The following is a 57,671-nucleotide window of genomic DNA, read 5'->3' on the forward strand; positions in this document are numbered from 1 at the left end:
TTGGATGAGGTGCCGATCGATTACATTAAGTGGGACTATAACCGCAATATGACAGAAATCGGTACAGCTGCGAAAAATGCGCTGCCGGGTGAAGTGTTGCATAACTACATGCTGGGTCTATATGAAGTGATGGAAGCGTTGGTGACCAAATATCCGCACATTCTGTTCGAAAGTTGTTCCGGCGGTGGCGGACGCTATGACCCCGGTATCCTTTACTACATGCCACAAACGTGGACAAGCGACAACACCGATGCGGTGGCGCGCTTGGAAATCCAGTACGGCACTAGCTTGGTGATGCCAATTTCCAGCATGGCCTCTCACGTATCCGCCGTGCCAAACCACCAAGTGCACCGCATGACTTCGATGAAGATGCGCGGGGATGTGGCCATGGCCGGAAACTTAGGCTATGAGTTGGATGTGACTACCTTGTCAGAAGAAGAGAAAGCGGAGATGAAGGATCAGATCGCCTTTTACAAAAAACACCGCAAACTCATCCAATACGGCACATTCCACCGCATCCTGAACCCGTTCGAGACCCAAAATGAAGCGGCCTGGATATTCGTCAGCCCGGAAAAAGAGGAAGCGATATACTTCTACTACCGCGTCTTGGACCGCGCCAACATGAAGCGCAAGAAAGTCATCTTCAAAGGGCTCGACCCAGCTAAAGTCTACGCCGTGACCGGCTACGAAGAGCCAATCGGAGGCGATGAGCTTATGAACCGCGGGCTGTACCTGAAGGAAGCACTGCAAGGGGATTATCAGAGTGCGTGCATGGTGTTGAAAGCGTTAGCGTAAAGCAAGGCGGCCGATTGAGCGGAACGGTGAGGAACATAGCAATAGAGTGTCCGAATGCCACCGTAAAAGACGGCCTTTCCATAACCGGTTCCCAGGCAGGTTCTGCTAAAATGAATGTGGGGAATTGGCTGAAGAAAAATCTGTAAACATTCCTGAATTTGGCATCCGACTGATGAACCAAAAAAACAGAAATCCCGCAATGACGGGATTTCTGTTTTTTTGGTTATTGCGCAAGGCGGCAGCAAATGGATAAGGCCAGACGACTCAGAATGGATTTCAGCAGTCGGAATTATCCGATTCTGCATCATAGGGTTCGTCATAGATTTCATCGTCATCAAAGTGTAAATCGTGCTGGAATTCTTCATATTCAGAATCGTAGCTGATGGCATCGCCCAAAAGCGCAAGTTCCTTATTGATGGCAGCGACAAGTTCCTCTTTTTTTACGCTGATCAGCTTAGCCTTCTTCTGCAAAATATCGCCGCGGTCGTCCATTTCTTCAGGTGCCAAATTTTCCGCACCCGTACAGAGCGGATAGGTTGCATCTTCCTGCGCGGCAACTATTTCAGTCAGAATAATCTCGATCTCGAGGACGGCATCCGTAAAATAGGTGTAGGTTGCTTGGTCGCCCACATCCACAAAATAGGAGCCGATGGGTCTGTACTCGTCCTCGTCGAAAGCTTCTTCATAATCCAACTCGTAATTTTCATCAAAACTGTCTTCAGAAAAGGCATCCGCGAAGTCGCCTTCCTCATCGAGGGCTTCATACTCGTCCATCGAAGTTTCTTCGATGATGACCGGAGGGATTTCTACGCCTCCGGAGCGGGTGATTTCGAAGCGGTGTTCGAAGATGCTGCTCCAGTCGAAAAGCGCCTGTATGTAGGTATTGAAGTCGTGAAAACTATCGGTGCAGTCGACCTGGATATCGCGCCAAACAGGAATCCCGATATCCCGTAAAGACAACCTGAATTCGTATATCATCTGTTTCACCATCCAAACATATTTTCTTTCAGTATAACGCTTACAAGAGGCGTTCTCAAATCAAAATGGATTCGCCTGAATGCCTTCATAGCGACTTTTATTAAACCATACAATTTCGGGTGCTACAGTAACGTTTGAATCTATCGGTGTGATACAATTTGGGCATAGAGGAACAACGAAAAGGTGTTGAAATCGTTCCATCCGGCCAAACTGTGCCAACAAGAAACAACTATGAAATGGTCACAGCAGTATGCGATGCTGTTTGTGCGGCTACCGTTTATACATGAAAGCGTTATTTCGCGTGCGGGTTTCTTTCGGAAAAGGAGAGGATTACTTGTGATTTCTTTAAACGAGCTCGGGTTTATCCGAGCAGGAGTAGCTGTTCCGTTACTTCGAGTTGCGGATCCGGTGTTCAATTGTCGACAAATATTGAATGTTAGCGTTAAATCCGCTTCTCAAAAGGTCAACGTGCTTTTATTCCCTGAACTCAGTATCACGGGCTACAGCAGCGGGGACCTGTTCCATCAACGTCTGTTGCTGGAAGCGGCCGAGAAAGAGTTAACGGAATTGCTGCAGGGCACAAAATCGCTTGAGATGGTGATTGCGGTAGGGATGCCTGTGCGGGCAGACAATCAGCTTTTCAATTGCGCGGTCGTTTTCTTCAAAGGCAAAATCTTGGGCGTGGTCCCCAAAACCTTCATCCCTAACTACAATGAATTTTACGAGAAACGCTGGTTTTCTTCATCCGTCCATCGCATTTCCGACAAAATCAGCCTCTGCGGGCAGGAGGTTCCGTTTTGCGAGAACCTGTTGTTTAAAGACGCCGGTTCAGAGCTGGTGATCGGCGTGGAAATTTGCGAAGATCTATGGGTTCCGATTCCGCCCAGTTCCAACCATGCGCTCTACGGGGCCAACCTGATCCTCAACCTGTCGGCCAGCAATGAAGTGGTGGGCAAGTCGGCCTACCGTAAAAGTCTGGTGGCGGTGCAGTCTGCGAAATGTATCGCAGCTTATCTTTATGCCTCATCTGGCCCTAGCGAATCTACGACCGATCTTGTTTTTGGCGGTCATGCGATCATCGCAGAAAACGGAGCTTTGCTGCAAGAAGACCGAATGAACCTGCAGGAAACCCTGCTCATCCAGGATATCGATATCGAGCGGTTGACGAATGACCGCAGAAAGTTTAATTCCTTCATGGGCAAAGTGGAAAACCATGACTATCAAACAGTCGTTTTCCAGCTGCACGACTCTTCTGAAGCCCAGGATAGGGAAAATGAAACGACTGACTTCCGCCGCAAGGTTGACCCTAAGCCCTTTGTCCCGGTAGAACAACAGACTCGTGAGCAGTCGTGTTCCGACATCTTCACCATTCAAGCAACCGGATTGGCCCAACGTTTGGATAAGACGGGCATCAAGATGGCGGTGCTGGGGATTTCCGGGGGACTCGATTCCACATTAGCCTTGCTGGTGACCTATTATGCGTATAAACAGCTTCAGCGTCCGGTTAAAGATATCATCGGCGTTACCATGCCGGGATTTGGGACGTCCAATCGCACCTACGCTAATGCCGCATCACTGATGCAGGAGTTGGGGATCACGAGTAAAGACATATCCATTCGGGACGCATGCATCCAACACATGGAGGATATCGGCCATGATCCGAATGAAAAAAATATAACCTACGAGAACCTCCAAGCCAGGGAAAGGACCCAAATTTTAATGGATATCGCCAACCAGGAGGAAGGGCTGGTGATCGGCACGGGCGATTTGTCGGAGTTGGCATTGGGGTGGTGCACGTACAACGGCGATCATATGAGCATGTATGGCGTCAACGCCAGCATACCGAAGACCTTGGTTAAATATTTAGTAGCATGGTTTGCTGAATCGGCCGAGCCCAATATCAAAAGCGTGTTGGAAGATATCCTCAATACGCCGATCAGCCCAGAATTGCTTCCGCTCGATGAGACCGGGAACATCCAACAGATGACGGAAAAGGTTATCGGCTCCTATGATCTGCACGATTTTTTCCTTTACTATGTCTTGCGGTTTGGTTTCAGCCCTGTAAAGATTGTTTTCCTGGCTGAGCACGCCTTTGAAGACAGTGATAGGCAAACGATCATCAATCAGCTCAGGGTTTTCTACAAACGATTCTTCACCCAACAATTCAAACGCTCCTGCATGCCGGATGGCGTGAAGGTGGGTTCGGTCAGCCTTTCCCCGCGCGGCGATTGGCGCATGCCGAGTGATGCCAGCTATGAACTTTGGTTGAATGAATTGGAACGGATGGTTTAACCTAATAGGGCTATTTTACTATTGTGATTTCTCTTTCTGGCCATCTGTGAGTCTGGCGATACAAAGTAGACGTGAAAGGCTAAAATTCATTCTTTAAGGAAATCAGGGAATACGATGAAAAAAAATAAGGTCAACGTTCTGCATATCCTCTCATTCATGATTATCATTTTAAGTGTTCTGGTTACTGCCACGGGGCTGTTCTATACATCAGGGGGAGAGCCTTTTGACGTCATCAACCAGTACGGGGGTAGCGTCAAAATGTACGGGGATGGCATCTATGCCCATGATTCCTTTTTTAGAGTACCCATCTTCAAAGGGACTGACTTCACCATTCTTTTGGTGGGGGTCCCGATGCTGGCTGCAGCAACGCTGCTGGACTTGAAAAGGAAGACTGTGAAGCGGCGTATCCTCTTGGCCTCCATGATAGCTCTATTCCTCTATTATGCTGCAAACATTGCGTTTGGCGTGACCTATAATTCCCTCCATTTGGTGTATATCGCCCTTTTTTCATCTGCGCTCTTTGCCTTGATCATTGCGATGAGCGGCATGGATTATTCAGATGTCGAAAAGTCCATCACGAATGTACTCCCGTATAAAGGGATATATGCTTTTCTGGCAGTGACGGGTATCGCACTTTTCATCGCCTGGCTGCCCGATATCATCAGCGCCTTGCAGGCCAGCCGTCCCTTGGCGATGATCGAGGTCTATACGACGGAACCAACCTATGTTTTGGATATGGGCATCATCAGTCCCTTAGCATTCAGCTGTCTGTATCTCCTCCGTAAGAGGGAAGGGCTGGGCTATATGCTTCTTTCGATTTTGCTGATCATTTGTATGGTCATGGGGGTGATGTTGCCTGTCCAAATGCTGTTCCAAGTTGCGGCAGGAATAGCGATTCCTCTGCCGGTCCTCATCACAAAAATCGGTATTTTTGTGGTCTTGGCAGTGTTTGCCGCATATTTCGAAATCCGGTTCATGAAGGTATTGCAATGACGTTTAGACTGTCAGAGCTGAAAACCTCGAATTTAGGCCAAGATCCCGTAACAGGAATCTTGGCCTTTTTTAATTGCTGTAGACTTTTCCCCGTTATACGCTTTCCGTAATCCTCGGCTAGGCTCGTATTTCTCATTTCTGCAAAAAAACTCCAAAAGTAATGTGTGCATTACTTTTGGAGTAGAAAGACCATTCCCTTTTAAGAAGCCCTTTTTCGAATTAGCCAATCATGAATAGGGATTTGTATAGAAACACGGAGACGATGGCGCCCAAAATAGGTGCAACGACAGGGACCCACGCGTAGTCCCAGTGAGAACTACCTTTATATTTCAATGGCAAAATTGCGTGCATGATACGAGGTCCAAAATCACGAGCGGGATTTAAGGCTGGGCCTGTTGGACCACCAACAGAAGCAACCAGAACAAGTACCACAAACCCGATGGCTAAGTGTGCCGTTCCTTGGTTATTGGCGAAGAACGGTGCTTTTGTGATGCCCAATGCACTGAAAAAGAGGATGAAGGATCCCACGAATTCAGTCAAAAAACCGTTTAGTTGGCTGTCTGCAGCGTCAGTCGTTGAAAAAGTACCGAATACAGGATCCACATTTTCGGTTTGGTCATAAAATGGTTTATAAATGGCATATACAACCAATTGACCGAACATAGCGCCCAATAGTTGCGCAATGATATACGGACCGACTTCCGCCCAAGGGAATAGACCATTTATGGCTAACCCGATTGAGAAAGCAGGGTTGATGTGGTTGCCGGAAATACTGCCGAAAATCATAGCCGGCAACATCACGCCCATCCCGTAGCCGACAGCGATGGTTAACCAACCACTGGCATGTCCTTTTGTCCCTTTTAATTCGACGTTTGCAACGGAACCGTTACCTAAAATAATTAAAATGGCTGTGGCGATAAATTCAGCGATAAGCCTGGTGGTCAAAGTATAAGTCATAAAACTCCTCCTATAAAATATTGCTTTTTTTACAACGTTGCTATTATCGCATAAAACATTTTGAAAATCTTCTTGAGAGGCTCAACTTTTATATTTTTTTATCAGAATACGAAGGATAAGTTCGTAAAATTAGTGTCTGGGGCTAAATGAAACTATAATTAAGATAACGAGAGCGAATAGTTGATGATACAGAAAGTGGGCAGGTTATTTAAAAATACTCGGGGCCTTATTAGCTGAGGATGGAACAGAAATTTCCGGCAAACGTTTTAAACGGATGATTGCCTGTCATGCAGACACTTGGAATGGGAACAATGAAATATGAAGAGAAGGTGGCTATCATGGATGTTTTTTTGAGTTTGGGAAAAGTTTTTCTGGCAATTCTTTTAGTCCTGTTGAATGGTTATTTTGTTGCGGCTGAATTTTCATTGGTTAAGGTGCGGCACACGCGGCTATCCGAGTTGGCTGAAGGCGGTTCACGCCAGGCGAAAGTTGCTCTAGAGGTTACGTCACAACTGGATGCCTATCTTTCTGCCTGCCAGTTGGGCATTACGCTAGCCTCTTTAGGACTTGGGTGGCTAGGGGAACCTGCGATAGCAGTATTGCTGGAACCCGTATTTGAATGGATTCCCAACTTTCCCCCTGCTATTGGAAAGACAATCTCTTTTGTATTGGCGTTCACTATCATAACGGTTCTTCATATTGTATTGGGTGAACTTATCCCTAAATCACTGGCCATCCAAAAAGCGGAAAAAATAGCTATGTCACTTTCCGGATCGCTGAAGTTGTTCTACAAAATCTTTTATCCGGTTGTCAGGCTTCTAAACGGCATTTCCAATAAGACTTTGCGTTCTTGGGGCATTGAACAGGCCAGTGAGTCTGATGTTGCCCACTCACCGGAGGAAATCAGGTTACTTGTGGAATCGAGCCGGCGCCATGGCATCATTGACAGGATGGAAGGCAATCTCCTGGATAATGTTTTTGATTTTACCGATAGGATAGCAAAGGATGTCATGGTTCCAAGACAGGATATGATTTGTCTGTACACGGATGATAGTATTGATGAAGCACGTAAAGTAGCCAAAAAATATGGTCATATCAGATATCCGCTCTGCAAGGATGATAAAGACAACGTCATCGGCATGATTCATTTGCGGGATCTCATAGCCAGTGAGGGCGATTCGGCCATCACGGCATTATCACAGATCAAAAGGAATATTTTGTTTATACCGGAAAACATGCCGATAGCTCAATTGTTGAAAACAATGCGTGGCCAAAGGGTCCATATAACGGTTGTGGTCGATGAATTTGGCGGGACAGCAGGGATTGTTTCTACCGAGGATATATTGGAAGAACTGGTCGGAGAAATTTACGATGAATTTGAACAGGAACAGCCCATAGTGGTCAAAACCGGCCAAGATGAGTATGAATTTCTTGGACGGGTATTGCTGGATGACGTTTCGGAAGTGCTCGACATAGATTTTGAAGAAGATGTCTCCACTGTGGGCGGCTATATTTTCAATCGCTTGGGGCGTACCCCTGTAAAGGGTGACAGCATAAGCTACAAAGACTATGTTTTTGAGGTCGTCGAAATAGAAGGGCACAGAATAATGAAAGTAAAGGCAAAGAAAAATAGAACCGATGACGAGGCTACTGATAAGGTGGAATAAGCAGCCGGTTTGGAATGTTTTGAATAACCACAAAGAGACAGCAACGCGAGGGCATGCACCTCAAGTTGCTGTCTCTTTGTCTGTAACAATGAATTTTATTCGAGAAGAACACGTTACTAATTATAGACTCCTTCAACCATTTCCAGAGCCATTCCATGAGATTGAGTTCTGACTTTAGGGCGCAGGAAGACGAGTTTCAATCATTTTTTGTTCCTGGACTATTTATCCTCCGAGTGGCGCTCGCCGACCTGGAAGTCATCGGCGTGTTCGAACATGTAGCTAACGATGATTGGATCGTCACCACTCAATTTTTTGAAATCATCGGTGAAGTTGTCCATTTTGCCCAGGCGGATGGCCTCGCCGAATGTGACCATGCCTTCTGAAGAGAAGGGAGCTTCGGAGTCTTTTTTGAATGTGCCTTCTGTGGTTCTTGGAACACCCATGCCATCGAAGATGGCATAGTTTTCTTCGTCGGAGATGGCTTGGTAAGTGACGTTGTTCCCGGTCGCTTCATTGCCGTAATTCACGAAATCCGTGATGGTCATCAATTCTGCGCCGTTGATGTTCAATACAGCGTTATGATAGTCGGTCGATACCAGTGCATGTGCAACAGCTTTCGCGCAATCCTTGCGGGAAATATAGGCCATCTTGCCATCCGCCTGATTATTTTGCATAACGCCGCCCATTTTCACGAAGGTGAAGTAGTTCGTGATCATGGCTTCGGCATATTGGGAGTTGCGCAGGAAGATATGATCCATGCCGACTTCCTTGATGTAGTTTTCGGTATAGATATGATCGATTTTTTCGACGCTTGGATTGGATTCGTCCGCTGCGTTTACTAGTGACGTGTAGATGATTTGCTGCACGCCGGCTTCTTTAGCGGCATCCACCACATTTCTATGTGCATTTTGGCGCTTTTCGCCTACGAAAGGCATCGAAATCAATGCGACTTTATCAGCGTTGGCAAAAGCTTCCACCAAGCCGTCTTTATGATTGAAGTTTGTGACATGCGTTTCAATGCCGAGGTTTGCATATTTCTGTAAGGCCGCTTCGCTGTACGCGCAGAAAATCAATTTGTCTTTATCTACCAAATTCAAAAGATATTCCGCTGCCTGATGTCCAAGGTTTCCGTCCACGCCAGTCAATAATAATTTACCCATATTCGTATCGTCCCCTATCTGTTTTTTAACTATCTCTATCATATGTGAAATAGGGAGCAAACTCCAACGCGAAAATCGAATGGGCTATTCGGAAATCGAATGTTTCTCTTTGATCGAGTGGATGAGTGAACGGATGGCCGTATTGGCATTCGTCGACAGATAACCCAGCTCGATTTGGAAAGTATGGAAGGATCCTTCAATCGGAATCATGCGGATCTCGCTGGCCGGATAAGTCAGATTATAATTATCGGGGAAGAACCCGATCAGTTTTTCAGTCCTGATGGCGAACAGCTCCGTCTCGACATCATCCACGGTCTTGGCGATATGCGGTTGATAGCCGTCTTTTTGGGCATGCTGCTGCATTAAGTTGTACGATGCTCCAATGACAGAGGGATCCAGCATAACAAGCGGGTATTGGTACAGTTCCGCAAGAGTTACCGCCTCTTTATCGAAGAGAGGGTGCCCAGCACCTACAACCGCCTGATATTTCCCGGCATATAACGGGATTGTCGTGATTTCCTTCTTATCTTGAAATTCGGAGTCGAAGGCAATCGCCACATCATAGATGCCTTTCGTAAGATATTCGGAAATATTCTTCAAGAGGACTTTCGTCAGATTCAGCTCAAGGTGCGGATTCTTTTCCTTAAAGGAAGGGGTGACGTTCAGGAGCGTCTGGATATCGGTCATCGCAGAATATTCGATCGTCACCGTTTCCTGTCGATGCGCTTGGAAATTGCGCATCTTTTTTTGCATGCTTTGGTATTGTTTCCACAGGATCAGTGCTTCATCGTAGAAAAGCAGGCCGGCCTCCGTCGGCTCAATCGGTGTCTTCTTGCGGTTGATCAATTGAATCTGGAAGGTATCTTCCAGCGAAGCGATGGTCTGGCTGATGGTCGTCTGCGACACGTAGTTCATCTTAGCCGTCTCCGTAAAACTGCGGCAGTCTACCAGGTCAAGGTAGTATTTGATTTTTTCGATGTTCATGAGGCTTGCCTCCAATGTGCGTTCTTAATGAATTAAAAGTACCATACTGCGGGAGAGAATGTGTGAGTAAATATATATGATTAATTGTAAAAAGCCCGCATCGTATTATCGTTGCAGGCTTAATAATGGGAATAACACACCACAGAAATGACTTTCTTTCGCTTGTATCTATTTTTGTAATTTCATTTCGACATGGGGCGTCCCTTCGAATTCAAAAATATCCCCAACTTGGACGAAACCGTGTTTTCTGTAAAAATCGATGACTTGTTGCTGAGATTCGATCATAACTTCGGCATTGGGCCATTCTTCTTTGCAGACTTTGATGATTTCTTCGACTAAACGGTCGCCGAGCCCTGTGCCTCGTGACTCTTTAGAAACGACGACTCTGCCAAACGTTACATGATTGCCAGTTTTGAAAACCCTGGCATATGCTTCAACTAATCCGGTGCTCTCATCTTGAAAGAAAATATGGAAAGCGATCTTGTCGTTTGTATCTAACTCGTGATAGATTCTCTGTTGTTCAACAACGAAAGTATCTATTCGTAATTTCAAAATTTCATAAAATTCATTGCTGTACAGATCACTTAATTTCTTTATTTGCCACATTTATTTACACCTCTTAATTATTATTGGTGTATACTATGGTTGTAAATACAACTATAGTATACAGGAGAAAGTCATATGAATCATACAAATCTATTCCGGTCGATTGGTTCCATTTCTCGTCAAGCGACTACTGAAATGAATCAGCAAGTAGTGCATTTTGGTTTAGACAACAATCTTTTTATCTATCTTATGAGGATTGTTGAGAAGGAGGGTCTTTCCCAATCAGATCTTGTCGAGGAAGCCAGAGTTGATAAAACGACGCTTAGCCGATCAATCAAAAAGTTGGAGCAATTGGGTTACATCAACAAAATTGCTGACGCAACGAACCGAAAATTCAAACGGTTATATGCTACCAAAAAAGGGAAAGAAGTATATCCTGAACTAGCCAAGCTTGAGGAGAGCTATGTAAAGAACGCCCTTCAAAATCTAACGAGTTCTGAAGCAAAAGAACTGATCAACTTGCTTTCTAAAATAGATTCTATCTTGACGAGATGAATCTATTTTACCACGAATGGTTGCGAATGCAACTAAAGTGCTGAAAAAATATTTCCATGATTATTATTGAAGGGAACATCTAACGGATAAATTTTTTTCAACATGCTTATTTTACATTTTAATTTTTTCCATTCACGTTATACTGACATTATCAGGAGGGTGAACAGATGAAAATAGAACATATCGGCTTATGGACGGTGGACTTAGAGAAAATGAAGGAATTCTACTGTGATTACTTCAAAGCCACAGCAGGAGAGTTTTACCACAATCAAAAAACGGGATTTCAGTCCTATTTCTTATCCTTCGCAGATGGTGCCAGACTGGAAATCATGCATCGTGAGGATGTCAACGAAGGCACTCATAACAAAGAAAGATTAGGCTTTGCGCATTTGGCTGTTTCAGTCGGAAGCAAAGATTGTGTAGACGCATTGACGGAGCTGTTGGCGAAAGAGGGTTATCCCTTATTGAGCCCGTGCAGAGTGACCGGCGATGGCTATTACGAATCCGTCATCGGCGATCCGGAAGGGAACCGGATCGAGATCACAATTTAAATAAATCACGGGGTGAATGGAATGGATATAAAGGCAATTGTTTTGGATATCGATGGTACCTTATTGAATGATCAAAAAGAAATCAGCGAAAAAACCAAGGACTCCTTACTAAGAGCACAAGAATCTGGCGTGAAAATCGTGCTAGCCTCCGGAAGGCCATTAGCAGCAATGCTGAAGTTTTCAAAGGAACTCAATATGGAGCAACATCATGGTTTGCTTCTTTCCAATAATGGGGCTTGTGTGACGGATTGCTCTACGACTGAGACATTGTTCAGCCAAAGTATATCCCACGAAGTGGGCAAGGAAATTCTGGCGCATTTGGAGAATTTCGAAGTCAAACCGATGATTGCGAACAACGATTACATGTACGTGAACAATGTGTATGATTGCATGATCACCGCGCCACCGCACGGATTGAAGAATATCATCGAATATGAATCCAGAAGCGGCAATTTCAAATTGTGCGAAGTGGACAATCTTGCTGCATTCGTCGATTTCCCCTTGTATAAGATATTGATCGCGGGTGAACCGGACTACTTATCGCAAAATTGGAAAGAAATCATGCGGCCGTTTGAAGGTCGCGTCAATGGGTTTTTCTCTGCGCCGTTCTATTTTGAGTTCGCCGATAAAGGCATCGATAAAGCCTATGCTCTGGATAAATCCCTGCAGCCTTTAGGAATCAAACCGGAAAATGTCATTTCTTTCGGTGACGGAGAGAATGATACGTCGATCATCGCATACGCAGGAATCGGCGTTGCGATGGGGAATGCAATCGATTCTCTGAAAGAGAGCGCAAATGAAATCACCTTATCCAATAACGTAGACGGCATCGCTCATCTGTTGGCGAAATACTTATAGAATGCAGCCATAAGTATTGAGATGATGTTTTTCTCAGCCGCCCCATAAAAATAGAGAATGGCAAGTTAGGGAAGCGTTTATTTCGCAAATCTAATTTGCCATTTTTTGATACTGCATATATGCAACTGCAGTGGTAAAATAGAGTATATTTGGAGGGATGAAAAATGGCTAGATATGAAGAACAACGTAATTTTTTGAAATCCGATTTCAAGACGTTCAACAAGATAGAGACCGATAAACAAAAAGGCATTCCGCAGCCGTCGAATGTAAAGAGCTATGCCGCTGATGCGGTTATCGTGGATTTGCCGGAAGTCACTGGCGATGTAGTGAAAAAGGAAAACATCTATGAAATCATCAAGGAAAGAAGAAGCGTCCGCCATTATGCGAAGGATGCACTATCTTTGGATGAATTATCCTATCTGTTGTGGTGCACGCAGGCAATCACTGGAACCAACAGATCCGGCATCACTTTCCGCACGGTTCCGTGCAGCGGTGGAACGCATTCCTTTGAGACGTATCTGTTCATCCTCAACGTGGATGGCTTAAAAAAGGGTGTATATCGTTATTTGGCGGATTGCCACAAACTGTTGTATTTGAGCGAAGTCAACGATATCGATGAACAGGTCGACAAAATGACGCTCGATCAGCCGTTCGTCCCAAATTTCGCGAAGCGGGCATCGGTCATCTTCTCATGGAGCTGCATCCCTTACCGTTCGGAATGGAAATACGACATCACCGCGCACAAAAAGATCCTGATCGACATCGGCGCGGTCGTGGAGAATCTTTACCTGACGAGCGAATCGATCGATGCTGGCACTTGCGCATTGGGCATATACGATCAAGAGATGGTGGATGAACTGCTGCATTTGGATGGCGAAGATGAATTCACGATCTTCTTGGCTGCAGTAGGCAAGAAAGTGCATAAAAAAGAACGAGAACAATAATTAGAATAAGTAAGGCAGATGTATGCCATAGCTCAAGAAGAAACTCTTTCATTCAGGGTTTCTTTTTTTAGGCGAAGGGACAAATAACCCGGCGAGGAGTGCTTCGCCGGGAAAGAGAGCAACCAGATGAGACCAGATTTTCCGGCGGGGTGTCCCCCTCCCCTTATCGTGACGCTCCATGGATTTGCAAACGATCCGAGATTACAGGGAGATACGGGCGGGTGGCCTGAGGGCCTTGGCGAATAGGGTATCATGAATTTGATCGAGGATCTGAAGGAGAAATATCCGCAGATCGATCCTTCAAAGATCTATATTACCGGGCTGTCCGCCGGCGGCTCAAAAGCGACGCTTCTCGGAATAAAACATCCGCATGTATTCGCAGCAGTTGCTGCTGTATCATCCCCCGGTGTGGCGTTGGATGACCAACAATGGTCAACCTTGGGGAATAAGCAAATGCTCTCAAGGACAGCATCGAATGAGAAGGGCGTCATGATGAAATTAGTGGCTGTCAAAGATTTGGCGCACTGGAATTACAAACCCGAAGCTGCACTGATCTGGGACTTCTTCAAAAATTATGAACAGGATACAGAGAACGGGGAACTGATTGTTGAAGCAGACTCTGAATAACCATTTCGAATAACGCATGTCCAAAGTCGGTTCAATAATAAAGGGTGTTGATGAATAAAATTTCATCAGCACCCTTTTTCTGTAAAAATAGCCAAACAGCATTAAGCTTGTTGGCTTCGCATTAAAACTAGGCGTCAAGACTTCAACCGTTAAGCGCCGTAAGGATTAGGGAAGTAGGGGTAATTCATTTGAAAAAGGATAACAGCAACGTGCTTACTAGTTGCAGGCCATAGGTGTATGCGAGCAACGAAGGAATTTTGCAGAGTATAATAACTAAAATATATTTTCGAGCCGTTATTTTAGTTATACCTGCTAAGTAGCATAGATAAGCGGACGGTGTAACCGGAGATAGAATCAGCAGACCAAACAATAAATCGAACTTGGGATTGTTTGTCAGTTTCTGATACTTGGCCTGTGCGTTTTCGCTGAACAATGCATTCATTATATGAGGACCAAATTTTTTTGAGATGAAGAAAACGGCAATCGACCCAATAGTAATGCCGATATAGTTGTAAATAAAACCAAAGAATGACCCATACATTAACATTCCGCTTGCCATCCAGATATTACTTGGCAAGAATGGGATAACGACTTGAATCGCCATATATGCGATCAATATGACTGGCCCTAACATTCCAAATTGTCCAATAAAATGTTCCATGGCTGTCTTAGACGTCAATAGATTATATTTGAGGCATACATAAATTAGAGCGACAGTAGTAATGACCGAGATGACTTTGACTACATTGACGATAATTTTACTGTTTTTACTTATTTTTGATTCAAGTGTTTGCGTGCTTGATGTTGGTGTCATTTCCATGTTATGGCTCCTTCTTACTTATCTGTGCTCCATTATATAGGGCAGCTTATAACATAGATAGTGTTTTTTCAAAGCAAAGCTTAAACTTTCAATAAGATTTTTCTATCCACTTGGGGAGCTGTTGTTTTGGGCAAACAACTCAGAACATTATGAATAGAAAAAGTATCTATGCCATACGCAACCGACACAAATAAAGGAAAGATATCGTCCCCAAAAAAATTTGAGTCTCTGAATGCAGTCAACAACAAAAAAACATCCTGTATCCTCAAAAAAATGGGAATACAGGATATTTTTCTGTGGTTTTGCAGCGCGTATTGTTGTTTAGAACTGTTTTTCCTTTGTTGGCTGTTCATGTTTTTTCCGGAGCATCACTGCATATCGGATATAGATGATTACCGTTTTTGTAACAGCATATGTCGGAACACCTAAAACCATCCCCAATACCCCCGCCAGATTACCGGCAACAAGCAAAATGACAACAATGGTTAACGGATGGATTGCTAGTGTCTTTCCGATTACATTCGGCGAAATAAAATTTCCGTCAATTTGCTGAACCATCAGTACGACAGTGATAACCAATAGTGCTTTTGTTGGAGAAATCGTCAGCGCGATGATTACAGCAGGAGCCGCCCCAATATATGGCCCCAGATAAGGAATGATATTGGTTACGCCAGCCACTAACCCCAGCAGCAATCCATAAGGCATACCGATGATCAAATAGCCCAAGAAAGTGAACACACCTACGAAAAGACAGACCAAAGATTGTCCACTGATATAAGAAGCGATAGTGTTATTCATTTGGCCTAACAATTCAATCATTTGTTCGCGGTATTCTTTTGGCAAGAATTTAGCGACAGACGGCCGAAAGTTCTCTCCGTCTTTGAATATGTAGAATAGTATGATGGGTACCGTAAAAATGACTATAGTGGCATTTGCTACAGTTCCTATAAGTTTCCCGAGACTCCCAGTGACTCCTGAAATAAGAGAATTCACGATATTTCCAATCGACAAATTCATTTTATTCAAGGTCGCTTGTACATCAATGCCCTTAAGCCAAGATTGAGCAAGGAGCTGTGCCGAATATTTTTGCAGTTGATTGACAAAATTAGGTATATCGTTGATCAATTGACCTATTTGGTTAAACAACGTCGGAAAAACGGATATGCCAAGAAAAACCAATACCCCAATAAGCAATACGAAAACGATGAGAATTCCATAAATTCTTTTGATATTCATCTTTCCCAGCAGAGTGACGGCGGGATTCAATAAATAATACAAAAAGCCAGCAATGATCAGTGGCGTAAATAATGTCGAGACGAATGTACTGATAGGCTGGAAAATGAAACTAATTTTTGTTGAAACAAAAATTAAAGTGGCCGCCGCTAGAAGCCAAACCGTCCAGTACATTAACTTTGATTTTCGTAAATATTCCATAAGTTTTCCCTCCTTATCCTATTCGCCAATCAATTGGCTGAATAGTTAAATTTTTATTTGCTGATCCGTTTCAGAAACGGATATCCCACTCATGCATTCGAATGCCTGACTGACTTGAATGCACTCATCAAGTGGTATATTCTCTATTATTCCATTGTTGTCTAATAAAAACAAATAGTCTTTTTAATATGTATTTACTGCTTTCAATAAAGTAATCCTATTCATCACTTTGCAAAATAGAGAAACTTTTTCCAATGGTATATGGACACATATAATTTTTATTTGGGAATTGATAAACAAAATTATATATGGTATATTTTGAACGCTATTTGCGCTGCACATAAAATATACAGCACAAACTGACATAGGCAATGAACGTATTTATGTAAGTTTATGAGACCAGGCCCAATGGGGTGCTTATTTATTTGAAAGATACTCTATACCGTTAAAAATGAGTTTTGCTTATGCAACGCTACGTGGGATGAGAAGCAAGGATTTCAATTAGTCAGAAAGAGGAATTGCAAATATGAATGAAACTAACAGAAGCCAAAAAAATAAAAGCAAAAAAAATAAAAGAGTCCTCAAAATCGTTTTATCCGTTCTGCTGCTTGGCATAGTTGGAATAGCTGCTTATTTGGGCAAAGTTTATTCCGATGTTAATAGTGCAGCTGATTCCATCTATAATTCGGTAAGCACGGATAACTTGCGTGACAGTTCGGTAGATTTGGGACAGCAGAATCCGATTTCGATTCTGTTATTAGGAACGGATACAGGTTCCTTGGGCAGAACAGAACAAGGTCGAACCGATTCGATGATTCTTGCGACCATTAACCCGAATACGGAGAAGACTACTTTAGTGAGTATCCCGCGTGATACCTACGCAGAAATTGTTGGATATTCAGACAATTATCCCTACTATGATAAGATCAATAGTGCCTATGCATATGGTGGAACGGAAATGGCAATTAATACAGTCCAAAATCTTTTGGGAATACCAGTTGATTATTATGTCACCGTGAATATGTCGGGCGTTCAGACGATTGTGGATAAAATAGGCGGCATTGATGTTGTGAGTCCAATGAGTTTTGCTTTTAGTGATTGGAATCAAGACGGCTCCTCAACTAGCTACTCCTTTGCGGAAGGCCCAATTCATCTGGATGGTGCAAATGCCTTGGCTTTTTCCAGAATGCGTCATGAGGATCCGCAAGGCGATACAGGACGGCAAGGACGGCAACGTTTGGTCATTGAAGCTATCCTCAAAAAACTGATCTCTGCGAAAACAGTATTCAATTATCAAAATCTTTTGGATGCTCTTTCCACAAATGTAGAAACGAACTTCCAAATGGCTGATTATAAAAAACTGCAAAGCAACAATTATGTAGCGGCGTTGAAAAATGTTCAGCAGGAACAATTAGGCGGCACCAATGATACGCTGGATGGCATTTGGTATAACTTTGTGGATGACTCAGAAATAGCTCGTGTTCAAACCATATTGGAGTCAGAATTAGAGATAAACCAACCAACAAATCAGGGCAGTTCAACGGTAGAGAGTAAGTAAGGAAAAGTGATTTTTCTTCAGCGTTAGTTACAGGTGGAGCGGAATATTGAACGATACATGATATCCATACAGCATAGACAGATGGCCCCCTGTCAAACGGTATTGATGAGACATTTTATCTATTGAAATAAGAGAGCCGCCTTCACAAACTCTAGAAGAGAATCGTCCTCTTTTGGGGTTTGTTTTTTTAGAGGTTATCCTCAAAAAAAATTATGGTAATAAATTATGGTAATAAGATGGAGTGAATGATATAGTTTACCATTAGGATGAAGGTGAACTAATTGAAATCTGATCGGCGGCAAGGCCAGATAAAAAATTTGGTTTTTCATTCTTTATCGCGCAATTACATAAGTGCCCTGGAGAATAGGTTGGAGAACCGGCGGATAAATTTCAACACCGCTTTATTGCTGTGTAATGCTTAAGGAAAGCCTGTCAGCGAGCTTTGATTGCAGAATTTATAAACTGTTTAGAATTTGTGCATGACATATTTAGAACTTTATTTTATAGTTGGTACATAGATAAGCAGGCGTTTGCCTGTGACAGGCACTTCTTCACGCTGTAATTTTTTCGGAAATCCTATAAGGAATCGAATCATACAGCATCAGTATTAAAATTAATTATGGGAGGTTTTTATGGATATTATTATGGGCGTAATCAGTTTTATTTTACATATTGATCAAAATTTGGTTTTGATGGTCAACCAGTTCGGTTCATGGACTTATGTCCTTTTATTCCTGATTGTCTTTATTGAAACAGGTGTAGTGATTTTTCCGTTCTTGCCAGGAGATTCATTGTTGTTTGCCGCAGGTGCAATGACTGCCTTGCATGGTTCAAAACTAAGTTTGCCGATCCTCATGCTTGTCACGGTGCTGGGGGCTATTTTGGGCGACTCTCTGAACTATGAAATCGGGAAAAAAATCGGCCATCAATTAGTGAAGTACCCGCGTTTGTCAAAATTAATCAACCAAGAGAAGCTGGAGAAAGCGGAAGAGTTTTTTAATACCCATGGTGGCAGCACGATTTTCCTTGGCCGTTTCATTCCGTTCATACGGACATTCATTCCGTTTACTGCGGGCGCCAGCAGCATGCGTTATTCTCATTTCGCGATGTTCAATGCCATTGGCGGAATTTGCTGGGTCGCTGTAGGGACACTTGCCGGATTCTTCTTTGGGAACATACCATTCGTTGCTGCTCATTTCTCTGTTGTTGTTTTAGGGATTGTGGCTGTCTCATTAATACCTGTATTTATTACAGCCATCAAAAGTAAAAGAGTACCTACCAACTAAAACATGACTCTGCGACAACAATTTTGGAGTCGGATAAGACTTTCCAGGAAAAGTGTACCCATAAAGTATGTCGTCGATAAATGTATTATTGCAATAAGTCAACATGAAGGTTCCCATAATAAGTATATGAAGCATTGATTATTTCCGCTGAAATTAAAAATCAATGCTTTTTAAATTTGAAATCTATTTTTGTAAAAATAAGCTGTTCCCAAGCACATAACAAAAATTTTGTGTATTCTTATGAAGTATAGCCTTTAGAAATTATGGGATGGTCAGATAACTAAAATGGTGTTATGGAATAACATTGTATGCTTTTTATCAAGTAAACGAGGTGAGTATGTGCGGAAAATAATGGGTTTTGTGGAAAAATATAAGCGTTTTTTTCAATACGGTTTCATGATTTTGATGATTATTCTGGCTAGTTATGTCATCTATTCAGAAACGAAAGATATAAAAATTGAAAATCTGCAAAGTTTAGCGGCAGGGTTAAGCTTCAGCAAAAAATTAGAAATAACGGTTGCTGGATTAGTTGCGTTCGCTTTTGTGACTTGCTACGATTTTATTTTTGCAAACTATTTCAAATTGAAAATTCCAAAACAAGAGTTGTTTAAGATTGGTTGGATTTCGCAATCCTTTAATAATTTTATTGGGTTCGGCGGTATTACAGGGGGAGCCATTCGGAAAAAAATGTATGAAGAAAATGGCACCGACAGTAAAACTTCCTGGAAAATTACCCTGGGAGTCGTGTTGGTCGATTTCATGGGGTTGTTGGTATTAGCTGTCCCGTCTATCGGTGGGCTTGTACAGGTTCGCCAATATGTTTATATTCCAATATTATGTTTGCTTTTTCTGGTTATTCCCTTTTTCCTGTTTGGAGATAAATTGCCAATTAAGTCATTTAAAAATGAGAATTCGCCGTTGGCTTATTTTGATTTGCCTGTGAAATTTAAGTTAGTAGTGTGGTCGACAATAGAATGGCTGGTGGCGGCTTTGTTCTTTACGTATACCGTGAAAATTTATCAACCTGAAGTAAGTTGGTCTGTCGGTATCTTGGTTTACGTCATCGGCACAATTGTAGGTGTACTCAGCATGGTACCTGGAGGATTTGGAACTTTTGAAGGAACTTGCCTTTTATTGTTTCAATTAATGGGATTTCAGACGCCGAACCTGTTGCTCAGTCTATTGATCTGCCGGATTGTGTACACTCTCGTGCCGTGGTTGATTGGATTCCTTTTGCTTTGTGCGGAATATATGGGGAATTTTTTTGAAGAAACAGGGGATGCTAATTTTTCAAAAATTCTTTCTGACATACTTGCGGCCGGCGTCTTTTTAAGCGGCCTCGTCTTGCTCATGTCGGTAGCGACGCCCGGGATTTTGACACGGATGCATATTTTGCAGCATATTTTCCCGAAGATTGTCATCATTATTTCAACCAGAATAACCTTAAGCCTAGGCATTTTGCTGATCATCTTATCGCGGGGAATCCGTCTGCGTGTAAAAAAGGTCCACCATGTTACGACTGTAATCCTGATTCTGGCTGCATTCACATGTTTGCTGAAAGGATTGGACTATGAAGAAGCTGTTTTTATGCTGGTTATCACAATTGGATTGCTTTTGACGCATGGCAATTTTCAAAATCCAAATATCCCGTTGAAGTTCAAATCGGTGGCTGCCATATTTTGTACGGGTATGGCTTTATTGGCAGGCTATGTCGGCATCTATAATCATAGCCATCGCATTGCCTTTTTTTCTGGATCGCATCGTTACTCACTGGCTTACTTGCAGACGCACTGGGTTGACGTTGTTTTAATGGCTTTGGTTGCCGTAGTTATCGGTATTTTGATCCAATTCACGAATCGCAAATATCACGTATTTCATGACAACACAGCTGAGGATGACGAAAAATTCAGCTCTTTCATGAAAAATTATCAAGCGAGTGAATACAGCCATTTATATTATATGAATGATAAAAACGTATTTTATAATCAGGCAGGAACGGTTCTATTCCTTTATCGTCCATATAAAAACCATATTTTAGTTTTGGGTGATCCAATTGGCAAGCCGGCTGATTTCGAGGACGCTATCGATGAGCTTCTGATTTGGGCTGAAAAAAAAGACATGTTGGTCACCTTTTACCAAATATCTAAAAATTATATAGCCGATTTTATTGAAGAAGGATTCCATTTTTTAAAGTTGGGCGAAAGTGCTTTGGTCGAATTGGAAAATTTCACGATAGCTGGAAAGGTAAATAGGGCGCTGCGCAATACGTTTAACAAGATGAATGAAGAACATTTTACTTTTGAGGTTGTTAAGCCTCCGTTCTCAGATGGATTTATCGAAGAGATACGGCAGATTTCCGATGAATGGCTGAACGGCCGCAGCGACATGCAGTTTTCACTGGGGGGATTCAAAGAGAGCTATATTCGTCTGACCCCCATTTTTGTCATACACGATGAGAATGGCGTCATTCAAGCATTTGCCAATTTGTTCCCGGAAGAGGATCAAACGTTGTCGATTGATTTGATGCGCCACCGTAAAAGTGCTCCGAACGGGACCATGGATTTCCTATTCATCTCGATCATGAACTGGGCGAAAGAAAACCATTATGCCTACTTTGATCTTGGACCGGCTCCGCTTTCAAACGTCGGCAACAAATTATATTCTGATAAAAAAGAAAAGCTCGTCAAATTAGCTTATCAATACGGCAATAAAATTTATGGTTTTGCTGGTTTGCGCAGCTATAAGCAAAAATATCATCCAACTTGGAACAGTGTTTATCTTGCCTATAAAGACGATGGTGATTTATTGAATATTTTGTTGGCGCTCGTCGCAATCACTTACGATAAGGATTAATTTCCTGCTTGAAATACAAATTATTTCCAATAGAAACAATGGAAGCACCATATTTGCTAAATGGATTTGGAACGATGTAAAATGGCGTTGACGATAAATAGAGGGGAAATCCTAGCGGGTTTTCCCTCTATTTTGGTGCGCCCGGCACATTCAGAAAAATGATGTGAGCCATTCACGAAATTTTTCTGGGAAATAGCTAACTCTGATTGTTTTCAATAAAGGCCTTAATGATTTTGTATAGTTTTGGACTATTCACAACATAGCTGCTGTGGGTTTCCCTGTCTAAAATAGTCAGGGTGGAATTTGGAATATTATTGGCGATATATTTTGTATCTTCTACTTTTATTAAGTCGTTCTTTCCTGCCAAGACGAGTACGGGTATGTGTATTTTTTTCAAATCTTCTTTGCTGATGTTTGGTTCTTCCAACGTCATTTTCATTTTCTTGCTTCTTGTAAGAAGATAATAGAGTTGGGATAACATTGCCCAGCTCTTCTTTACGCCATTAGGCTGGGTATTAGCCCCGCTGATGATTAATTTTGACAGCATGTCCGAATATTTGGATGCCAATAACAAACCGATGATGCCGCCATCACTGAATCCATAGAGCAGGGGTTTTTCCAATTTCAATTCTGTGATGAATGAAGCGACATCTTCCATCATCAGCCCATAACTCAATTGGTTTGTTTTACTGCTTTTTCCATGGCCGCGGCTGTCTATTGCGTAAACAGAAAAGTTTTTTGACAATTCAGTAATCAAAACAGTGAATATTTCACGGCTTTCGCCATTTCCGTGCAATAAAATAAACGGCTGTCCTGTTCCTTTTGTCTCATACCATAAATTAGTATCGTTTACTCTTATATACATATGAAAAAACTCCTTCGTTATTCCCTTTACTGTACTCGCTTCAATCGAAGGCTTCGATTTTCTACATCCGCAGAATTTCAACGCCAGTGGAAAACCTTCCTTGCGTTATTACTATTTTGAATGGATAGACCTCTATGCATGCTTGTCATCTTCAACATCATGATGCCCTGACAGAGTACCATTGAAACGGTAAATAGGATCATCTGCATTCTTTCCGGAGTATTTTTTTGCTCCACAGTCATAGAATATCAGGTAATTATGAAGATTTATAATAAATTTGAATAATTCAGGTTTATTTTTTCTTATTAAGCTTTAGAAGACTAGAAGATGTTCCGTTAAATGTAACTGATCAAATATCAAATGGTGTTGATCAAGCATTTGATTTGTTGAAATAAGGGAGCTGCATTCAAAAACTCTAGAAGAGAAGTTTCTCTTTTGGGGTTTCTTTGTCGTATCATTAAGACTTTTCAAACCGATTCGCACATGCGTATCACAAGTAAATGAGGTTTTTTAATAGATTGCCAATTGGGCAATATAATAAGAACTATCATTTTAGATCGTTCCGTGGTATTTTTAATTGTAAATAACAAATTTTGAGTATAATATGAAATGAAGTTTAGGTATACCTAAAAAGGAAATAGCGCATGACACCCCATAAAGAAGGTTATCATGGAATTTGGTGGGGAACAGCAAATGATCAAAAACAGATAGGTAAGGCTTGATCTATTTCCGCCACATCATTTACTGAAATGTCGGCAAAGTTGCTTAAGGATGGATTAATCAGTCATATTCCTTATCAGGGTGTACAGATAACCGAAAAAGGCCAACTGATTGCTAATAAATTGATAAGGAAAACATCGCTTATGGAAAGTTTTTCTTGCTGATAAATTAGGCTTTAGCTGGGGTGAGTTAAATGACGAGGCAGAAATGTTGGAGCGTGTGTCCTCGGAGCGATTGATCAATAGCTTAGATGCCTATTTAGGTTTTCCTAAATATGATCCTCATGGGGGCGTGATACCCGTCAAAGAGGGGCGGGATTGAAGTTTCCGAAAGCAAACCTTTAATCGAACTTGAAGTCGGAAGCCTCTTTGCCATCCAAGATGTTGATGGCGATCAGGAATTATTGGCGTATCTGCTCAATAAGGACGTAAAATTAAGCGTGCCCTATCTGTTGACGAACGTGGAACCGTACGAAGGCCCGGATACCTTTGAGTCGCAGAATCAGCAATCCTGCCAAATCAGCTTCAAAGCGGCAAGCAAGATTTATGTTCAATGAATCAGGGTAGGAAAAAAGAGCCAGCATGTAAAGGCCGTACTGAAAAACGGACAGGGTAGCCTAAAAATGAAGAGAGGTTTTTTGATGGAACTATCAAAATTAAAAAGAAACGAGTCAGCAGTGGTGACGGAAGTTGCCCATCCTGATCCAAAAATGCAGCAACGATTATTGGATTTAGGTTTTTATCCAGGAAAGACAGTTAAATTGGTGTTGATCAGCCCTAAGGAAGATCCTAAAGCCTACGAAGTAAGAGGGACAGTTATCGCAATCCGCGATGAAGATGCAAATTATATACAGGTAAAAACAGAGGAGGGATAGTATGCCGGATGAATTTGTATTGCAAAATGAAAAAAACGGCCATGTGATTTCCGTAGCAGGCAATCCTAACGTTGGGAAAAGTACGGTTTTTAATAAGTTGACTGGTTTAAAACAACATACAGGCAATTGGCCTGGAAAAACCGTAGGCTTAGCGGAAGGGACAACGGAGTATCAAGGTAGCTACTATTGCTTGGTGGATTTACCCGGGACATATTCGCTTTCGTCTAACTCAGAAGAAGAGGAAGTAGCGCAAGCATTTATTCAATCGGATCTATCAGAAGCTACTATTTGTGTGTGTGATGCAACCTCATTGGAACGTAGTTTAAACTTAGTGTTACAAATTATGCAACTATCAGATAACGTAGTCGTTTGTGTTAACTTAATCGATGAAGCACGTCAAAAAGGAATAAAGATTGATATTGAGAAACTCCAATCTTTATTGGGGGTGCCTGTAGTTGCCACTGCGGCACGTCAAAATGAAGGATTAGATGATTTAATGTCCGCTTTAGCGAAAGTTGTCTCTGGGGAAATTAAAATGAATCCTTATATGAAGGAAGCTTTAGAAAGTCTAAAAGGAAATCAGGAAGAAAATACTATCGCACTGTTAGATCGCGCCACAGTTATCGCAAAAGATACAGTGGTGTTTACCGATGAAGATTACAATCGTCGTGACCGTAAACTGGATATGATTTTAACGCAAAAATCGACAGGGATTCCGATTATGATTTTGTTATTAATCATCGTTTTCTGGTTAACTATCCATGGAGCCAATGCACCATCAGATGTTTTAGCTAATATATTCGCGATCATAGGTGACTATTTGAATCAATTTGCTCATTATATTCATATGCCCGAATGGCTGCGAGGGGCATTAATTGATGGGGTTTACAATGTGCTATCAACTGTTATCTCAGTTATGTTACCGCCAATGGCAATTTTCTTCCCATTATTTACGCTGCTGGAAGATTTTGGCTATCTGCCACGTGTAGCCTTTAACTTAGATAAATATTTTGCAAATGCGGGGGCTTGTGGGAAACAAGCGCTGACTATGTGTATGGGATTCGGTTGTAATGCGGCAGGTGTAATCGGGACACGAATCATCAATTCGCCAAGAGAAAAATTAATTGCTATCGTTACCAATAATTTTGTTCCATGTAATGGACGTTTTCCAATCTTAATTTCAATTATTACGATGTTCTTTGTAGGGAGTTCCGTGAGTTTAGGGAGTGGTTTGCTTTCTGCTGTTCTATTGGCTGGCACAGTCATTTTAGGGGTATTAACCACTTTTTGGATTTCTCAATTGCTCTCCAAAACAATCTTAAAAGGAATCCCTTCATCATTCACGCTGGAATTACCCCCTTATCGTAAGCCACAAATTGGCTCGGTTATCGTTCGCTCTATTTTTGATAGAACTTTATTTGTTTTATGGCGTGCTATCACAATAGCAGCGCCAGCTGGATTAGTTATTTGGATGATGGCTAACATCATGATTGGTGACAACAGCATATTAACTTGGGCAACAGATGTGATTGACCCATTTGCTCGTTTAATGGGTCTGGATGGAACCATTTTGATGGCCTTCATTTTGGGGTTTCCTGCGAATGAAATTGTCATTCCGATTATGATAATGGGGTACTTGAGCAAATCAACACTCTTTAGATTTGAGTCGTTAGATCAATTTAAGAATCTTCTTTTAGATAATGGGTGGACGTGGTTAACAGCAACGAATATGATTCTATTTACGATTTACCATTGGCCATGTTCTACAACATTAGTCACAATCTATCAAGAAACTAAAAGTAGTAAATGGACATGGGTATCCTTCATAATACCTACCGTGATGGGGATTGTAACATGCATGATTACTACCTTATTGGCTCACCTATTCCGTTTGGTATAAGCACTAGTGTTGCATGAATTTTCGTAAAACTGTCTGCCCTTTGTTTCCTGGGAAAAAGAAAAAAATTATTAGTGAATCGCGATCCTGAATGATTCATATCCGATTAAATTAATTGAATCGAATTTACACACTTCAGAGGAGAAATTTCGGATGAATTTTCTCTTCTGGAGTTTCTTTTTTATCAATAGGCAGGTAACCGGCTGAACTGAATGAAGATATTATTACGGAAGTTGTTGAAATTTCTGTACCCAGGGGGACAAACCATTTGATGATTGTAATGTATGATTGATACCCCTCAATCACTACGTTGGAGTAGGTTGTAGGACAGTCTGTTGAGGACATATTCCTGTGACTTTTTCCGTGTTTTTAGGGGTTTTTGAATATTTTGGGATAATCCTTCGTATGCTTTGTTCAGGTTTCTTGTTCTTTCAAATCAAAATTATTGTTGATTTGTTATTTTGCTTGCGACGATTATTTATTAGAAACATATGAATATAATTAGGAATCATCAAACTATATTCACATGGTTTTCATAATCATAAGCTATGATAACAAAGTGCTTAATATATTAGGAGGTAGCAATCATGAATTTCATAAAACGTGCTTGGTTAAGTACGAAAGCTAAAAAAGGACATTCGTTTATCCTTTTCTTAGTATTCTCAGCAATTTTAATTTTTGTTTTGGCTGGGTTGACCATTCAAAACGCTTCAAACCAATCTATGGTTCAAGCAAGACAAGCAATGGGGGGGACCGTTACCTTATCTGTCAACCGCGAAGCAACTATGGAAAAAGCTGTAGCATCTGACAGTGCTTCAAGCGGCAGCAGCGGAAAAATCGATCCGAGCTCATTCAAAGCGACACCAGTATCTTTGGATCAAGCGAACCTGATTACAGGATTGGATCACGTTAAGAGTTACAACTATTTATCTGAAACTTCTGCTGGTGCAGAAAACTTCAAGCCAATCAGCAGTTCAAACTCTACAAGCTCTACAAGCTCAGACGCTGCATCTGGTAAAATTCCAACAGGTGGGAGAATGCAAGCTGCAGGTGACCTAGCAGTTGAAGGTGTGCTATCAACGGAAAACTTGAGCGATTTCACTGCAGGCACAAACACATTTACTGAAGGGAGCGGCATCACAGCTGATGATGTGAATACAAATAACGTAGTGATTGAATCAAGCTTGGCGGATGCAAATAACTTGAAAACTGGAGACACTATCACAATTTCTAATCCGACCGATAGTACAAAAACATACAATTTAACTATCAAAGGGGTTTATAAAACAACTGCCACTACAGATCCTATGGCAGAACATTTCAGTTTCCTGAATGCATCTAACAAAATCTATGTTTCTTATACTTTGGCTGATGAAATGAAAGGTTCAGATTACAGTAATGCTGTTGACTCTGTTGTCATCAACTTGGATGACCCGCAAAATGTGGATGCTTATGTTACTGCCGCTAAAGCAACCGGCTTGGATACAGAAACATATTCTCTGCAAACGGATACTGCTTTATATGAACAAATGATTTCGCCACTTGAAAATGTTGCTAACTTTGCCCAAAAGATTGTCATTTTGGTAGCTGTAGCAGGCGTTATCATCCTTTCCTTGATTGTCATCATGTCTATCAGAGAACGAAAATTTGAAATGGGTGTCTTGCTTTCATTAGGTGAAAGCAGATGGAAACTAGTTGCGCAGTTCTTCATTGAGCTGATTATCGTTTTTGTTGCGGCTCTTGTAGTTGCTGGTTTCAGCGGAAAATATGTCGGGAATGTGCTAGGACAACAATTATTGGATCAACAAACAACGGCTCAAACAACTTCTATGACGGCTCAAGGCGGCCCTGGTGGAAATTTCCCCGAAGGTGGTATGGGCGGTTTCAGGGGCCCTTTCAGGAACTTCGGTGCATCAAGCTCTGCATCTGCAAAAGAAATCGAGAACTTGCACATCGCACTTTCTGTCAGTGATCTTGTTGAATTAGGTGGTATCGGATTGGGAATCTGCTTCCTATCTGTTATCATCTCATCTGTTGGTGTCATCCGCTTGGATCCAAAGAAAATCTTAACCATGTAATCCTTAAAGCGAAAAAGAATATTATAGAAATCAGGTGAAGAAATGCTAGAAGTAAAAGATTTAGGCTATAGATACGAAAAAGCGGAGCATGCCCTTTATGAACACGTTAATCTTCAGTTTGAAAAAGGCAAAATGTACAGCATTATCGGGGCCAGTGGATCCGGAAAGACAACATTCCTTTCTCTAATCGCCGGTTTGGACAAGCCGACAACGGGTGAAATTTTATTCGATAGCGAACCATTGAGCAAAATTGGGCTGACGAATTACCGTAACCAAAAAGTTTCCATCGTGTTCCAAGCATACAATCTTTTGCCTTACATGACTGTTATGCAAAACATCCAAACAGCCATGGAAATCACAGGTTCAACAGTGAAAGACAAAAAAGACTACATTTTAAAAATGCTGGATAAAGTAGGCATTGCTGAAGAATTAGCTAATAAAAACATCAAATTGTTATCCGGCGGTCAGCAGCAGCGTATTGCTATCGTCAGATCTATGTGCTGCGACCGTGATTTGATTGTTGCCGATGAACCAACCGGTAACTTGGATGAAGAGACAACGAAGGAAATCATCAGCTTGTTCAAAGATTTGGCACACAATGAGAACAAATGTGTCATCATCGTCACTCATGAAAAAGAACTTTCGGACCAATGCGATATTTCCTTAGAGTTGAAGAATCGCGCGTTCCATCGTATTAAATAACCCTTAGCTGGATTTGATATACAAGCATAAATAAGGATCTCTATCAGGGACAGTGTGATTCCTGAAAAAATCCCAATTTGAAATATATGTTTTATCCATGAATCATCAGAAAATAAGATAGGCCCAGATTCCAAATTGGATCTTGGCCTATTCTTTTTGCCTTCCAGATCAGTCAAGGTTTCAAACGGATGAAGATCCAAACGCTTTTTTTGATTAACTAATATAGAAGCAGTACAATACAGTTGTAGAACAATAGAGCGAGTTTCTTGATGCCAATACAATTTCCTATTACATTTCTCCCTGACCAGTGTCAGTACTGATAGGTTCGGAAAAAGAGGGTGAGGATTATGCTCGTTTATATACAAGGAATGCGCAAATCGGCTGTTGCTGTTCTTTTTTCAGTGTTGTTTCTTTTCGGCATTTTTTCGACAAACGCCATTGCCGCTGATTCACAGATGGCAGTCCAAGGAAATATAGCATACATAGTCAAAGCAGGAGATACGCTATATGGAATTGCCCTCAGATATGGTGTGACCGTTCAACAGCTAGTGGCGTCCAACAATATTGCTAATCCAAACTTGATTTTTAGCGGGCAGCAGATTATAGTCCCAGTCAGCAAAACGTCAACTGCATTATCGCCGATTGATGATACCTATATAGTCAAAGCAGGAGATACGCTATATGGCATTGCCCTCAGATATGAGGTGACCGTTCAACAGCTTGTGAAAGATAATAGCATCGTTAATCCTAATCTGATTTTGATTGGTCAAAAAATTATTATCTCACAGGGAGCGAAAACGGTGCAGACAACCGGAGCAATGTTGCATCAAATAGCAACTGTTTTGGGTGAGAGTCCGGATAATTTGCCATCCATGATTCCCCTGGAGGCGGGTTATACCTCTGCTAGTGCTGCTACCGAAAGGACGGAATATGGCTATTTTGTTACTTTCTACGAAACAAAGGAGCCTGTTCCGATAAATGATTCGGCGTTGCATAATCAGGATATAGCCCGCCAAATAGCTACTTTTGAAGCCATTGTTTATGTCGATAAAGCAGCTGCAGCGAAAGCTATTGACCACCACGATGCCGCTGAGGGATTTTCTCCAGATGCTCCCACTATCGATTTGGGGTATGGAATAGCCGGCTATCAAAATTCGGGAATGGGCAAAACGTTGCTGGGATGGAATGAAGGCAACTGGTTATTGGAAGTGCTGTATCCTATCGGAAACCAAATGGGTATCGATTTGGCAAAAAATAGTGTAAATGAATTAGAAACCGTCTTTTTGCCGCCCCCAAATGATACGGGGCGTATCCGAGTCGATGTTACCAACCCTTCGCAAATGGAAACGATGATTATGTGGCAGAAAAATGAAGTCGTTTATCGGATCGATAGCACAAATAATCCGATAGACATCCTGGATATGACGGCGAGTATTAAGAACTGACAGCTATTGGAATCAATCATTCACAAACTCTTGAAGAGAAACTTCTCTTCAAGAGTTTTTTTAGAGCTATAGCTGGAATGTCGATCTGCGTTCCCGAATTATTATGACGAGAAACATTACCTCGTTATAAAAAGATGAAACTTTTCAATCTGCTGGGATTTGAATCGTTGCAGCAGTATGCATCATTCCCGAAATTCTTTTTTTCACAAAGAAAAAGAAGTGATATAATAATATTTATTTCTTTCGTAATATTACGAAATTGAGCTGGAGGAGAGGTGTCTATGAATAAGGAGCTGGCAATAAATCCCGCTGCTTGTTACGCGCGTGCCGAGCAGCAAGCAGCAGATTATTTTCAATCGCTTTATGATCAAGTCGAACAAAAGAGCTATCTGACTCCGCTGACAAAAGATATGGAGAGCTGGAAAGAGAAGCATATTCATCATCATTCCCTATCAGCCTTTTTTTCGCGCGGCAAGAAGAAGCCCAAATCAAAGAATTATCGTGAGTATATCAAGTGGTTGGACTACACAGGAAAACTAGATGATTACTTGGATCGCAGCATCGCCTATATTTATATGCGGGACATGGGCAAATCTTTGGTTGAGGCTGACGTCCAGTCCAGTGTTCAGCAAACGGTGGAAAGGTTAAGGAAGCAACTGCAAGAGGCCACCGCAACGAAGCAAGGGGCAGAAATGGATTGGCTTGGCATGGACCGATTGTATCGGTTGGCTCAGGAGTATCATATTGAAGCGACCATGATTTGGCTAATGGGAAAATTAAAAAGCATCACACCCAACCTTCCAAAAAAGCTGGATGCGGTATCAACGCAACGGAAACTGCTCAAAATCATTGTCGGGGTCCTGATAAACGAGCTGGAAGGCATAGGGACCGAAATAACGACTGAAGAACGTGCGCAAAAGCTTGATGTGGCCATTCGGCTGGGCTATGCTTACGGGCTGACGTATCCCTTCATCGATGATCTGCTCGATGCCAAAGTCTTATCCGTTGAAGAGGAAGCGTGCTATTCCGACTTGATAGGCACCACGCTGACGACAGGGTCTGTACCGGAACTGGGAGAATGGGCGGGAGAGCATGCTGATTTGATCGGTTATGTCCATGCGGAATTGAAGGATGCGTTCGAGTATATCCGGGACCACCAACCGGAAGCGTCAAGAAACGATTTTTTGGAGCAGGCCTATGTATTTTTTCGTTCCCAGGAAGTGGATCGCGCCAAGGATCTATCCAATGGCGACTACACAAATGAAGAACTGTATATACCGGTTATCTTGAAATCGGCCTCGTCGCGCTTGATTGTCCACACCATCAGCGGTGCCATCAATGATGAGGGTTTGTCCAAGCGCACTTTCTATTACGGCATCTATAACCAGCTTGCGGACGATTTGAGCGATATGTTCAGCGACAGGGACGAAGGTGCCGTAACACCGTATACCTATTATTTGGCCCATCACGATCAGCGGCCGGATTTGATTAATCCTTTCGAATTATATTGGACGGTCGTTTCCAATTTGATCCACAACGTCTATGCTTCAGAAGCCAAGGCCCAGGAAGTGCTGTTGGATCGGGCAATCAATGGCTTGAAGCGCTTGAAGGAAAAGTTGGGAACGGAAAAATACAATGATGTGATGGCTGTTTTCACTGCGGGCATGCCGACGCTCAATGATGTGATCCAAACGTTGGTCCGCAAAGCCGATGATGTGGATTTCATCGATAAATTGATACGGGATCAGTTGATTCTAAATTTGGAAAAGGAAGACGCAGAGCAAGCGGAATTTTCAGATAAGGTTGAAAGCGTGCGGCAGCAAATCAATGCCAGCTTGCTTATAGCTAAAGGTGACAATGTACCTTTCTTGGATGAGTCCATCATCGACGCAGCCAATTACAGCCTAAACAACGGTGGCAAAAGACTCCGTCCAATTGTGGCGTGGATGATGGCTGTTGACGGATATGGATTAAAAAGTCCAGCCATCCTACCACTCATAAAATCACTGGAATATATGCATACCTCATCGCTCATTTTTGATGATCTGCCCGCCCAGGATAATGCGGCTATCCGCAGAGGTGTGCCAACCGTCCATCAGGCGTATGACACAGCCACAGCCGAGTTGACCGGCCTCTTTTTGAGCCAAAAAGCCATTGAGGAACAGACGAAGCTTGTTGCGTTCGAATCGGAAACAGTCCTGCGCTTGATTCAATACACAACGCAAGTGACCGCGGATATGTGCAAGGGACAAGTGATGGATCTGAAAGCTAGAGGGAAACAGTTAACGCTGGAGCAACTGAACATGATCTGCTTCTACAAAACGGCTATTGGATTCGAAGCTTCCGTAGTGATGCCTGCCATTCTCGCCCATGCAAAAGAGGAAGAAATGACAGCCTTGAAGAAATTTTCTCGGCATTTTGGGATAGCCTTTCAGATTAAGGATGATTTGCTGGATGTGGAGGGGGAGCTTGAACTGATCGGGAAAGCAACCGGAAAAGATGCTGAGAACAACAATGCAACGTTTGTGTCCATCCTCGGTGCAGCGGAGGCCCGAAAAATGATGTGGGAACATTATTGCCTTGCAATGGAAACTTTACAGGAAGTACCGCGCAACAGCTCATTTTTGAAGCATTTATTAAACTACAGTATTGGCCGGGACCATTAGCGAACAACAGACTCCAAGACTAGGCATATGACAAATTAGGTGGAACACAAAACAGAAAAAGAATTAGGCATCGGAACGAATAAGCGCTGTAAAAAAGATTCGTTTTGGTGGTACAAGACTATGATTGTATCTAATGGAAAAATGATAATCAGACAGAACCTAAATTAAAAGCGGAACTACTGTGTATGTTGAAACAGTAGTTCCGCTTTTATGCGGTCTTCAATTTTCCCATCGATCTTCCTGAGGGATAGCGGCTTCATAGAAACCGAATCCATCCTTGTAGCAGATTTTTTAGATTGAGCGAGGGGAAAATCTTATCTCATTACATCGGCATAAAGTGTGGTATTTCTTTCGAACATACCCTTAGCGAAAGGGCAAAGAGGGATGATTTTCTTGTTTTCATCCCTGGCCATTTCCACCACGCGATCGACAAGTTGCGCGGCAATTCCCTGACCGCGGTAGTCGTCATGCACAAAGGTATGGTCGATGATGATCATGCTGCTGCCTGCAACTGAATAAGTGATTTCGCCGATTAAATTTTCGTTATCGTCATTTTTATAGAAACGTGATTCACCAATATCAAATATCATAGTATGTTCCCCTTTTTATCTTTTGATATATTTCAAAGCTCCGCTTGGGCAAGTATCGATGACGCGGACGACCTCATCACTGGAACCGTTATCCGGCAGGATCCAAGGACGGCGTTTGGTATCGAAAATGTCAGGATTCCCTCTGACGCAATTTCCGGCATGTGCACAAATGTTTGTGTTGAAGAATACATCGACATCCGTACCTTCGTATTTCCGGTAACCTTTTTCTGACAATTCTGTCTCATTCATTAAAATACCTTCTTTCATTTGTCAGCTATAAAAAATGTAAAACTTTACAGAAATCTGTACTATCAAAAATCAATATAATTTAACAGGATTCTACTTCATATTATTACCGAGGTTGTGACTAGTCAAGAGATTAGCCTTGAAAGCACTATCTTTTCACGGATGTAAAGACAAGTTTATGGCCTTAGCCACCAGTTGTTGACTTGAATACTCAATCATTTTAGAAATATTGAAAAGATAGTCTGGATATAAAGAAACTTCTTCTTGTAAATCATCAATGTAAAGGTATACAATCTAAGAATATTGTACTGAAAATCAAATGTTTGAATCGCTGAGACCTCAGTTAGGTATAGCTCTATTCAGAATTTCTTAATTCGTAGCGTGACCGACCATCCATGGTCGATTTATGATAGAAAGAAAGGGGAAATAATATGTTTTTGAAAAGATTTTATGCAGTTGTATTAACATTTTTGTTCATTTTTAGCTATACATCAATAACCACTGAGGCAATGGCATCCCAATCGCCAGCCCAGACAGCAGCAACCTCGCATAACTCGGCCGATTTTGAGGATGTTATTGTAAGATTTAAGGACAAACCGGGTCAGGCGGAATTGAATGCATTCAAGGGCATGGGTGGTGACGTCAAAAATGTCTTCACCATTATTCCTGCGATTTCCGGAAAACTGCCATCAAAAGCCATCGAAGCGCTTAAGAAAAATCCTCAAGTGGAAGTAGTCGAATTGGATTACGCTGTACAAGCTCTTGAATACTCGTCAGAAAACGAGCTTGGCAATAGTTGGGGTGTAGATCATATTAACGCCGATACAGCTCTTGCAGCTGGTTATTCTGGCGAGGGAGTCAAGGTTGCCGTTTTGGACTCCGGAGTGAATTTCAATCACTTTGACCTTCGAGATAACTTTGACTTTTACGCAAATGAATTAGGATACGATTTTGTTTCGGATGATTCCTTCCCAGAGGATGTTTATGGGCACGGCACCCATGTAGCAGGCATAATTGCTGCAGCAAGCAATGGATTTGGGGTTGTCGGCGTTGCGCCCAACGCACAGATAGTAGCACTCAGAGTTCTGGATGACAATGGGGGAGGCACTTCAAGCAGAATCATTGAAGCTTTGCAGTGGATTCAGAATTATAATGCCGCACATCCTAATTCTCCCATACGCATCACAAATAATAGTTATGGCACAGGATCATATTCATCACAGCTTGGAGCAGCTTTTGATGCGTTGGCTAAGTCCGGGGTTCTGAACATAGGCTCTGCAGGAAACGACGGGAGTGCTGCTGGCAATGGTAATAATGTCAGTTATCCTGCTAGGTACGAATCGGTAGTAGCTGTAGCAGCTGTCGACAAAAACAATCAGAGGGCCAGTTTTTCCAGTACGGGATCAGCCGTTGAAATAGCTGCGCCTGGGGTATCCGTTCTGTCGACATGGAAAGACAGTGCCAACATAGGGGGCCCACAGCCGTTTTCGTTTGTAGGTTACCCAGGCGAGTACTTCATAGAAGCAAGCGGAACATCAATGGCTTCGCCACATGTTGCAGGTGTCGCGGCGTTGCTGATGGCATCTAATCCGAGCTATACTGCGGAGGAAGTCCGCAATAAAATGAATGAGACCGCCCTGGACTTGGGGACTGCTGGTAAGGACAACCTATATGGTTACGGATTGGTAGACGCTTCTTCAGCGTTGGGGATTGTGCCTGCTACAAATAATCCCCCTATCGCGTATGACCAGGCTGTTGACACAACGCAAAACAACTCTATAGCTATCACACTTAACGCTACAGATCCAGAAGGTGACCCGCTGACTTATACGATACTTGCAGGTCCGGCAAACGGAACAGTGAGTGGTACAGTACCAAACATCACTTATACCCCGAGCGCTGAATTCACAGGAGCGGATACCTTTACGTATGAAGTAAAAGACAGCGCAGGCGCAACAGCAACTGCAACAGTGAATATAAATGTTACATCTACAGTCGTACCTACAAGGAATGTGGATCTCGTTGTCCAGATGAGCGCGACAACCAGAAAAATAAGCAAAATAAATTATGTGTGGGCTACAGCCAAAGTGAAGGTCATGGAATCGGGTGCACCAGTAGCTGATGCAACTGTCACCGGCCACTGGGAAGATGCAACAACAGGGATTAATTCCGGAAAAACTGGAAAAACCGGGACTGTATCATTCACATCCGAAAAATTAATACAGTCGACTGGACAACGAACTTTCATTTTTGTTGTCGATAGTGTGGTAATAGGAGACGTTAACTGTGAGCTTAGTGGTCAGACGACAAGTACTATAATGAAATGATAAAATATAAAGATATAATGATTTAAAAAGTTAATCGTTTGAGCGGAAGCCTATAATAACGGGCTTTCCGCTTTTTTTGTTTTCCGGATCATCTGCGGTTTTAACGCAAATGTCATGTTTGCTGATGAGGGGGATATTTTTACAATGAAAAATATGCGCCGTATAATAAACTTGTGAAGCAGTGAACGATTTCTGTTATGAGCGCAATGAAACATACAAACCGGATTAATAAATCAGATGAAATACACGAGCGCATTTAAGAATTGGTTGAAAATATAAACGGGTTCAACAGAGGCGCGCGTGCTGTAAATTCTAGAATAGTGATGAAAATTGCAGAGGTTTAATAAAAATCCAGAGAATAGAGGAGGAGAATGAAATGAAAAAAATCATGAGCCTATTGTTTGTTTGCTCCTTTTTATTAACAATCAATGTCGGATGCAGTGCTGATAACACAAGTAGTAACACCGGCAGCGATACAAGTAATAATACAAATAGCACTCCAGCCTTAAACACAATCGGGAATACAAATGCAAATATTGTTAATGGCGGATATGCCGCACAGCAGGGGAAATGGATTTATTATAGCAGCAACAGTGGCATATATAAGGTGAAAATGGATGGTACAGAAACAACCAAACTTGGCGATGATCAGGCAAAGTATATAAATGTTGTAGGCGACTGGATTTATTACACCTATTACACCAATCACACCAGCCAAGGCATCTACAAAATGAAGCTTGATGGTACTGAAAAAACCATTCTGTACAATGATACAATTAATGATACATCTAATATAATAAATACAGAGTTCATTTATGTTTCAGGGGATTGGATTTACTTTACTAACGGGATGTATTTTGGGAATTTATACAAGATAAAAACAGACGGCTCAGAAAAAACTAAAATAAGCAGCAATCTTATTGGCTACATGAATATACAGGGAGACTGGATTTATTATAGAGATGGAATAAATAAAGAAGACATCAATAATGGGGGGCGCAATCTGTACAAAATGAAACTGGACGGCTCGGAAAAAACCAAAATAAGTGATGAGGGTTCGGGCTGTATAAATGTTTCAGGGGATTGGATATATTATTGCAGTGCTTCATATGAACCGTCTGGGCTAGACGGAATATACAAGATAAAAACAGATGGAACAGAAAAAACTAAGTTGAGCGATGAAACAGCTGGTATTAATGTCGTGGGCGACTGGATTTATTATTCCAATGGTAGTGATTCGGGCAAACTATACAAAATGAAAACGGATGGATCAAACAATATGAAGGTCAGCAATGACTCTATAGACCCTGAAATAAATATTGCAGGAAGCTGGATTTATTATAAAGTTTATTACACGGATTTTAAGAGCATGAATTATAAATATAAAATATACAAAATTAAAACGGATGGTACTGGAAAGACTGAATTAAAATAAGGGTTATGTCATATGAAAATCGAATTGATAGAGACTAGGAGTCCATTATTATTAATAACAGAAGGGAACATCATGAGATGCAGAAAGCTGATTTATTTGTTGTTGCCACTTTACAAACTTTCTCATCATTCAGGTCGTAAAAAGGAGGAATTAATATGAAAAGATTTAAGGTATACAGTCTTTTGATTTCTCTCGTTCTAGTCACCCTTATTCTTTACGGATGCAGCCTTTTTAAAACTAGTATGGATACAAACACTAACCTAGAGAGCAGTGCGAGTAATAATGCAGCAGTCAATATAATCGGGAATACAAATGGAAATATAATAAATGGCGGGTATGCCGCACAACAGGGTGACTGGATCTATTACAGCACCAAGGGCATATATAAGATAAAAATGGATGGGACAGAAAAAAACAAGATTGGCGATGATCAGGCAAAGTATATAAATGTTGTAGGAGACTGGATCTATTACACAAGTCAAGGCATCTACAAAATGAAACTTGATGGAACAGAAAAAACCATGCTATACAATGATACAGTGCCAGATTTCATGTCTGTTTCTGGGGATTGGATTTACTTTACTAACGGGATTTACTCTGGAAATTTATACAAGGTAAAAACAGACGGTTCAGAAAAAACTAAAATAAGCAGCGATCCTATTGGCTATATGAATATACAGGGAGACTGGATTTATTATAGCAATGGAACAAGAAAAGAAGACTTCAAAATGGGGAATATCTATGTGCCTGGCTTTGGTAATCTCTACAAAATGAAACTGGATGGCTCGGAAAAAACCAAAATAAGTGATGATATTTTGGGCTATATAAATGTTTCAGGGGATTGGATATACTATGTTGATAGTGTAACTACTGAGAATTCTAGTGGCATTGCCAACCTTTACAGAATAAAAACAGACGGTACTGAAAAAAACAAGCTGAATGATGATGAAACACCTTTTATAAACGTAGTGGGTGACTGGATATATTATTCCAATGGTGGTGATTCGGGCAAACTATACAAAATGAAAACGGATGGCTCTGGAAACACAAAAATAAATAATGATTCTTCAGGTTCTATAAATGTGGTTGGTGACTGGATTTATTATACTTATTATAGTTTATTCGGCCAAAAGGAATATAAAATAAAAACCGATGGGACTGGAAGAACTGAAGTCAACTGAATGTGAAAATATGAGAGAAGCGTTTATTGTATTTTTATGCACTCAGGGTGTTAAAAGTTGCAAAGTATGCGCTTATAATTTTAAGAATGCCCGTAGTTTCTCCGCACCAACCCAGGGGGCGGGGAAGCCAACGGGATAGAATTGTATCAATTTGAACTGTTGGCCGTATAAAAAAACACAGAAACTTTCCAAGCGTTATTGGATGGCCCGCGGTGCTGCCTTGGCACACGACAATACCCTGATCTTCGGATGGATCAAAGATAATCTTGGATTTGTCGCAAGGGTTGAAGCGATCGGAAACCAAGATACCATCGCACCGGCAGTAGCAAAAGGCAACACCGCACTTTTGGAATGGGTGAATGAAGAAATTGACACGTTGAATAATGATGGCTTTATCGCAGATGCATACAAGAAGACATTAGCGCCAGCATTCAGCTCCAATATTGATCCTGCATCTGTCCTTATCAATCCATAACAACAAGAATGGCACCTATCCGCTTGAGTCAAAAAAAACAGTATCCTCGTTAAAGTAATAAGGTCGGGACTTCGGTTCCGGCTTTTTATTTTTTACGGGTTTTTAATGAATAGACTGGGACAAATGCTTTAACGGAATTTAATATATCCACATGAATGATATTGATTCGCACTCTTATAATGGTACAATTATATTAAAATAAAATTAAAAATATTTTGTGATTAAAATGCTATCTGAAAAAAATAAAAATTTGTCAGGAGGTTAATTATGCAAGGGAATGTAATTCCGTTATCACAGTTAATGCAAGGCGGCGGTGCTCGCTTTATCATCCCTGTTTATCAGAGAAATTATGATTGGAAGAAAGCCAACTGCAAAAAACTGTATGATGATTTGATCGATGTATCAAAGACTAATAAGAATAAACATTTTTTCGGCAGTATCGTTTATAAGCCCAGCGGAATGATGAGCGAGGTAGTTGTTATTGATGGACAACAGCGCTTGACTACAGTTTCATTACTGTTGTTGGCAATGATGAATCTTTTGTTTGAAGGTAAGGTGACTTCTAATGAGGAAAGTACGGCTGAAATGATCAAGGACTTATATTTGACGAATCCTTTTAAAAAAGGTGATGAGAACCTGAAATTAAAGCCAATAAAAAAGGATAATATCGCTTTTCACAAGTTATTTGGGGATCCAGATGACTTTATCATGTCATCGAATATGACGGTAAATTATCTATACTTTTATAATCGTATCCAGGAAAAGAATATCAGTATCGATGAGCTATTTAAAGCCATACAAAAACTTGAAATTATGCAGGTCAGTTTAGACGCACAGGATGATGATCCTCAATTAATTTTTGAAAGTTTAAATTCAACTGGACTGGATTTAAGCGAAGGCGACAAAATCAGAAACTTTATTCTGATGGGGGAATCCCCTGCGCATCAAGAAGAGTATTACGATAAGTATTGGAACGTTATTGAAGAAAAAACAGCGTACGATGTCAGTGATTTTATCCGTCATTACTTAACGCTGAAGCAAAATAAGATTCCTAATTTTTCGAATATCTATTTTGATTTTAAAGAATATGTAACAGCCAACGCGATTTCTATTGAATCGCTGCTGATCGACTTGTTGGCTTATGCTAAACGCTATGAGCAAATAAAGAAAGCCTCTACAACGATAAAAGGCGTTAACGAGGTATTAAAGCGCATCTATGTATTAGAAATGAGCGTCACGACGCCTTTCTTTCTTGAAATCCTGAAAAATTACGAAGCTGAAGTTTTTTCGGCAGATGAAATTATAAACGTTTTCCAAGTAATCGAAACCTTCCTTGTGAGAAGATCCATCTGTGATATTCCTACAAGTTCCTTGAATAAAATATTTTCAACCCTCAATAGAGATGTCTTAAAACTTAAAACGAGTCAAGACGATTATGCGGAAGTGATGAAATATTTCCTTCTTACTAAAACCGGCACTTCAAGGATGCCAAAGGATGAAGAGTTTAGAGAGGCAATCAAGACTAAAGACTTTTATCATATCAATAATAAATGGAGAGCCTATATATTTAATCGTCTAGAGAATGGAAATAGTAAAGAGACCACGGAGATAGTCGATGGCTTGCTTAATGCAAAGAAATATAGCATTGAGCACATCATGCCCCAAACACTATCTAAAGAATGGCAGAAAGAGCTGGGAGAAGATTTTGAACAGGTACATGAAATCTGGTTAAATCGTTTAGCTAATCTTACTGTTACCGGATACAATTCCAATTACAGTAATCGGGTATTTTCCGCTAAAAGAGACATGCCAGATGGTTTTAAGAACAGTCCGTTCAGGTTGAATGACCATTTAAAAAAAGCAAAACAATGGACAGAACAAGAGCTTGAGGAAAGATCAAAAGATATGGAAAAGAATGCATTGGGTTTATGGAAATACCCAAGCACTTCCTTTGAACCGATTGCTATTGACGTGGGTTTCGCTCCCTTTGATTCTGAACAAGATTATACCGGGATGACGATTGCAGCTTTTGACTTTTTAGGGAGCGGAAGGATTCCGGTCAAGTATTGGAAAGAAATGATAATAAATATTATCAAAATGCTATTTGATAAGGATCCGAGCATCCTCTATCAATTGGCTGCAGCTGAAGAACCTGGACTGGCAATATCTTTCATAGAAGATGAACGAGACGGATACGTGAAAATTGCAGAGCGTTTATATTTCTATGGAGAGACAAGTACCTGGGCCAAAGAGAATAGTCTTAAAAAATTATTTGAATTATACAAAATAGCGGAAGATGATCTCATGATAGAGTTCAAAGATGACGGGAAAAATAAAATCCATAAAGCAGTGGTCGAGACAATCAAAAGCGTACTGGATTCAAATCCGGAAGTCATTAGAGATAGCAAAATGAACTTCAGATACATCCGGTTTACAACCCAGATATTGGATGACTTGATTGAGAAAAGCGGGATGGGTTGGACCTCTTCAGGAAGGATCCTTTTGTATGAATGCGACATAAAAAGTGGCAAAATAGGTTTCACGCTATATGTGGGGCCCGGAGAAGAAAGCGTTAGACAAAAAATCTTAAATATTGTCGAAAAGAACCAGTCTCAGGGCATTTTTTCTGAAATAGGCAGTGGCAAAAAATGGACCCAAATCTATAGGAAAGATATCTTGCCTAAAAATTACATTGACCAATACGACGATGTAGAAGATATCAAGAATGACATTAAGGCTAAGTTAGATAAATTTTTCAATACTGACATGATTCAAATAAATGAAGCCATTGCGAGAGAATATCAGGTTGGATAAGTGCTATAGGATGACCAAGGCTAAGGCTCCAATAGGCATTTTTGCAAACGTTTTTTCCTAGGGTTTGGATTATTAATTCTTAATACAACATCAGTGAAATATGTTACTAAATGGATTTGGGAGGTTTTGAAATGGTTTCTGTAACGAATAGAATAGCGCAAGTAAAACAGCCAAGAGGTGGGTATATCAAGCCAAAGGATTTTAAGCTCATTGAACTGAATGACAGCAAAGAACTGTATCCAGATGAGAATACGCACAGTACTATCGTTGGTTTGGCCGTTGATTATCTGACTAGATTTACGATGGGAACACCTGCTAAAGAAGCATTCAAAATTTCAATTCTCGGTTCCATGCTTGTTCATGAGAGTGATCATGCAATGGCACTTGTGGATGCTGTTATTGGACTTGACGATAGTTCCATTATCAATGCATGCAAGCTAGCTGGATTCGATGTAGCCCGCAGAGCGGGTGTTGCAGCTTATAGGCCTGTTGGAACTATTCTGCCGGATTATGAAACCATTTCAAACATACGGATTATGGTTGAGAGAGGCACTGCTTTCCTAAAAGAATTCGGCCCAATAGTGAAAGATGGCTTTACTTTTGAAGGCGGGTACACGCAGACAGTCTCCAGTGGCGATGGTGATTTTTTAACGGAGTCCACTCTCTGGGATTTCAAGGTTTCGAAGAAGGAACCCACTAATAAGCACACCTTGCAACTCCTCATGTACTATTTAATGGGCTCTCGTTCTATCCATGAAGAATTTCAGAATGTAGAAAAATTGGGGATTTTCAACCCGAGATTAAATAAGGTGTACCTATTGAACATCAATGGAATTCCGTCTGAGGTCATCACTGAAGTGGCTAGTGATGTTATTGGTTATTGACTAGAATAATTCATTCAACCATAAACCATAAAAATATGAATAGACTAAATTAAAAGTGGCGTAGAATTACATGAACTGATTCTAAATGGATATTATTCGAATTTCTTGGAACTCAAGGCGACAATGTGTCCTTAGGGGCGGACAACTTGCTTATCCAAAATATTTGGGACATGGCGAATCAAAGTATCCGGATAAAAATACATCATACTGGATTGGTGAAATCGAGAGGGGATGCAAATGTGATTGCTGAAATTAAAGGCAAGCTGAATCAAACAGGCTATAATTTGAATGACAGATTAGAAGATAATTTAACCGGGAATTTTTTTGGAACATTGAGGTACATCCCGTTTGATTTAGCTTTGCGAAAGATATTGTCAGGTGGAGTGTATCCAAGCGAAACAGGCGACAAAATTGGGGGAATTAGCGCTGACTTTTGGGGCGATAAAATAGAATTTTGGCCGTACGATACAGAAGGCGAAATTGATGCTTTGCTGCATTTTGACGATACGATAATCGGTATCGAAGTAAAGTATGCAAGCGGACTATCATCCGATGATGATATAGATAACTCTGCTAAAATAGACGAGCAATCCATAGAAGAACAAAGCAGAAATCAGCTTTCGCGAGAGTCCAGGATCGTTTCAAGACATGGTGCAGGTAAAACCAAAATTTTACTTTTCATAGCAAACAGCGACTCCTGCCGCACTGTTTATGATGATGTATTAAACCGCAAGATTATCAGTAATGATGTTACACTGGCGTACATTTCCTGGCAAAGCATTTTGGTGGAACTGGAAAAATTGAAACTTGATAATCGATATTACCAAGTTATTATCGACGATTTAATTTCCTTGTTGAAGAAAAAAGGATTCGAAAGTTTCAAAGACATGAATGTACAGTTTGATGTGGATATTGATCAAACAAGTTTTTATTCATTCGGTGCAACAGACTCTTTAGATTTTAACATTAAAATGGATAGTACGATCGAGGGAGACTTACACTATGAATTCAGTTGAAGAAAATATCCGGAATGCCTTTATTGCAGTACACAAAACTCATGAAAATGTTAATAAACTTATGGAATATTGCCGTACCATTGCGAATGAGAAAACAAACTACAATACTGCCAATGGAAAGATTTTAAGGTGGCAACCGGAAAGAGATTATTATTCGTGGTGTATGGATGATTTTATCCTTTTGTTCCAAAGAAAAACGGATACAAAGCTAACGAACGAATGGCGCGATGGTCCAGTATATGCCGTGGAAATCATGTTAAGTAACTATGAAAATCCCGAACAGATGCCCACCATTTATTTGTCTAAGTTCGAGTATGAAGATATCGCTTCATGGGATAAGGGTTTTTCACAGTCAAATTTTTGGTCATTCTATTATCCATTGAGAGACGAGGACACTATGGTGTACCAACCGAATGTAGAAGGAATAACCCAAGCTACTCCAAAAACAAAAGAAATAGCGGATCTAGAATATCGGGGACTCAGCAAGGTGAGTTTCATGGATTTACCAATGATGAATGTAAATGCTGAAAATGTAGAAGATAAAATATTTGGTAACTTTGAGAAATTGTATCACTCCAAGTAATACAGCCGCTCCAGTGAGACGATGGGAAGATCAATTATCAAAAACACAAAATTAATGTGGAACAGGGGAGCGTAAACATATGAGGGAGTGCATGCTAGCATGAAAAAAGCACCTGCTGAATTATATAAAACTGTAATAAATGAAGTGACCTATTTGATAGATTCACTTGGTGAACCAACTGAGGAAAAAGAAATTTTAGAACAGCAAAACGAAGCAAAGAAAAAATTAAATGGCGTACATAAGGAATTGCAAACATCCCTCGAACATCTTGCAAAAAATGCTGAGTGGGATGTATTTACGATAGCCTTTTATGGGGAAACCAATGCTGGGAAATCTACGCTTATTGAAACATTGAGAATATTGCTATCTGAGCCTTCTAAGACAGAAGAACGAAAAATGTTCTATAGTTCTTCTCAAGCAATTGATCAAAGTGAGACCATCCTCAGACAATTCGAAGAAGACTTGAATCAAGTTAATATTAGCTTTGAAAAAAATATTGTACAAATTAATGAAAAACTGGAAACCGCAGTTTCTCAAAAAACGAAGTTAATTGCAGAAAATAAATTGGAACATTGGAAAGTAGATGTCTTGGGGGCTTTGATTTTTGAAAAGCGTCGTTCAAGTTTTTGTTACTTTATAAAGAGTTTCTTTAATCGTATGTTTGAACAGAAGGAAATGATCAAAGCTAAAGAGAGGATAGTACTACTTGAAACGGAAACGTCTATTACGAATCAAGAAATCGATAAGATACAACGAGAATTAGACGAGACAAACTCAGAATGGCATAAAAAAATTGAGATGTTTTCCCCGGAAATCTCAAAATTAGAGGAAATCTTATCAAACCAAAATGATGAGATCCTGAAATATACTGATGGGAAAATTGTTGGGGACGGTCGTTCTGATTACACACAGACAGTTGGTCAATATACATTTCGATATGAGAATCAGAATTTTGTAATTCTAGATTTACCAGGGATTGAAGGCAGAGAAGAAATTGTCATAGATGAAATTAATAATGCAGTTGAAAAAGCACATGCAGTTTTTTATATTAGCGCAAAGCCAGCACCACCACAAAACGGTGATGAGAAAACTGAAGGAACTATTGATAAAATAAAGCACCATCTTTCACAGCATACAGAAGTCTACTTTGTTCATAACAAGCGTATCAAGAACCCAAAACAACTCAATAAAACGTTGATCGGTGAAGATGATAAGGTGGCTTTAAAGGAAGTTGACGACGTTCTAAATAAGGTTCTATCAGATCAATATGAAGGGCATAAAGTTCTTAGCGCTTACCCTGCATTATTATCGGTGGGAAATTTTTGGAAAGACAAATTATGTAAGAATCAAGAAAAGTTTATCGAGCAGTTGGAGTCGGCTGATAATATACTAGAAGACAGTGGTGTCAAAGATTTTAGTGACTGGTTAAGAACCTCACTGGTAGATGAGAGCAAATCTAAAATAATCAGATCGAATTATCGAAAAATATCTTTCGCAATTGGTCATACTCAAGGGAATATTTCAGAAATTCAAAAACAATTCAATAACCTTGAAAAGAAATTTACACTAAATGAAAAATATACAAATCGGAAATTGGATGCAGAGTCGGAGATGCTTATACAAAATTTGAATAATGAAGAGATTAAGGTAATTGGAAAGTTCAAGAATAGGCTTCGGAAACAAATGTACAAGGAAATCGAAAAGGAGATTGATAAAGATGTATTTAAAGTCACTTTCGAAAAACAGATAAATATTGCGATAGATGAAACCAAGCATCTGCTGGAAGAGGGAATGAAAGGGGTCTCAAAGGAATTTGAGAAGGAAATCAAAGAAATTGTTAACAAGGAAGAAAGGTACACTGCTGAGTTACTACAATCTTTTGATGATTCTGCAAAATTTGATTTTGAGTTCGAGCCGATCCTGAATATAAAAAATAGTGGTAGCATTGCTAGGACAATTTCATCCCTTGGATTCGGGGTATGGGGTATTATAATATCCAGTGGTCCGTTAATAACTGCCTTGGCTGTGGTTAGCATGATCATTAGTGTTGGTAAGAATATTTTAGGCTTCTTCAATCATGAGTATCGTGCTTCGCAGCAAAAAAAAGCAACTGATGAGAACATTGAAAAAATGGCTATTCAATTATCAGAAAGTATACGCGAAAATATCAAGAAAGCTCATGATCCATTAATGGAAGGAATTGAGAAAGTTAAAGGAAATTTGAGCTTCAAGATTAAGTATGTAAATAATATGAATCAGGTATTCCAAGAAGCAGAAAGAAAGCTGAAGTTACTATCATGGGAAATAGAGCAAGAAGGGATGGGCAAGCCAAATGGAAACAATTGAAGTATTTAAAAAGCGACAGGCGGAGACGATTGAAGTCTTAAAACGATTGCTGAAATTTCTTAGAGAAGCTGAACAGTTCGGGATCGACATTGATCCGAAATTTATGATTAAAGTGGAGAGCGCGATTAATCAAAAAGAGGAAGAAAAATTGAAAATTGCACTTGTAGGTGGTTTCTCTGAGGGGAAAACATCTATCATTGCAGCCTGGGCAGAAAAATATGATAAGGATAAAATGAAAATCAGCCAAGCCGAATCTTCTGATGAAGTGGCGATTTTCGATTTTGATGATTTTGAATTAATCGATACACCTGGGCTTTTTGGATTTAAGGAGACAGCGAATAAAGAGAAATACATGGATATCACAAAAAAATATGTTAGTGAAGCGAATTTACTTCTATATATCATGAACCCAAATAATCCGATCAAAGAAAGTCATAAAGATGAATTGATTTGGTTATTCAAAGAATTGAATCTACTTTCCCGAACCGTATTCGTATTGAGCCGTTTCGATGAGGAAGTTGATATCGAGGATGAGTCTGACTACGAAGAAGGACTGCGTGTTAAGAGGGAAAACATTCGTAACCGTCTTATTGACTTTGGAATAATCGATTCATCTCAAGAATTAAGTATTATTGCTGTTTCAGCTAATCCATTTGAACAAGGTATCGATTATTGGCTTCAACACATGGAAGAGTTTAAGAAAATCTCTCATATAGGTGATCTTCAATATGCAACAACTGAAAAAATCGAAAAAGCTGGTAGCACAGGAGCCTTCTTTTTAGAATCTCAACAAAGTATTATCCGAGATATTTTAGGAAGAGAATTGCCGTTAGCAGAACAAAGAGTTCAGGAAGCAACGGGGGAGTTCCAAAAGTTCAGTGAGGCATGTGAAGATATTCAAGCAGATATAGCTAAGACTGACCGCAAAATCAGCAATGCCAGATTAACTCTGCGGGAATTCGTGATGGATTTATTTACTGATTTGATTCTCCAAGCTGAGGGAACTGATATGGAGACTATTGGCGCGTTTTTCCAAAGAAATATTGGTGATGAAGGAATTGTACTTGAAACGAGAATCCAAAACGAGTTTGAACGCCAATTGGGTAGCATGGCGCATGAAATTGGGAAGATGGAAACAAGTTATAATGCAAGTTTCAATCACTATAACAGTATGGTTGGAGATCTTGCTTTCAAAGGGGTCAAAGCTGGTAGTAATTTCTTGAAAAACGGAGGGGTAACACTTACTAACAAAGGGATTTTAGCTGCAAGAGATTTTATCATGCCGGCATTTAAATTTAAACCATGGCAGGCAGTAAAAATTGCCGATGGTGCAAACAAATTTATTGGTGGGGCTGGAGTTGGATTAGGAATTGCTGTTGAACTTTGGGATAGCTGGAGTAAAAAAAAGCAACAAGAGGAATTCGCCCAAACTATACGGGAAATGGTTGAGAGTTTTAATAAACAAAGAAAAGAGTCTTTAGAATTTATTAATGATCAAAATACTTTCGTTACTCAGTTTTTCCCAGGGTATACCGAATTACAGGATAAGTTGCAGATGATGAAGAATGAAATGAGTGACAAGGAGAAGCTTCAGTCAGATTTTCAAAAATGGTGCTATGATGGGGAGATTATTGAGGCAGATTTTGAGGTGATTTCATAGACTCGAATATGAGTTAGTCTTCCTCCCGCTATACAGTCCGGAGCTAAATCTGATGGAGGGAATCTGGAAGCGGCTCAAAGAAACCGCCTTCAACAATGTGTTATTTGGAACTAAAACTTCGCAGTTGCAGATAGGCCTAAATTTCGCTTAGTAGCGCACTTCAAAAGCATAAAAAGGTACAAAACTACAAGTTCGCTTCGCGGACAAATCCATGACAGAAATGGAAAATCCTCGAATTGTTAGTCTAAAATGCTTGAAAAAGAAACGCTATCATGTAATAATATAGTCGAAAACTAAATAACTTCTTTATCAAGAGAGATTGAGGGACTGGCCCTATGACATCTCAGCAACCGACTTGTGTGTGACTCACAGAAGTACGGTGCTAAATCCTGCAGAGAAATCTGAAAGATAAGGAGAGTAAACGTTAAATCCCAACTCTTCTTGTTTAAAGAAGGGTTTTTTTGTTTTCAAAAAAACAAAATGGAGGGAAAGATGATGAAATTAACAAAAGAACAAATTTCAACATGTAAAAAAATGGAAGAAAATGGTGGCCCAAAAAGTTATGCTGGGGCTATGCTGTACCATCAATACAAGTTACAAAAAGAGCAGATCATAATCGCAAAAAATACTGGTGAAGAGAAATTGAAAGACCAGCTTGTCCAAAAGGTACAGGACATTCAAATGCTGGGAAATGAGATAGAAGACAAACACCAACAATTGGGAAAGAAAAAAATTGAATTAGAGGCGCTGATTGAAGCGATCGGGATGCTCAATGACTAACCTGCAAAAATCTACGATATACTGGCCTGTAACAAGAAGCAAAGCCATCACCCGGCATTGTCTAGTTCAAATTCATCTCTTTTTTTTCGTTCTAGTAGATTCAACATCCGAAAATGCTTTGTAGTCAGAATTAGATTGAATAACTGGCGGAATATTGAGATAATGAAAAAAAGGAAATTAAGCGATATTGCGTACCGAATGGGAGGGCTAGCATGGCCTATCAAAGTGAATCAGCATTAGAAAACAAACTAATCGAACAACTAGTCTCAAAAGGCTACCAATGGGTACCGGAAGTCAGAAGCGAAGCAACGATGATTGCAAACTTCCGAACCATTCTGGAAACACGAAACAGCGCCAACATAGGGGATGAACCCCTTACCGATAAAGAATTTGACCGTCTGATGACACAGATCAACGGCAAGAGCATCTTCGACAGCGCCAAAATTCTACGGGACAAGGCGCTGCTCAAACGCGACAACGGCAAGAACCTCTATCTGGAGCTGTTCAACACAAAAGAATGGTGCAAGAACACTTTTCAGGTCACCAATCAGATCAGCATGGAGGGGAAATACGCCAACCGCTATGATGTGACCATCCTGATCAACGGTCTGCCGCTCGTGCAAGTGGAACTGAAACGAAGCGGCGTAGACATGACGGAAGCATTCAACCAAATCATGCGCTACCGCAAGCACACCTACACCGGACTGTTCCGCTACATCCAAGTCTTCGTCATCAGCAATAGCCAGGAAACCCGCTATTTCTCCAACAGCGACGGGGAAATCCTGAAGAGCCAGATGTTCTACTGGTCCGATGTGGACAACAACCGGATCAATTTGCTGAATGAATTTGCGGACAGCTTCATGGAGAAATGCCATTTGGCGAAGATGCTGGCACGCTACATGGTGCTGAACGAAACAGACAAAATCCTCATGGTGATGCGTCCTTATCAGGTCTATGCGGTGGAAGCGTTGGTGCGGCAAGCTTTGGAAACAAGGAACAACGGCTACATCTGGCATACGACAGGCAGCGGGAAGACGCTAACCTCTTTCAAGGCCAGCCAGATCATCGCACAGGAAGAAGGCATAGAAAAAGTGTTTTTCCTGGTGGACAGAAGGGACCTGGATTCCCAAACATTAGCGGAGTTCAACAAATTTGAAGCGGATTCCGTGGACATGACCGACAACACCTACACACTGTTGAAGCAGATGGGTGACAAGACCAAACCGTTGATTCTGACGACCATCCAGAAGATGGCTAATGCCGTCAAGTCCGGCCGTAAGGTGATCGACAGCTATCGGGAAGATCGCGTTGTTTTCATCATTGACGAATGCCACCGGACCCAATTTGGCGAGATGCACAAACTGATCCGTAAGCACTTCAAGAATGCCCAGTATTTCGGCTTCACGGGGACCCCTCGTTTTCCGGAGAACCCTAGTCAAGACGGCCGTGTGACAGCGGACATTTTCCAAAGATGTCTGCACAGCTACCTCATCAAGGATGCCATCCGGGATGAGAATGTGTTGGGCTTCTCGGTGGAATACATCAGCACCTTCCGGGGCCAGTTCGACGAAGAGGACCAGGAACGGGTGGCAGGCATCAACACGAATGAAGTGTGGATGGCAGATGAACGGCTGGAGGACATCACCCAGCATATCCTGAAAAACCACCGCAAGAAAACCAAAGACCAGCAATACACCGCCATCTTCACCGTCCAAAGCATCAAGATGGCGATCAAATACTATGACCTCTTCAAGCAATACGCAGAAGGGATCAATGTATCCAGCATCTTCACCTATGGAGCGAACGAACCCGGCAATGAAGACATCACAACGGAGCATTCAAGGGACAGCCTAGAACGGATCATGAAAGACTATAACGAAACCTTCAACACGAATTTCGCAACGGATAATTTCAGCGGCTACTTTGCTGATGTGTCCAAACGCATCAAGAAAGGCGTGTCCGGCGAAAAACTGGACATCCTCATTGTGGTGGACATGTTCCTGACGGGCTTCGACAGCAAACCACTCAACACCTTGTACGTGGATCGGAACCTGAAATACCACACCTTGCTACAGGCCTATTCCCGGACGAACCGGATCGAAAAAGAAACCAAACCATACGGGAACATCGTGTGCTACCGCAACCTGAAGTACCAAACCGATGAAGCTATCAAGCTGTACTCACAGACGAACGACACCGATACCGTTCTGATGGCCAGCTATGACGAGTACTTGGCTGAATTCCGTACCGCGTTGGCGTCCTTACTGCAGCTTTCCCCGACACCGGAATCGGTCGATCAACTAGAATCCGAAGAGGAACAGTATCAATTTGTAGTACTCTTTAGAGAACTGTCAAAACTGCTTTTGAAGATGCGGACGTTCGATGAGTTTGAGTTTTCGGAAGACGCCATCGGGATGGTGGAACAGAACTACCAGGACTTCAAGAGCAAGTATTTCGCCATCTACGAGAAGGTGAAAAAGAAAAAGAAGGGCGAAGAAGTTTCTATCCTCGACAGCATCGACTTTGCGATTGAAGTCATCCAAACAGATACCATCAATGTCAGCTACATTCTGAATCTCATCCGCAACATCAATCTGACGGACGACGCCGAGCGCGAGAAAGATGTTGCGACCATCCACCGCCTTTTGAATCAAGCGGACAATGAAGACCTACGCCTGAAAGCGGATCTGATCCGCAAGTTCCTGGACACCGTTTTACCAGCGCTTGAAAAGGACTGCAATGTTGACGAAGCGTACAACGCCTTCGAAGAAGAGGAACGTGAAGGGGAAATCTATGACTTTGCCAAAAATGTGGAGCTGGAGCCGCTAGTGGTCAACGAATTTTTGGCGGAGTACGAATACAGCGGCAGTCTGAATAGGGAACGGGTTTCCGACCAGATCAACGGCAGTTTCATCAAAAAACGCAGGAAAATCGACCGCATCTTTGATTTTGTCTTGGAAAACACACGCAAGTTCATGTCTGTTTAGAATTCCGAATATTTGATGCGGAACTATGATTGAATAATATTTTTAAAAGGAAGAGATTATGGATATTTTAGCCCCTATTTTTGAGCAAATCAAAAAGAAAGAAAAGCGGCATAAAGAAAAAATATTAGTCGGGCTCATCGATGTTACCGCTGAAGAATATGCCTCATTAGAAAAAAAAGCCAAAGAGATAATGGTAAGTTACAAGCACCATCCCTACATTTATCCAGCACAATGCGACATTTTGTCTATCTATGCTATTCTTTTTGATATGTATAAATATTCTGGCGATCGCTTTTGGGAGTCTTTGGCGATACATGTTGGGTTGGATGAAAAATTCGTGCGGGATATCATCATAGAAGCAATGAAAACAACCTTCGAGAGCCGATACTGGAGTTTTTATCAAACAACCAGAAATGAGTATGTCGAAACAATCCGAATGCATGGAATAATCGGAAATGACAGCTCAGGAGACAAGATTATCTATGCGCTCTATGTCATCTATCTAAAAGATTTTGAAAAAGAAATAACCAGCGAAAAGCTGGATCTATTCTTTCCTTATTTACGAAAAATATTCAAAAAGTATGAGGGCAGCGCGGATGAGAATGCCACTACATATGATGTAAATGGCATTACGTACATTCGCGGACAGATACCAAAGTCCTTTATGCATGCCTTTTTGCTCAATCCTTCTGCGGTCGCTACCGTGCTGAAGAATATTTTTTATTACTTTGAAGATATGGAGTGCGGAAAGAGCGAACGTTGTACAATCAATGAGCGATTCGAAAACAAGATTAATGTCAGCTTTAAAAGAAACGATGCCTTTGAAAATGAATATACAAGGGCGTACATTCATAAAAAGCCAAAGAGAATTCCGCAGAAGGATAAAATTGAGTATCAACAAAGAGCGGTCCGACTGCATGTGCCAAGGCATTTTATCGATTTCCAGTCGAATGAAGATCAGAATGTAGTGCTTAAGGTATTCAACTTCCAGCATTTGTTGAAAACTACCCCGATGAATATATCTTCTGGGGGCATTGGTTGGAAAAGTGATCCCATTGATTTAACTTTTGCAAAGCAATATAAAAATATACGCTATACAATAGAGAAGAAAAAGACAAAAGAAATAATTTATGACAGTAAGAAAGAGCTTTATCAAGAGAGTGTAAATGAGAGCAAGAAGTTGAAAACGAAAGAAACATCACCTATACCAGATACGAAAAAAGAGCCTCTACCGTTGAATACAAATGTATTCACCCTGCATCCAAACGGGGAGAGAATCGAGACTTCATTGAATGAGTTGAAACCAGGGTATGTTTATGAAATTTCACCGCCGAATGGATTCAGTATTGATAAGGCCGATCACAAAAAAACAAATGAAAGTCTTTTTGTTTTAGCAATGAATCGTACTGAAGTGTATGACGGGGAAATGAAATACTGTATTCGGCCACACAAACGGATGATTACTTTTTCTCGTGAGCAATACATCCCTAGACTGAGTGTAAGTGTTGACGATATATCATATGATATTTTGACGGGCACAAATAGAGTCGGTATTGTGATGGGATTTCCGTATTCATTGAATGAGTTGCAGCTAAAAGTGAATGACGAAATCTATGGTGGATTAGCCATTCGAAAAAAACTACTAAAAGAAGTAAAACTAATGGATAATGGCGATTTTTTGTATGTCATGGAAATATCAGAAGGATTGAAGAAACAAGACACAAATATGCTTCAAGCCTATATAAACATAAAAGGTTTACAGTTGAAATACGTCCAACAGCGTTTCTATTACGATCCGGAGTGGTCATTCAGCTATCAACACGTGCAGTTTCAAAACAAGGAGTACATCCAAATAGACAATGTTTCTCAGTTGGATAGTAGCAAAGAAATAACCAACATGGACGATACCAAATTGTCGCTATTCCTCAAACAACAAGATAAACCGCTCCAAGTTATTCTTAATAAAGGGAAGGCGAAAAAAGAGAATAGGAGCCTCTCGATTAAAGAGATTGAAACGGCGTACTTGTATGATCCAGATTCGAAGCGGACAGTGACGGATGATGACAAGGGAAGAATTTTATCTCAACTTCATGATGAGTGGAATGAGATCATAAAGGAATTAATTAGCCTTTTACTCAAGGACACAAGTGCTGACAGCTTCATTGACAATCTCATGAATAACTATCTCAGTTTCAGGGATACGTTTGCTGGTTGTCTACTTGAAGTAGATGACGAATTTACAGATCATATATTGTCCGGACTAAGTAATGCACTATTTGGCGAAGCCACTGCGGATGGTAAATACAACAAATATGTTAAAGAGCTAATTAGAATCTTAGCTGCCAAACAATCAGAACCAGCGACACAACGACATATTGCGACTGCATTGAGAGCTTATCAGATACCAATCGAGGATGAGAAGCTTCACGGGAATATTAATAATGTTCTACATTATCACGCACCAGTTTCTGCCAGAAAAAATGAGCTATTTTCAGGAGAGATTTTGCTGAATGATATTTCACCGGAAAACCAGAAACTTTCGCTTAGGCTTTATAGATTGGCTACCAACCCGACATTAAGTGAGTTTGATACGATACTAGAAGTTAAAGATATTCAGGCAGAGTACCCTGATAAAGATGCCATGTCCTATTATGAATTGATAATTACCTTCAAGCTCTTTATATCAGATAAGCAGCTTGCCAACAGCATTGTCGATAGGCACTTGTTTATGGCCATGTTTTATCAATTTGTAATTGAATACAACAGAGAGACCATCTGTGAGTTCATGAATGAATTGGAGAAACACATAGACAAAAAAGTGAATGAGCAAGAAAATCTTCTCATTCGGGAACGTCTAATTCGGGTTGCGAAAACTTTGAATCTGGATGTACTAATCACAAAAACGGTGTAATTTATATAAATTACACCGTTTTTTGGTTGACTTTGTATATATTAATCGGTAAGATAGATAAATAAGGATGAAATTTCAAGAAATTACAAAGGAGATGAGGGGATGAGGTATCAAATAGATGAGATAGCCAAGCTCCAACCAGGACAATTGCTGACTCGTATCACAGAAGTGAATGACCCGAATGCCATTGGTTATGTAGTGTACTCCGGAAAGCATTTTTTAACCGATTCATTTCAGCACGAGTCGGATGACGGAAAACAAGATAAAATCATCCGAACAGATGAAACCGTGATGCTTGCCGAACAAGGTATGCTCCTGATTAGCCTGACAACGAACAAGGCGGCCATTGTCAGCACCGAACATGAGGGACACCTACTGACTTCAAACTATGTCCGGGTAGCTTACGATGCCAACAAAATAGATCCGAATTATTTTTGCTATGTCTACAATGAGTCGGATGAAGTAAAAAAGCAAATTGCCATGAATGAACAGGGAGCAAGTCTTGTATCCCGATTAAGCCTGCAGCAATTACGCAAGTTTGAACTTTTTTGTCCCCCTTTAGAGGACCAGCATAGAGTAGGTGCGATATACCGTCTCCAGCAAAAAAGAGAGCTGCTGAAATTAGAAAAAAGCAAGCTAGAAAAATTGGCAGTGCATGCTTTACTAAATAAATACCTACAAGGGAGAAAATAAAAATGAGTACATCAGCAAAACAAAAGGTGCAACAAACAGAACTACATAAGAAACTATGGTCCATCGCCAACGATCTGCGCGGTACAATGGACGCCAGCGAATTTCGTAACTATATTCTAGGACTGATCTTCTACCGCTACCTATCTGAAAAAACGGAACAACGGGTAGCTAAGCTGTTGGAAGAAGATAACATCACCTATGAAGAAGCATGGAATGATTTCGAGTATCAAGAAGGCCTGAAGGAAGAATTGATAGCCCAAATCGGGTATGTCATCGAGCCTCACGACCTATATTCAGCAATGGTGGCGGAAATAGAAAAGGGTGAACAAGGGAATTTCGACGTCGAAGTACTCGAAAAGGCCATCAATAAAATTGAAGAATCCACTTTAGGTCACGCTAGCCAAGAGGACTTCAATCACCTGTTTGATGACATGGATCTATCTTCATCCCGATTAGGGAATTCCGTTAAGGCACGATCCAGTCTGATCGCGAAAGTCATCATTAACCTCAATACCCTAGATTTCATGCATGAAGATGCGGAAATTGATGTGCTAGGGGATGCCTATGAATACTTGATTGGACAGTTTGCAGCGAATGCAGGCAAGAAGGCAGGAGAGTTTTATACACCTCAACAAGTTTCCAAGATTCTGGCTAAAATCGTAACACTCAACAAAACCGACCTGAAAAATGTCTATGACCCGACTTGTGGATCCGGTTCGTTGTTGCTTCGCATAGGGAATGAAGCGAATGTCCGCCATTACTATGGACAGGAGCTCAACAGTACCACCTACAACTTGGCCCGCATGAATATGCTGCTGCACGAAGTATCCTTCCAAGATTTCGATATAGAAATAGGTGACACCTTGGAGCATCCACATTTTGATGACATGCGTTTCGAGGCCGTTGTTGCCAATCCGCCATACAGCGCGAATTGGAGTGCCGATGCGAAATTCCTGGATGACGAACGTTTCAGTAGCTACGGCAAACTGGCACCGAAATCGAAAGCAGACTTCGCCTTTGTCCAACACATGATCTATCATCTGGATGACAACGGCACAATGGCGGTTGTATTGCCGCACGGCGTCCTATTCCGTGGAGCGGCTGAAGGAACTATTCGCCAATATCTCATCGAAGAAAAGAACTATTTGGATGCGGTCATCGGGTTGCCCGCCAATGTATTCTACGGAACCAGCATTCCGACCTGCATCCTGGTTTTCAAGAAATGCCGCCAAAACGACAATAGTGTTCTCTTCATCGATGCATCAAATGAATTCGAAAAAGCGAAGAATCAAAACAATCTGACCGATGCGAACGTGGAAAAGATCGTGACTACCTACAAAAATAGGGAAGCAATCGAAAAATACAGCTATGTGGCTACTTTGGATGAAATCAAGGAAAACGACTACAACCTAAACATTCCGCGCTACGTGGATACGTTCGAGGAAGAAGAACAAATCTCGCTTGAGGAAGTTGCAACCGCGATTCAACATACCCAAAAAGAAATCATGCAAGCAGAGAAGGAATTGTTTGCGCTGTTTGGAGAATTGCATGGAACAACCAAAGAAGCGGAACGAGAATTGCAGAATGCGCTAGCGAAATTGATGAATGTTGGTGATGGAAATGAGTAATAAAAAGCAG

Annotated in this window: 45 protein-coding genes, 2 pseudogenes and 1 riboswitch (2 of these 48 running past the window's edge); of the genes and pseudogenes, 37 read left to right on the forward strand and 10 right to left on the reverse strand. The window is 41.1% G+C overall.

Going from position 1 to position 57,671, the window contains the following annotated elements:
- Positions 1-795 carry the 3' end of an alpha-galactosidase gene (locus BM101_RS00505; protein WP_087031267.1) on the forward strand. The gene continues 1,401 nt to the left of window position 1, outside the view, so the window shows 795 of its 2,196 coding nt (coding positions 1,402-2,196); its start codon lies beyond the left edge, outside the window; its stop codon occupies positions 793-795.
- A gap of 124 nt (positions 796-919) precedes the next feature.
- Positions 920-1,048: a hypothetical protein gene (locus tag BM101_RS14295; RefSeq protein ID WP_256212086.1), complete on the forward strand. Its 129-nt coding sequence runs from the start codon at positions 920-922 to the stop codon at positions 1,046-1,048.
- A gap of 23 nt (positions 1,049-1,071) precedes the next feature.
- Here the strand turns inward: BM101_RS14295 and BM101_RS00510 are convergent, their stop codons facing one another.
- On the reverse strand, positions 1,072-1,773 hold the full coding sequence (locus BM101_RS00510; protein WP_179193083.1) for an IS1096 element passenger TnpR family protein: 702 nt from the start codon (positions 1,771-1,773) through the stop codon (positions 1,072-1,074).
- Positions 1,774-2,028: 255 nt separating this feature from the next.
- On the opposite strand from BM101_RS00510, the gene BM101_RS00515 reads away from it, so the two are divergent.
- Both BM101_RS00515 and BM101_RS00520 read left to right on the forward strand, forming a co-directional pair.
- Complete coding sequence (locus BM101_RS00515; RefSeq protein WP_087032090.1) at positions 2,029-4,065, forward strand: NAD(+) synthase; 2,037 nt, start codon at positions 2,029-2,031, stop codon at positions 4,063-4,065.
- 114 nt (positions 4,066-4,179) lie between these two features.
- The gene (locus tag BM101_RS00520; protein ID WP_087031273.1) at positions 4,180-5,058 is read left to right on the forward strand and encodes a hypothetical protein; all 879 of its coding nucleotides are present in this window, start codon (positions 4,180-4,182) and stop codon (positions 5,056-5,058) included.
- 219 nt (positions 5,059-5,277) lie between these two features.
- On the opposite strand, the gene BM101_RS00525 is transcribed toward BM101_RS00520, so the two are convergent.
- Positions 5,278-6,015, reverse strand: coding sequence for an MIP/aquaporin family protein (locus tag BM101_RS00525; protein WP_087031276.1), 738 nt, complete (start codon positions 6,013-6,015; stop codon positions 5,278-5,280).
- A 311-nt stretch (positions 6,016-6,326) separates the two neighbouring features.
- On the opposite strand from BM101_RS00525, the gene BM101_RS00530 reads away from it, so the two are divergent.
- Positions 6,327-7,682 carry a hemolysin family protein gene (locus tag BM101_RS00530; protein ID WP_218149841.1) on the forward strand — a complete coding sequence of 452 codons (1,356 nt, stop codon included), beginning with the start codon at positions 6,327-6,329 and terminating at the stop codon, positions 7,680-7,682.
- 218 nt (positions 7,683-7,900) lie between these two features.
- Here the strand turns inward: BM101_RS00530 and BM101_RS00535 are convergent, their stop codons facing one another.
- The 3 genes from BM101_RS00535 to BM101_RS00545 form a co-directional block, all read right to left on the reverse strand.
- On the reverse strand, positions 7,901-8,842 hold the full coding sequence (locus tag BM101_RS00535; RefSeq protein WP_087031279.1) for an NmrA family NAD(P)-binding protein: 942 nt from the start codon (positions 8,840-8,842) through the stop codon (positions 7,901-7,903).
- Between the two features lie 84 nt (positions 8,843-8,926).
- Complete coding sequence (locus tag BM101_RS00540; protein WP_087031281.1) at positions 8,927-9,826, reverse strand: LysR family transcriptional regulator; 900 nt, start codon at positions 9,824-9,826, stop codon at positions 8,927-8,929.
- Positions 9,827-9,994: 168 nt separating this feature from the next.
- Positions 9,995-10,432 (reverse strand): GNAT family N-acetyltransferase, encoded by a 438-nt coding sequence (locus tag BM101_RS00545; protein ID WP_087031284.1) that lies wholly within the window; start codon positions 10,430-10,432, stop codon positions 9,995-9,997.
- 75 nt (positions 10,433-10,507) lie between these two features.
- Between BM101_RS00545 and BM101_RS00550 the strand changes: the two genes are divergently transcribed.
- The 5 genes from BM101_RS00550 to BM101_RS00570 all read left to right on the forward strand — a co-directional run bounded on the left by BM101_RS00550 (position 10,508) and on the right by BM101_RS00570 (position 13,907).
- A complete protein-coding gene (locus BM101_RS00550; protein WP_087031287.1) occupies positions 10,508-10,927 on the forward strand; it encodes a MarR family winged helix-turn-helix transcriptional regulator in 420 nt (139 codons plus the stop codon).
- Between the two features lie 167 nt (positions 10,928-11,094).
- Complete coding sequence (locus tag BM101_RS00555; RefSeq protein ID WP_087031290.1) at positions 11,095-11,478, forward strand: VOC family protein; 384 nt, start codon at positions 11,095-11,097, stop codon at positions 11,476-11,478.
- A gap of 21 nt (positions 11,479-11,499) precedes the next feature.
- On the forward strand, positions 11,500-12,336 hold the full coding sequence (locus BM101_RS00560; RefSeq protein ID WP_087031293.1) for a Cof-type HAD-IIB family hydrolase: 837 nt from the start codon (positions 11,500-11,502) through the stop codon (positions 12,334-12,336).
- A gap of 164 nt (positions 12,337-12,500) precedes the next feature.
- Positions 12,501-13,280 (forward strand): SagB/ThcOx family dehydrogenase, encoded by a 780-nt coding sequence (locus BM101_RS00565; RefSeq protein ID WP_087031296.1) that lies wholly within the window; start codon positions 12,501-12,503, stop codon positions 13,278-13,280.
- 252 nt (positions 13,281-13,532) lie between these two features.
- Entirely contained in the window at positions 13,533-13,907 is a 375-nt protein-coding gene (locus tag BM101_RS00570) for a prolyl oligopeptidase family serine peptidase (protein WP_218149842.1), read from the forward strand.
- Between the two features lie 184 nt (positions 13,908-14,091).
- Here the strand turns inward: BM101_RS00570 and BM101_RS00575 are convergent, their stop codons facing one another.
- Together BM101_RS00575 and BM101_RS00580 are read right to left on the reverse strand one after the other, a co-directional pair.
- A complete protein-coding gene (locus BM101_RS00575) occupies positions 14,092-14,727 on the reverse strand; it encodes a TVP38/TMEM64 family protein (RefSeq protein ID WP_087031299.1) in 636 nt (211 codons plus the stop codon).
- 321 nt (positions 14,728-15,048) lie between these two features.
- A complete protein-coding gene (locus tag BM101_RS00580; RefSeq protein ID WP_087031302.1) occupies positions 15,049-16,161 on the reverse strand; it encodes an AI-2E family transporter in 1,113 nt (370 codons plus the stop codon).
- Between the two features lie 526 nt (positions 16,162-16,687).
- Here BM101_RS00580 and BM101_RS00585 point away from each other — a divergent pair.
- From BM101_RS00585 to mprF, 3 genes are all read left to right on the forward strand, one after another.
- Entirely contained in the window at positions 16,688-17,719 is a 1,032-nt protein-coding gene (locus BM101_RS00585; RefSeq protein ID WP_087031305.1) for an LCP family glycopolymer transferase, read from the forward strand.
- A gap of 644 nt (positions 17,720-18,363) precedes the next feature.
- Positions 18,364-19,005, forward strand: coding sequence for a VTT domain-containing protein (locus BM101_RS00590; RefSeq protein ID WP_218149855.1), 642 nt, complete (start codon positions 18,364-18,366; stop codon positions 19,003-19,005).
- A gap of 339 nt (positions 19,006-19,344) precedes the next feature.
- Positions 19,345-21,858 (forward strand): bifunctional lysylphosphatidylglycerol flippase/synthetase MprF, encoded by a 2,514-nt coding sequence (gene mprF / locus BM101_RS00595; RefSeq protein WP_177194300.1) that lies wholly within the window; start codon positions 19,345-19,347, stop codon positions 21,856-21,858.
- 196 nt (positions 21,859-22,054) lie between these two features.
- Here the strand turns inward: mprF and BM101_RS00600 are convergent, their stop codons facing one another.
- Positions 22,055-22,723 (reverse strand): alpha/beta fold hydrolase, encoded by a 669-nt coding sequence (locus tag BM101_RS00600; protein ID WP_087031316.1) that lies wholly within the window; start codon positions 22,721-22,723, stop codon positions 22,055-22,057.
- Positions 22,724-23,587: 864 nt separating this feature from the next.
- Between BM101_RS00600 and BM101_RS14510 the strand changes: the two are divergent.
- From BM101_RS14510 to BM101_RS00635, 7 genes and pseudogenes are all read left to right on the forward strand, one after another.
- Positions 23,588-23,764 (forward strand): annotated as a pseudogene (locus tag BM101_RS14510) (iron dependent repressor, metal binding and dimerization domain protein); the annotation flags it as partial.
- Positions 23,765-24,083: 319 nt separating this feature from the next.
- On the forward strand, positions 24,084-24,317 hold the full coding sequence (locus BM101_RS00610; RefSeq protein ID WP_218149843.1) for a FeoA family protein: 234 nt from the start codon (positions 24,084-24,086) through the stop codon (positions 24,315-24,317).
- 1 nt (position 24,318) lies between these two features.
- Positions 24,319-26,217 (forward strand): ferrous iron transporter B, encoded by a 1,899-nt coding sequence (gene feoB, locus BM101_RS00615; RefSeq protein ID WP_087031324.1) that lies wholly within the window; start codon positions 24,319-24,321, stop codon positions 26,215-26,217.
- 584 nt (positions 26,218-26,801) lie between these two features.
- Positions 26,802-28,292 (forward strand): ABC transporter permease, encoded by a 1,491-nt coding sequence (locus BM101_RS00620; RefSeq protein WP_087031327.1) that lies wholly within the window; start codon positions 26,802-26,804, stop codon positions 28,290-28,292.
- A gap of 42 nt (positions 28,293-28,334) precedes the next feature.
- Complete coding sequence (locus BM101_RS00625) at positions 28,335-28,994, forward strand: ABC transporter ATP-binding protein (protein WP_087031330.1); 660 nt, start codon at positions 28,335-28,337, stop codon at positions 28,992-28,994.
- A gap of 347 nt (positions 28,995-29,341) precedes the next feature.
- The gene (locus BM101_RS00630; RefSeq protein ID WP_087031334.1) at positions 29,342-30,439 is read left to right on the forward strand and encodes a LysM peptidoglycan-binding domain-containing protein; all 1,098 of its coding nucleotides are present in this window, start codon (positions 29,342-29,344) and stop codon (positions 30,437-30,439) included.
- A 281-nt stretch (positions 30,440-30,720) separates the two neighbouring features.
- On the forward strand, positions 30,721-33,105 hold the full coding sequence (locus BM101_RS00635; protein WP_087031337.1) for a polyprenyl synthetase family protein: 2,385 nt from the start codon (positions 30,721-30,723) through the stop codon (positions 33,103-33,105).
- Between the two features lie 314 nt (positions 33,106-33,419).
- On the opposite strand, the gene BM101_RS00640 is transcribed toward BM101_RS00635, so the two are convergent.
- Both BM101_RS00640 and BM101_RS00645 read right to left on the reverse strand, forming a co-directional pair.
- Positions 33,420-33,695 carry a GNAT family N-acetyltransferase gene (locus tag BM101_RS00640; RefSeq protein ID WP_087031340.1) on the reverse strand — a complete coding sequence of 92 codons (276 nt, stop codon included), beginning with the start codon at positions 33,693-33,695 and terminating at the stop codon, positions 33,420-33,422.
- 15 nt (positions 33,696-33,710) lie between these two features.
- Complete coding sequence (locus tag BM101_RS00645; protein WP_087031343.1) at positions 33,711-33,944, reverse strand: (4Fe-4S)-binding protein; 234 nt, start codon at positions 33,942-33,944, stop codon at positions 33,711-33,713.
- 428 nt (positions 33,945-34,372) lie between these two features.
- On the opposite strand from BM101_RS00645, the gene BM101_RS00650 reads away from it, so the two are divergent.
- From BM101_RS00650 to BM101_RS13965, 17 genes and pseudogenes are all read left to right on the forward strand, one after another.
- A complete protein-coding gene (locus BM101_RS00650; protein WP_087031345.1) occupies positions 34,373-36,268 on the forward strand; it encodes a S8 family peptidase in 1,896 nt (631 codons plus the stop codon).
- 376 nt (positions 36,269-36,644) lie between these two features.
- On the forward strand, positions 36,645-37,703 hold the full coding sequence (locus tag BM101_RS00655) for a DUF5050 domain-containing protein (protein ID WP_087031348.1): 1,059 nt from the start codon (positions 36,645-36,647) through the stop codon (positions 37,701-37,703).
- Positions 37,704-37,858: 155 nt separating this feature from the next.
- Entirely contained in the window at positions 37,859-38,884 is a 1,026-nt protein-coding gene (locus BM101_RS00660; RefSeq protein ID WP_087031351.1) for a DUF5050 domain-containing protein, read from the forward strand.
- Between the two features lie 151 nt (positions 38,885-39,035).
- Positions 39,036-39,359 carry a type 2 periplasmic-binding domain-containing protein gene (locus BM101_RS00665; RefSeq protein WP_087031353.1) on the forward strand — a complete coding sequence of 108 codons (324 nt, stop codon included), beginning with the start codon at positions 39,036-39,038 and terminating at the stop codon, positions 39,357-39,359.
- A 267-nt stretch (positions 39,360-39,626) separates the two neighbouring features.
- Positions 39,627-42,173: a DUF262 domain-containing protein gene (locus BM101_RS00670; RefSeq protein ID WP_087031355.1), complete on the forward strand. Its 2,547-nt coding sequence runs from the start codon at positions 39,627-39,629 to the stop codon at positions 42,171-42,173.
- Between the two features lie 131 nt (positions 42,174-42,304).
- Entirely contained in the window at positions 42,305-43,057 is a 753-nt protein-coding gene (locus tag BM101_RS00675) for a hypothetical protein (protein WP_087031358.1), read from the forward strand.
- Positions 43,058-43,203: 146 nt separating this feature from the next.
- Entirely contained in the window at positions 43,204-44,073 is an 870-nt protein-coding gene (locus BM101_RS00680) for a hypothetical protein (RefSeq protein ID WP_087031361.1), read from the forward strand.
- A complete protein-coding gene (locus BM101_RS00685; RefSeq protein ID WP_087031364.1) occupies positions 44,060-44,656 on the forward strand; it encodes a hypothetical protein in 597 nt (198 codons plus the stop codon). Before BM101_RS00680 ends, BM101_RS00685 begins: the two co-directional genes overlap by 14 nt.
- A gap of 99 nt (positions 44,657-44,755) precedes the next feature.
- A complete protein-coding gene (locus tag BM101_RS13960; RefSeq protein WP_087031367.1) occupies positions 44,756-47,002 on the forward strand; it encodes a hypothetical protein in 2,247 nt (748 codons plus the stop codon).
- Positions 46,989-48,662, forward strand: a complete 1,674-nt coding sequence (locus BM101_RS00695; protein ID WP_087031370.1) for a LeoA/HP0731 family dynamin-like GTPase — start codon at positions 46,989-46,991, stop codon at positions 48,660-48,662. Before BM101_RS13960 ends, BM101_RS00695 begins: the two co-directional genes overlap by 14 nt.
- 16 nt (positions 48,663-48,678) lie before the next feature.
- Positions 48,679-48,813 (forward strand): annotated as a pseudogene (locus tag BM101_RS00700) (transposase); the annotation flags it as partial.
- A gap of 152 nt (positions 48,814-48,965) precedes the next feature.
- A riboswitch (SAM riboswitch) is annotated at positions 48,966-49,077 on the forward strand.
- Positions 49,078-49,157: 80 nt separating this feature from the next.
- Positions 49,158-49,442: a hypothetical protein gene (locus tag BM101_RS00705; RefSeq protein ID WP_087031376.1), complete on the forward strand. Its 285-nt coding sequence runs from the start codon at positions 49,158-49,160 to the stop codon at positions 49,440-49,442.
- A 212-nt stretch (positions 49,443-49,654) separates the two neighbouring features.
- Positions 49,655-52,429, forward strand: coding sequence for a type I restriction endonuclease subunit R, EcoR124 family (locus tag BM101_RS00710; protein WP_087031379.1), 2,775 nt, complete (start codon positions 49,655-49,657; stop codon positions 52,427-52,429).
- A 58-nt stretch (positions 52,430-52,487) separates the two neighbouring features.
- Entirely contained in the window at positions 52,488-55,340 is a 2,853-nt protein-coding gene (locus tag BM101_RS00715; RefSeq protein ID WP_087031382.1) for a hypothetical protein, read from the forward strand.
- A 102-nt stretch (positions 55,341-55,442) separates the two neighbouring features.
- Positions 55,443-56,033 carry a restriction endonuclease subunit S domain-containing protein gene (locus tag BM101_RS00720; protein ID WP_087031385.1) on the forward strand — a complete coding sequence of 197 codons (591 nt, stop codon included), beginning with the start codon at positions 55,443-55,445 and terminating at the stop codon, positions 56,031-56,033.
- 2 nt (positions 56,034-56,035) lie between these two features.
- The gene (locus BM101_RS00725; protein WP_087031388.1) at positions 56,036-57,661 is read left to right on the forward strand and encodes a type I restriction-modification system subunit M; all 1,626 of its coding nucleotides are present in this window, start codon (positions 56,036-56,038) and stop codon (positions 57,659-57,661) included.
- On the forward strand, positions 57,648-57,671 hold the beginning of the coding sequence (locus BM101_RS13965) for a restriction endonuclease subunit S (RefSeq protein ID WP_245825616.1). 1,200 nt of this gene lie beyond the right edge of the window; only the first 24 of its 1,224 coding nucleotides appear in the window; its start codon is at positions 57,648-57,650; its stop codon lies beyond the right edge, outside the window. The genes BM101_RS00725 and BM101_RS13965 overlap by 14 nt, the downstream gene beginning before the upstream one ends.

This window comes from Trichococcus palustris (genome assembly GCF_900114465.1).
Taxonomy (GTDB): Bacteria; Bacillota; Bacilli; order Lactobacillales; family Aerococcaceae; genus Trichococcus; species Trichococcus palustris.

What these genes read in the sequence shown, in the direction of transcription:
- BM101_RS00655 (WP_087031348.1), top strand. Translation starts at nt 36,645, where the DNA reads ATGAAAAAAATCATGAGCCTATTGTTTGTTTGCTCCTTTTTATTAACA.
- BM101_RS00565 (WP_087031296.1), top strand. Translation starts at nt 12,501, where the DNA reads ATGGCTAGATATGAAGAACAACGTAATTTTTTGAAATCCGATTTCAAG.
- BM101_RS00510 (WP_179193083.1), bottom strand. Translation starts at nt 1,773, where the DNA reads ATGATATACGAATTCAGGTTGTCTTTACGGGATATCGGGATTCCTGTT.
- BM101_RS00630 (WP_087031334.1), top strand. Translation starts at nt 29,342, where the DNA reads ATGCTCGTTTATATACAAGGAATGCGCAAATCGGCTGTTGCTGTTCTT.
- BM101_RS00590 (WP_218149855.1), top strand. Translation starts at nt 18,364, where the DNA reads ATGGGCGTAATCAGTTTTATTTTACATATTGATCAAAATTTGGTTTTG.
- BM101_RS00530 (WP_218149841.1), top strand. Translation starts at nt 6,327, where the DNA reads ATGAAATATGAAGAGAAGGTGGCTATCATGGATGTTTTTTTGAGTTTG.
- BM101_RS00685 (WP_087031364.1), top strand. Translation starts at nt 44,060, where the DNA reads ATGAATTCAGTTGAAGAAAATATCCGGAATGCCTTTATTGCAGTACAC.
- BM101_RS00535 (WP_087031279.1), bottom strand. Translation starts at nt 8,842, where the DNA reads ATGGGTAAATTATTATTGACTGGCGTGGACGGAAACCTTGGACATCAG.
- BM101_RS00545 (WP_087031284.1), bottom strand. Translation starts at nt 10,432, where the DNA reads ATGTGGCAAATAAAGAAATTAAGTGATCTGTACAGCAATGAATTTTAT.
- BM101_RS00715 (WP_087031382.1), top strand. Translation starts at nt 52,488, where the DNA reads ATGGATATTTTAGCCCCTATTTTTGAGCAAATCAAAAAGAAAGAAAAG.
- BM101_RS00525 (WP_087031276.1), bottom strand. Translation starts at nt 6,015, where the DNA reads ATGACTTATACTTTGACCACCAGGCTTATCGCTGAATTTATCGCCACA.
- BM101_RS00625 (WP_087031330.1), top strand. Translation starts at nt 28,335, where the DNA reads ATGCTAGAAGTAAAAGATTTAGGCTATAGATACGAAAAAGCGGAGCAT.
- BM101_RS00560 (WP_087031293.1), top strand. Translation starts at nt 11,500, where the DNA reads ATGGATATAAAGGCAATTGTTTTGGATATCGATGGTACCTTATTGAAT.
- BM101_RS13960 (WP_087031367.1), top strand. Translation starts at nt 44,756, where the DNA reads ATGAAAAAAGCACCTGCTGAATTATATAAAACTGTAATAAATGAAGTG.
- BM101_RS00650 (WP_087031345.1), top strand. Translation starts at nt 34,373, where the DNA reads ATGTTTTTGAAAAGATTTTATGCAGTTGTATTAACATTTTTGTTCATT.
- BM101_RS00640 (WP_087031340.1), bottom strand. Translation starts at nt 33,695, where the DNA reads ATGATATTTGATATTGGTGAATCACGTTTCTATAAAAATGACGATAAC.
- BM101_RS00660 (WP_087031351.1), top strand. Translation starts at nt 37,859, where the DNA reads ATGAAAAGATTTAAGGTATACAGTCTTTTGATTTCTCTCGTTCTAGTC.
- BM101_RS00515 (WP_087032090.1), top strand. Translation starts at nt 2,029, where the DNA reads ATGCTGTTTGTGCGGCTACCGTTTATACATGAAAGCGTTATTTCGCGT.
- BM101_RS00540 (WP_087031281.1), bottom strand. Translation starts at nt 9,826, where the DNA reads ATGAACATCGAAAAAATCAAATACTACCTTGACCTGGTAGACTGCCGC.
- BM101_RS00710 (WP_087031379.1), top strand. Translation starts at nt 49,655, where the DNA reads ATGGCCTATCAAAGTGAATCAGCATTAGAAAACAAACTAATCGAACAA.
- BM101_RS00670 (WP_087031355.1), top strand. Translation starts at nt 39,627, where the DNA reads ATGCAAGGGAATGTAATTCCGTTATCACAGTTAATGCAAGGCGGCGGT.
- BM101_RS00555 (WP_087031290.1), top strand. Translation starts at nt 11,095, where the DNA reads ATGAAAATAGAACATATCGGCTTATGGACGGTGGACTTAGAGAAAATG.
- BM101_RS00520 (WP_087031273.1), top strand. Translation starts at nt 4,180, where the DNA reads ATGAAAAAAAATAAGGTCAACGTTCTGCATATCCTCTCATTCATGATT.
- BM101_RS00575 (WP_087031299.1), bottom strand. Translation starts at nt 14,727, where the DNA reads ATGGAAATGACACCAACATCAAGCACGCAAACACTTGAATCAAAAATA.
- BM101_RS00695 (WP_087031370.1), top strand. Translation starts at nt 46,989, where the DNA reads ATGGAAACAATTGAAGTATTTAAAAAGCGACAGGCGGAGACGATTGAA.
- BM101_RS00585 (WP_087031305.1), top strand. Translation starts at nt 16,688, where the DNA reads ATGAATGAAACTAACAGAAGCCAAAAAAATAAAAGCAAAAAAAATAAA.
- feoB (WP_087031324.1), top strand. Translation starts at nt 24,319, where the DNA reads ATGCCGGATGAATTTGTATTGCAAAATGAAAAAAACGGCCATGTGATT.
- BM101_RS00600 (WP_087031316.1), bottom strand. Translation starts at nt 22,723, where the DNA reads ATGTATATAAGAGTAAACGATACTAATTTATGGTATGAGACAAAAGGA.
- BM101_RS00675 (WP_087031358.1), top strand. Translation starts at nt 42,305, where the DNA reads ATGGTTTCTGTAACGAATAGAATAGCGCAAGTAAAACAGCCAAGAGGT.
- BM101_RS00645 (WP_087031343.1), bottom strand. Translation starts at nt 33,944, where the DNA reads ATGAATGAGACAGAATTGTCAGAAAAAGGTTACCGGAAATACGAAGGT.
- BM101_RS00635 (WP_087031337.1), top strand. Translation starts at nt 30,721, where the DNA reads ATGAATAAGGAGCTGGCAATAAATCCCGCTGCTTGTTACGCGCGTGCC.
- BM101_RS00610 (WP_218149843.1), top strand. Translation starts at nt 24,084, where the DNA reads ATGGAACTATCAAAATTAAAAAGAAACGAGTCAGCAGTGGTGACGGAA.
- BM101_RS00570 (WP_218149842.1), top strand. Translation starts at nt 13,533, where the DNA reads ATGAATTTGATCGAGGATCTGAAGGAGAAATATCCGCAGATCGATCCT.
- BM101_RS00720 (WP_087031385.1), top strand. Translation starts at nt 55,443, where the DNA reads ATGAGGTATCAAATAGATGAGATAGCCAAGCTCCAACCAGGACAATTG.
- BM101_RS00550 (WP_087031287.1), top strand. Translation starts at nt 10,508, where the DNA reads ATGAATCATACAAATCTATTCCGGTCGATTGGTTCCATTTCTCGTCAA.
- BM101_RS00620 (WP_087031327.1), top strand. Translation starts at nt 26,802, where the DNA reads ATGAATTTCATAAAACGTGCTTGGTTAAGTACGAAAGCTAAAAAAGGA.
- BM101_RS00725 (WP_087031388.1), top strand. Translation starts at nt 56,036, where the DNA reads ATGAGTACATCAGCAAAACAAAAGGTGCAACAAACAGAACTACATAAG.
- BM101_RS00580 (WP_087031302.1), bottom strand. Translation starts at nt 16,161, where the DNA reads ATGGAATATTTACGAAAATCAAAGTTAATGTACTGGACGGTTTGGCTT.
- BM101_RS00705 (WP_087031376.1), top strand. Translation starts at nt 49,158, where the DNA reads ATGAAATTAACAAAAGAACAAATTTCAACATGTAAAAAAATGGAAGAA.